The sequence below is a fragment of the Zavarzinia aquatilis genome, assembly GCF_003173035.1.
GTDB classification, from domain to species: Bacteria; Pseudomonadota; Alphaproteobacteria; order Zavarziniales; family Zavarziniaceae; genus Zavarzinia; species Zavarzinia aquatilis.
In genome coordinates, this window is sequence record NZ_QGLE01000005.1 from 222255 (window position 1) to 276082 (window position 53828).

General features: G+C 67.4%; 55 protein-coding genes, 2 tRNA genes and 1 pseudogene (2 of these 58 cut by a window edge). 26 read left to right on the plus strand and 32 right to left on the minus strand.

Annotated features, from left to right (window positions below):
• A protein-coding gene (locus DKG74_RS10925; protein ID WP_109905622.1) for a group II truncated hemoglobin crosses the window boundary here: on the plus strand, positions 1-258 show its 3' portion. It extends 156 nt beyond the left edge of the window; 258 of the gene's 414 nt are visible here — the last part of the coding sequence; the start codon falls outside the window, past its left edge; it ends in the stop codon at positions 256-258.
• Here the strand turns inward: DKG74_RS10925 and DKG74_RS10930 are convergent.
• Together DKG74_RS10930 and DKG74_RS10935 are read right to left on the minus strand one after the other, a co-directional pair.
• The gene (locus DKG74_RS10930) at positions 234-1121 is read right to left on the minus strand and encodes a polysaccharide deacetylase family protein (RefSeq protein WP_109905624.1); all 888 of its coding nucleotides are present in this window, start codon (positions 1119-1121) and stop codon (positions 234-236) included. The genes DKG74_RS10925 and DKG74_RS10930 overlap by 25 nt on opposite strands.
• A 217-nt stretch (positions 1122-1338) precedes the next feature.
• Positions 1339-2190 (minus strand): HpcH/HpaI aldolase/citrate lyase family protein, encoded by an 852-nt coding sequence (locus tag DKG74_RS10935; RefSeq protein ID WP_165837639.1) that lies wholly within the window; start codon positions 2188-2190, stop codon positions 1339-1341.
• 164 nt (positions 2191-2354) lie between these two features.
• Between DKG74_RS10935 and DKG74_RS10940 the strand changes: the two genes are divergently transcribed.
• Positions 2355-2900 (plus strand): hypothetical protein, encoded by a 546-nt coding sequence (locus DKG74_RS10940; RefSeq protein ID WP_133251562.1) that lies wholly within the window; start codon positions 2355-2357, stop codon positions 2898-2900.
• A gap of 50 nt (positions 2901-2950) precedes the next feature.
• Here DKG74_RS10940 and DKG74_RS10945 read toward each other — a convergent pair whose 3' ends face one another.
• The 3 genes from DKG74_RS10945 to aguA are packed head-to-tail and all read right to left on the minus strand — an operon-like array spanning position 2951 to position 5283.
• Positions 2951-3694 carry a glycerophosphodiester phosphodiesterase gene (locus DKG74_RS10945; protein WP_133251563.1) on the minus strand — a complete coding sequence of 248 codons (744 nt, stop codon included), beginning with the start codon at positions 3692-3694 and terminating at the stop codon, positions 2951-2953.
• 2 nt (positions 3695-3696) lie between these two features.
• Positions 3697-4164, minus strand: coding sequence for a RidA family protein (locus DKG74_RS10950; RefSeq protein ID WP_109905632.1), 468 nt, complete (start codon positions 4162-4164; stop codon positions 3697-3699).
• A gap of 15 nt (positions 4165-4179) precedes the next feature.
• Complete coding sequence (gene aguA / locus DKG74_RS10955; RefSeq protein WP_109905634.1) at positions 4180-5283, minus strand: agmatine deiminase; 1104 nt, start codon at positions 5281-5283, stop codon at positions 4180-4182.
• 75 nt (positions 5284-5358) lie between these two features.
• On the opposite strand from aguA, the gene DKG74_RS22040 reads away from it, so the two are divergent.
• The 3 genes from DKG74_RS22040 to DKG74_RS10970 all read left to right on the plus strand — a co-directional run bounded on the left by DKG74_RS22040 (position 5359) and on the right by DKG74_RS10970 (position 6923).
• Positions 5359-5559: an excalibur calcium-binding domain-containing protein gene (locus DKG74_RS22040; protein WP_207779322.1), complete on the plus strand. Its 201-nt coding sequence runs from the start codon at positions 5359-5361 to the stop codon at positions 5557-5559.
• A 49-nt stretch (positions 5560-5608) separates the two neighbouring features.
• Positions 5609-6502 carry an N-carbamoylputrescine amidase gene (aguB, locus tag DKG74_RS10965; protein ID WP_109905638.1) on the plus strand — a complete coding sequence of 298 codons (894 nt, stop codon included), beginning with the start codon at positions 5609-5611 and terminating at the stop codon, positions 6500-6502.
• Between the two features lie 79 nt (positions 6503-6581).
• A complete protein-coding gene (locus DKG74_RS10970; RefSeq protein WP_109905640.1) occupies positions 6582-6923 on the plus strand; it encodes a hypothetical protein in 342 nt (113 codons plus the stop codon).
• Between the two features lie 21 nt (positions 6924-6944).
• On the opposite strand, the gene DKG74_RS10975 is transcribed toward DKG74_RS10970, so the two are convergent.
• The 9 genes from DKG74_RS10975 to DKG74_RS11015 form a co-directional block, all read right to left on the minus strand.
• Positions 6945-7988, minus strand: coding sequence for a hypothetical protein (locus tag DKG74_RS10975; RefSeq protein WP_109905642.1), 1044 nt, complete (start codon positions 7986-7988; stop codon positions 6945-6947).
• Positions 7985-9928 carry a motility associated factor glycosyltransferase family protein gene (locus DKG74_RS10980; protein ID WP_109905644.1) on the minus strand — a complete coding sequence of 648 codons (1944 nt, stop codon included), beginning with the start codon at positions 9926-9928 and terminating at the stop codon, positions 7985-7987. The genes DKG74_RS10975 and DKG74_RS10980 overlap by 4 nt, the downstream gene beginning before the upstream one ends.
• The gene (locus tag DKG74_RS21750; RefSeq protein ID WP_165837640.1) at positions 9925-11706 is read right to left on the minus strand and encodes a tetratricopeptide repeat protein; all 1782 of its coding nucleotides are present in this window, start codon (positions 11704-11706) and stop codon (positions 9925-9927) included. Before DKG74_RS21750 ends, DKG74_RS10980 begins: the two co-directional genes overlap by 4 nt.
• A 60-nt stretch (positions 11707-11766) precedes the next feature.
• The gene (flaF, locus tag DKG74_RS10990) at positions 11767-12204 is read right to left on the minus strand and encodes a flagellar biosynthesis regulator FlaF (protein WP_109905646.1); all 438 of its coding nucleotides are present in this window, start codon (positions 12202-12204) and stop codon (positions 11767-11769) included.
• The gene (locus tag DKG74_RS10995; RefSeq protein ID WP_109905648.1) at positions 12173-12583 is read right to left on the minus strand and encodes a flagellar biosynthesis repressor FlbT; all 411 of its coding nucleotides are present in this window, start codon (positions 12581-12583) and stop codon (positions 12173-12175) included. The genes flaF and DKG74_RS10995 overlap by 32 nt, the downstream gene beginning before the upstream one ends.
• A gap of 141 nt (positions 12584-12724) precedes the next feature.
• Positions 12725-13624, minus strand: a complete 900-nt coding sequence (locus DKG74_RS11000; RefSeq protein ID WP_109905650.1) for a flagellin — start codon at positions 13622-13624, stop codon at positions 12725-12727.
• A gap of 214 nt (positions 13625-13838) precedes the next feature.
• Complete coding sequence (locus tag DKG74_RS11005; protein ID WP_109905652.1) at positions 13839-14288, minus strand: hypothetical protein; 450 nt, start codon at positions 14286-14288, stop codon at positions 13839-13841.
• The gene (locus DKG74_RS11010) at positions 14278-14595 is read right to left on the minus strand and encodes a rod-binding protein (protein ID WP_109905654.1); all 318 of its coding nucleotides are present in this window, start codon (positions 14593-14595) and stop codon (positions 14278-14280) included. The genes DKG74_RS11005 and DKG74_RS11010 overlap by 11 nt, the downstream gene beginning before the upstream one ends.
• Complete coding sequence (locus tag DKG74_RS11015; RefSeq protein WP_109905656.1) at positions 14595-15707, minus strand: flagellar basal body P-ring protein FlgI; 1113 nt, start codon at positions 15705-15707, stop codon at positions 14595-14597. Before DKG74_RS11015 ends, DKG74_RS11010 begins: the two co-directional genes overlap by 1 nt.
• Positions 15708-15924: 217 nt before the next feature.
• Here DKG74_RS11015 and DKG74_RS11020 point away from each other — a divergent pair, with 217 nt between their 5' ends.
• Together DKG74_RS11020 and dksA are read left to right on the plus strand one after the other, a co-directional pair.
• Positions 15925-16335, plus strand: a complete 411-nt coding sequence (locus DKG74_RS11020) for a flagellar assembly protein FliX (RefSeq protein ID WP_109905658.1) — start codon at positions 15925-15927, stop codon at positions 16333-16335.
• 132 nt (positions 16336-16467) lie between these two features.
• A complete protein-coding gene (gene dksA, locus DKG74_RS11025; protein WP_109905660.1) occupies positions 16468-16884 on the plus strand; it encodes an RNA polymerase-binding protein DksA in 417 nt (138 codons plus the stop codon).
• A gap of 65 nt (positions 16885-16949) precedes the next feature.
• On the opposite strand, the gene DKG74_RS11030 is transcribed toward dksA, so the two are convergent.
• From DKG74_RS11030 to flgF, 5 genes are all read right to left on the minus strand, one after another.
• The gene (locus DKG74_RS11030) at positions 16950-18962 is read right to left on the minus strand and encodes a beta strand repeat-containing protein (RefSeq protein WP_109905662.1); all 2013 of its coding nucleotides are present in this window, start codon (positions 18960-18962) and stop codon (positions 16950-16952) included.
• Positions 18963-19086: 124 nt separating this feature from the next.
• Positions 19087-19842, minus strand: a complete 756-nt coding sequence (gene flgH / locus DKG74_RS11035) for a flagellar basal body L-ring protein FlgH (RefSeq protein ID WP_109905664.1) — start codon at positions 19840-19842, stop codon at positions 19087-19089.
• Positions 19843-19872: 30 nt separating this feature from the next.
• Positions 19873-20370 carry a flagellar basal body P-ring formation chaperone FlgA gene (gene flgA, locus DKG74_RS11040; protein WP_109905666.1) on the minus strand — a complete coding sequence of 166 codons (498 nt, stop codon included), beginning with the start codon at positions 20368-20370 and terminating at the stop codon, positions 19873-19875.
• A gap of 12 nt (positions 20371-20382) precedes the next feature.
• Positions 20383-21168, minus strand: a complete 786-nt coding sequence (flgG, locus tag DKG74_RS11045; RefSeq protein ID WP_109905668.1) for a flagellar basal-body rod protein FlgG — start codon at positions 21166-21168, stop codon at positions 20383-20385.
• A gap of 15 nt (positions 21169-21183) precedes the next feature.
• The gene (gene flgF / locus DKG74_RS11050) at positions 21184-21921 is read right to left on the minus strand and encodes a flagellar basal-body rod protein FlgF (RefSeq protein ID WP_109905671.1); all 738 of its coding nucleotides are present in this window, start codon (positions 21919-21921) and stop codon (positions 21184-21186) included.
• 254 nt (positions 21922-22175) lie between these two features.
• Here flgF and DKG74_RS11055 point away from each other — a divergent pair, with 254 nt between their 5' ends.
• Genes DKG74_RS11055 through DKG74_RS11080 form a run of 6 tightly spaced genes read left to right on the plus strand, consistent with a single transcriptional unit; the run spans position 22176 to position 28774 of the window.
• Entirely contained in the window at positions 22176-22766 is a 591-nt protein-coding gene (locus DKG74_RS11055) for a flagellar basal body-associated FliL family protein (protein WP_109905673.1), read from the plus strand.
• Positions 22766-23905 (plus strand): flagellar motor switch protein FliM, encoded by a 1140-nt coding sequence (fliM, locus tag DKG74_RS11060; RefSeq protein WP_109905675.1) that lies wholly within the window; start codon positions 22766-22768, stop codon positions 23903-23905. The genes DKG74_RS11055 and fliM overlap by 1 nt, the downstream gene beginning before the upstream one ends.
• Complete coding sequence (locus DKG74_RS11065; RefSeq protein WP_109905677.1) at positions 23902-24300, plus strand: DUF6468 domain-containing protein; 399 nt, start codon at positions 23902-23904, stop codon at positions 24298-24300. The genes fliM and DKG74_RS11065 overlap by 4 nt, the downstream gene beginning before the upstream one ends.
• On the plus strand, positions 24297-24995 hold the full coding sequence (locus DKG74_RS22045; RefSeq protein ID WP_109905679.1) for a MotE family protein: 699 nt from the start codon (positions 24297-24299) through the stop codon (positions 24993-24995). Before DKG74_RS11065 ends, DKG74_RS22045 begins: the two co-directional genes overlap by 4 nt.
• Before the next feature lie 4 nt (positions 24996-24999).
• Entirely contained in the window at positions 25000-25656 is a 657-nt protein-coding gene (locus tag DKG74_RS11075; RefSeq protein ID WP_109905681.1) for a protein phosphatase CheZ, read from the plus strand.
• A 4-nt stretch (positions 25657-25660) separates the two neighbouring features.
• On the plus strand, positions 25661-28774 hold the full coding sequence (locus tag DKG74_RS11080; RefSeq protein ID WP_133251564.1) for a hypothetical protein: 3114 nt from the start codon (positions 25661-25663) through the stop codon (positions 28772-28774).
• 34 nt (positions 28775-28808) lie between these two features.
• Here DKG74_RS11080 and DKG74_RS11085 read toward each other — a convergent pair whose 3' ends face one another.
• The 5 genes from DKG74_RS11085 to DKG74_RS11105 all read right to left on the minus strand — a co-directional run bounded on the left by DKG74_RS11085 (position 28809) and on the right by DKG74_RS11105 (position 33937).
• Entirely contained in the window at positions 28809-29897 is a 1089-nt protein-coding gene (locus DKG74_RS11085; RefSeq protein ID WP_109905685.1) for a TRAP transporter substrate-binding protein, read from the minus strand.
• Between the two features lie 37 nt (positions 29898-29934).
• On the minus strand, positions 29935-31884 hold the full coding sequence (locus DKG74_RS11090) for a TRAP transporter large permease (protein WP_109905776.1): 1950 nt from the start codon (positions 31882-31884) through the stop codon (positions 29935-29937).
• Positions 31841-32407, minus strand: coding sequence for a TRAP transporter small permease subunit (locus DKG74_RS11095; protein ID WP_109905687.1), 567 nt, complete (start codon positions 32405-32407; stop codon positions 31841-31843). Before DKG74_RS11095 ends, DKG74_RS11090 begins: the two co-directional genes overlap by 44 nt.
• 120 nt (positions 32408-32527) lie before the next feature.
• A complete protein-coding gene (locus DKG74_RS11100; RefSeq protein WP_109905689.1) occupies positions 32528-32752 on the minus strand; it encodes a hypothetical protein in 225 nt (74 codons plus the stop codon).
• A gap of 6 nt (positions 32753-32758) precedes the next feature.
• Positions 32759-33937, minus strand: coding sequence for a DNA recombination protein RmuC (locus tag DKG74_RS11105; protein ID WP_109905691.1), 1179 nt, complete (start codon positions 33935-33937; stop codon positions 32759-32761).
• A 128-nt stretch (positions 33938-34065) separates the two neighbouring features.
• Between DKG74_RS11105 and DKG74_RS11110 the strand changes: the two genes are divergently transcribed.
• The 4 genes and pseudogenes from DKG74_RS11110 to DKG74_RS22510 all read left to right on the plus strand — a co-directional run.
• Positions 34066-34359, plus strand: coding sequence for an ETC complex I subunit (locus DKG74_RS11110; protein ID WP_109905693.1), 294 nt, complete (start codon positions 34066-34068; stop codon positions 34357-34359).
• A 65-nt stretch (positions 34360-34424) separates the two neighbouring features.
• Positions 34425-34501, plus strand: a tRNA-Arg gene (locus DKG74_RS11115).
• 113 nt (positions 34502-34614) lie between these two features.
• The gene (locus tag DKG74_RS22050; RefSeq protein WP_207779323.1) at positions 34615-34767 is read left to right on the plus strand and encodes a hypothetical protein; all 153 of its coding nucleotides are present in this window, start codon (positions 34615-34617) and stop codon (positions 34765-34767) included.
• A 16-nt stretch (positions 34768-34783) separates the two neighbouring features.
• Positions 34784-34924 (plus strand): annotated as a pseudogene (locus tag DKG74_RS22510) (BrnA antitoxin family protein); the annotation flags it as partial.
• A gap of 11 nt (positions 34925-34935) precedes the next feature.
• On the opposite strand, the gene DKG74_RS11125 reads toward DKG74_RS22510, so the two are convergent.
• The gene (locus tag DKG74_RS11125; RefSeq protein ID WP_133251565.1) at positions 34936-35463 is read right to left on the minus strand and encodes a tetratricopeptide repeat protein; all 528 of its coding nucleotides are present in this window, start codon (positions 35461-35463) and stop codon (positions 34936-34938) included.
• Positions 35464-35822: 359 nt separating this feature from the next.
• Between DKG74_RS11125 and DKG74_RS11130 the strand changes: the two genes are divergently transcribed.
• The gene (locus tag DKG74_RS11130; protein ID WP_109905697.1) at positions 35823-36398 is read left to right on the plus strand and encodes a hypothetical protein; all 576 of its coding nucleotides are present in this window, start codon (positions 35823-35825) and stop codon (positions 36396-36398) included.
• A gap of 93 nt (positions 36399-36491) precedes the next feature.
• On the opposite strand, the gene DKG74_RS11135 is transcribed toward DKG74_RS11130, so the two are convergent.
• A tRNA-Ser gene (locus DKG74_RS11135) sits at positions 36492-36585 on the minus strand.
• Between the two features lie 220 nt (positions 36586-36805).
• Here DKG74_RS11135 and fabD point away from each other — a divergent pair.
• From fabD to DKG74_RS11165, 6 genes are all read left to right on the plus strand, one after another.
• The gene (gene fabD / locus DKG74_RS11140) at positions 36806-37750 is read left to right on the plus strand and encodes an ACP S-malonyltransferase (protein WP_109905699.1); all 945 of its coding nucleotides are present in this window, start codon (positions 36806-36808) and stop codon (positions 37748-37750) included.
• Positions 37751-37761: 11 nt separating this feature from the next.
• Entirely contained in the window at positions 37762-38502 is a 741-nt protein-coding gene (fabG, locus tag DKG74_RS11145) for a 3-oxoacyl-[acyl-carrier-protein] reductase (protein WP_109905701.1), read from the plus strand.
• Positions 38503-38712: 210 nt separating this feature from the next.
• On the plus strand, positions 38713-38949 hold the full coding sequence (locus tag DKG74_RS11150) for an acyl carrier protein (RefSeq protein ID WP_109905704.1): 237 nt from the start codon (positions 38713-38715) through the stop codon (positions 38947-38949).
• A gap of 40 nt (positions 38950-38989) precedes the next feature.
• Positions 38990-40252, plus strand: a complete 1263-nt coding sequence (fabF, locus tag DKG74_RS11155) for a beta-ketoacyl-ACP synthase II (protein ID WP_109905706.1) — start codon at positions 38990-38992, stop codon at positions 40250-40252.
• Between the two features lie 19 nt (positions 40253-40271).
• The gene (mltG, locus tag DKG74_RS11160) at positions 40272-41240 is read left to right on the plus strand and encodes an endolytic transglycosylase MltG (protein ID WP_207779324.1); all 969 of its coding nucleotides are present in this window, start codon (positions 40272-40274) and stop codon (positions 41238-41240) included.
• 130 nt (positions 41241-41370) lie between these two features.
• Positions 41371-44334 carry a beta strand repeat-containing protein gene (locus DKG74_RS11165; protein WP_109905708.1) on the plus strand — a complete coding sequence of 988 codons (2964 nt, stop codon included), beginning with the start codon at positions 41371-41373 and terminating at the stop codon, positions 44332-44334.
• 17 nt (positions 44335-44351) lie between these two features.
• Here DKG74_RS11165 and DKG74_RS11170 read toward each other — a convergent pair whose 3' ends face one another.
• Entirely contained in the window at positions 44352-45119 is a 768-nt protein-coding gene (locus DKG74_RS11170; RefSeq protein WP_243404098.1) for an SDR family NAD(P)-dependent oxidoreductase, read from the minus strand.
• Between the two features lie 71 nt (positions 45120-45190).
• Between DKG74_RS11170 and DKG74_RS11175 the strand changes: the two genes are divergently transcribed.
• A complete protein-coding gene (locus DKG74_RS11175; RefSeq protein WP_243404099.1) occupies positions 45191-46081 on the plus strand; it encodes a YicC/YloC family endoribonuclease in 891 nt (296 codons plus the stop codon).
• A gap of 10 nt (positions 46082-46091) precedes the next feature.
• Entirely contained in the window at positions 46092-46733 is a 642-nt protein-coding gene (gene gmk, locus DKG74_RS11180) for a guanylate kinase (protein WP_207779325.1), read from the plus strand.
• 64 nt (positions 46734-46797) lie between these two features.
• Here gmk and DKG74_RS11185 read toward each other — a convergent pair whose 3' ends face one another.
• From DKG74_RS11185 to DKG74_RS11205, 5 genes are all read right to left on the minus strand, one after another.
• Positions 46798-48843: an ATP-binding cassette domain-containing protein gene (locus tag DKG74_RS11185; protein WP_109905712.1), complete on the minus strand. Its 2046-nt coding sequence runs from the start codon at positions 48841-48843 to the stop codon at positions 46798-46800.
• A 55-nt stretch (positions 48844-48898) separates the two neighbouring features.
• On the minus strand, positions 48899-49666 hold the full coding sequence (locus tag DKG74_RS11190) for a S8 family serine peptidase (RefSeq protein WP_109905714.1): 768 nt from the start codon (positions 49664-49666) through the stop codon (positions 48899-48901).
• Positions 49667-49678: 12 nt separating this feature from the next.
• A complete protein-coding gene (locus tag DKG74_RS11195; protein ID WP_165837641.1) occupies positions 49679-50317 on the minus strand; it encodes a GAF domain-containing protein in 639 nt (212 codons plus the stop codon).
• A gap of 147 nt (positions 50318-50464) precedes the next feature.
• The gene (locus DKG74_RS11200; RefSeq protein WP_109905718.1) at positions 50465-53233 is read right to left on the minus strand and encodes a hypothetical protein; all 2769 of its coding nucleotides are present in this window, start codon (positions 53231-53233) and stop codon (positions 50465-50467) included.
• A gap of 204 nt (positions 53234-53437) precedes the next feature.
• Positions 53438-53828, minus strand: the 3' portion of a protein-coding gene (locus tag DKG74_RS11205; RefSeq protein WP_109905720.1) for a F0F1 ATP synthase subunit B family protein. The gene runs 101 nt beyond the window's last position; 391 of the gene's 492 nt are visible here — the last part of the coding sequence; its start codon lies off the right edge, out of view; it ends in the stop codon at positions 53438-53440.

The following is a 53828-nucleotide window of genomic DNA, read 5'->3' on the forward strand; positions in this document are numbered from 1 at the left end:
TATCTGACCGGCTGGCTGGGCGGCCCGCCGCTCTATACCGACAAGCATGGTCATCCCATGCTGCGCGCCCGCCACATGCCTTTCACCATCGGCGAAGAGGAAATCGAGGGCTGGCTGACCTGCTTCGCCTATGCCTGGGCTGAAGTGGCGGCCGATCTGCCGGCGCGCGATCTCGTCATGCGCAAGGTGGTGGAACTGGCCCACCACATGCGCAACAAGGATGTCGAAGCGCCTCAGAAGGTTACTTCGCTGCTGTAATAGGGCAGGCCGATCCGGCGGGGGGCATAGAGGCCTTCCGCCGTCACCTTGTTCAGATGGGCGGCGATCTCTTCCATGCTGGCGAACCAGACGTCGCCCTTGGCCTGCATCTCGTCGATCATCCGGGCGATGGCGTCGAGCCTTGACGGCCGCGCGCTGACCCAGGGATGCCAGACCCCGACCCAGAGCCCGCCATGGCGCCAGGCCGCGTCGAATTCCGCCATGAACACCGATTTCGCCTCGTCGGGGGAGCGCACGGTCATCTGATAGGCGAAATCCGGCGCATGGACATATTGCGGCCAGTCGTCCAGTGCCCAGCTGCTGGGGATTTCGACGAAGGAGCCGCCGCCCGCGGCATCGACCATATGGGGCACGTCGTCGGTCATCAGCGAGGCGTCGTAGACGAAGCCATATTTGACCAGAAGGTCCGCCGTCGCCGACGAGAAATTATAGAGCGGGGCGCGGAAGCCGCGCGGCTTCTGCCCGGTCATGCGGCGGATAGTCTCGACCGCGCGGGCGAACAACTCCTCCTGCCGGTCGACGGGCAGGGCGTTGTAATTCTCGTGGATATAGCCGTGATGGGCGATCTCGTGGCCGCCCTTCAGGATCGCCTCGACCAGATGCGGATAGGTCTCCATGCACCAGGCGGGATAAAAGAAGGTCTGCTTCAGCCCCCGCTCGGCATAGAGGCGCAGGATGCGCGGCACCGCGATCTCGTCGTAGCGCAGCCAGGAGGTGGTGGCGACCAGCTCCTTCGCCTTCGCCCCCTGTTCCATGTGCAGGCTGCTGTCGGTGTCGATGTCGAAGGTGAAGGCGACGGCACAGCGCGCGCCATTCGGCCAGGGCACCGGGTTCTCGATCATCGACGCATCTCCCTCTACGGCACTTGTATCGTCATGAGGGGAGAGGTCTCGTCGCGAGATCCCGGCCTTCGCCGGGATGACGAACAAAAAACAGCGTCATCCCGGCGAAGGCCGGGATCTCCGGACCAGAGAGCGCATCCCTCAACCGCGATTAGCCTAAGGCACCGGCGGCGCCCTGTGATCAGGGAAAGCTAAAACTCCGCTTTGAGGCGTGCCGTCAGCGCGCGGCCTTGGTCAGGATGCGCCGGGCAAGGGCGAGGTTGCGGCGGTCGACCGTGGCGCCGCCGGGCAGGGTGGCGAGGTCGTCCGCCGTCCCGTCGAAGGCGGCGACGATGGCGCGGGCAAGGGCGGTTTCGTCTTCCGTCGGGGTGAAGATCGCCCGCACCTGATCGGCGTCGTCGAAGGTGGTGACGATCTTGGCATCGAAGCCCATGGCCCGGGCGCGGCGGAAGGCCGCCGTCCGTTCTTCGCCCTGAAGGGGGCGGGCCACCGGCCCGTCGATGACGACGAGCCCATGGGTCCGTGCCGCCATCAGGGCCATGGCCCGGGCCGTGACCACCGGCGGGGCGTCGTCGTCGCGGGCGCAGCCGAGGGCGCGCGACAGGTCGAAGGGGCCCATGGTGAATCCGGCGAGGCGCGGCGTCGCCGCCGCGATGGCGTCCAGATGCAGAAAAGCGGGCGGCGATTCGAGGACGGCGATCAGCGGCACCGGCCGCTCCGTCACCGCCTCGATCGCCGCTTCCGCGATCAGCAGGTCGTCGGCACATTCGACCTTGGGCACGACAATGGCATCGAGCCGGGGCAAGGCGGCGATCACCGGCACATCGGCCCCGAACCAGGGGGAGCGGACGGAATTGCTGCGCACGAAGACGGCGATCCCCGGATCGAGCGCGGCGATCCGCCCCGCCACCATATCCCGGGCCGCCGCCTTGTTGTCCGGCACCACCTCGTCCTCGAGGTCGACGATCACCGCGTCGATCCGTGCGCCCGCGACCTGCGCCCAGCTCTCGCCCTTCTCGACGCTGCAGAAGAAGACATTGCGCGGGGCCAGGGGGAGGGAGCGGGGCATGGTCGTTTCCATTTTCTCGTTTGGCTTCTGCCGCCTTCATTGACCGCTGGATAGCGGTGGGGATTTGTCGAAGAGTAGCCATTGGCGAGCCGGGAAGCCTCTCCATTTTCTGGTTCGGGATCGGGCGCCGGTCGTGACATCGTAAAGACGAGGTGATGCGGCAGATGGTGATCAACAGCAGGGACTGCGGCCGCATCGTTGTCTCTCGCGCCGCGGATGTCGCGGACTTGCGTGATTTCGGCTTCAGGTGGTTCGACAACCGCTTCCAGGGGGCCGGTGGATTTGCGGTCCCCCTGAGCAGGCAAAGCGCCAAGGGCGTCCTGGCGTTCGATGAGGTCGAGCCGGCGCTGGATGTGACACTTCGGGCAGAGGCGACACTGGCAATGGACGACCCAGGCTTCTCCATCGGGCCGACCATTATCTCGGTCGGTCGTGACATGAGAGAGCATTTCCGTGATCGTTTGACCGGCCTCGAGATCACCCTGTTCCGCGCGGATTGCTGGGGCGGCGAGGAGCCGCTGACGCCGAAGACAGTCTCACAGGCCTTGGCTGTCGTGACGGAAAACGCGCCGTCCGCCCGACCCCATGGCAAGGCGCGCTTGTCGCTAACCGCGACCTTGGGCACGCGGTACGGACGGATCATATTCCGCCGACCTTTGCTCGACCGGCTCACGAAGCACGTCTTCGTGCGGGTCGTCTGGCCGACGTGAGCGGCCTGGCCGCTCTGTCGCTCACTTGAGCGGCCTGGCCGCTCTGTCGCTCAAGGCCGGAAGCCCTCGAAGATGATGTTGTCGGCGTGCTCGCTCGCGCGTTTGCGCTCGGCCGTGGTGCGGACGGTCCAGGTCAGCAGGGGCAGGCCCTGCGCCCGCGCGCGGCGTGTCGCGCGGCTGGGCACGGCGCGGATGTCATAGGCGATGAAATGCGGCCGCGTGATCGGGTTCAGCAGCATGTGGGTCATCACCCATTGCTCGTGCAGGCGCAAGGGCTCGTCATCCATGCGGAAATCCATGGCGATCTGCCCGCGCGGCACGAAGGGGGCGTGGCGCTTGAACCATAGGATGCTGCGCGGGTTGAACGACTGGATGGCAAAGGCACCGCGATAATCCTCGAGCGCGGCGAAGGTCGCCGCTTCCAGCGGGCCGACCTTGCCGCGCGCCGCCTTCACCTCGATCAGGAACGGCACCCGGCCAGCCACCAGCTTCAGCACGTCGCGAAGCGTCGGGATGGTCTCGCCAGTGTCACCGAGGGTCATGCCGCGCAGGTCGCCGGCGCGGAAGCTGTCGACCCGCCCGCTCTCGCCGGTCATGCGGTCGAGGGTGTCGTCGTGGAACACCATGGGCACGCCGTCGGCCGAGACCTGGATGTCCAGCTCGATGGCATAGCCCGCCTCGGCGGCGGCCATGATGGCGGCGCGGCTGTTCTCGGGGATGCCGGCCGCCTTGTCGTGCAGCCCGCGATGGGCGACCGGCTGGCGGCGCAGCCAGTCCATGTTCTGGTGCTGCAAGATCAGGCGATCTCGAAGATGGCTTCGACCTCGACCGCGGCGCCGAGCGGCAGGGCGTTGGTGCCGACGGCGGAGCGGGCATGGCGGCCGGCATCGCCGAATACCGCGACGAAAAGGTCGGAGGCGCCATTGGCGACCTTGGGCTGCTCGGTGAAGGCATCGTTGCAGGCGATGAAGGCGACGAGCTTCACCACCCGCTTCACCCGGCCGAGGTCGCCGCCCAGCGCGATCTTCGCCTGCGCGATCAGGTTGATGGCGCAGAGCTTCGCCGCCGCATTGCCGCTTTCCGCATCGAGATCGTTGCCGAGCTTGCCCTTGACGAGGCCATCCGGCCCGATGGGCAATTGCCCCGAGATGAAGAGCAGATCGCCGCTGATGACGAAGGGCACGTAATTGGCGACCGGGGCGGCCGGCACCGGCAGGGTGATGCCGAGTTCGGCAAGGCGGGCTTCGGCGGGGGAAAGGCTCATGTCAGATCTCCGAAATCAGTCCGGGCGGCCGATCGGCTGCTGCTGGGTGATGCAATGGATGTTGCCGCCGCCGAGCAGAATCTCGTGCCCCGGCACGGCGATGACCCGGCGCTCCGGGAACAGGCGGGCGACGATGGCCTCCGCCGCCGCGTCGGTCGCGGGGTCCAGCCGCGGCATCACGACGGTGCCGTTGCCGATATAGAAATTGACGTAGGAACCGGCGAGGCGCAGCCCCGCCGCCCGCTCCTGGCCGCCATCGTCGTCGAGGCCGCCGAAATCGACGCTGTCCATTTCCGCTTCGGCGCGGAAGAGGGGGCCGGGGGCGGGAATCTTCACCACCTCGATGGCGCGGCCTTTGGCGTCGCGGGCCTTCGACAGGCGCTCGAAGGCATCCTGCGAGATGGCGAATTGCGGATCGTCGCGGTCTGCCGTCCAGGTCAGGGCGACGACGCCCGGCCGGACATAGCAGGCAAGATTGTCGACATGGCCGTCGGTCTCGTCGTCCAGCACGCCGGGGCCGAGCCAGATCGTCTTCTCGATCCCGAGGTAATCCTTCAGGAGCTGCTCGATTTCCCCGCGCGAGAGATGCGGGTTGCGGTTGGGGTTCAGCAGGCATTCCTCGGTGGTGATCACCGTGCCTTCGCCATCGACATGGATCGAGCCGCCCTCGAGGATCAGCGGCGCGCGGTAGCGCGGTACCCGTTCCATTTCCAGGATCTTGGCGGCGACCAGCTCGTCCTGATCGTGGGGGTTATAGAGCCCGCCCCAGGCGTTGAAGCCCCAGTCGACGCCGCGCAGGCGGCCCTTGCTGTCGGTCACGAAGCTGGGCCCCGTATCGCGGCACCAGGCGTCGTTCGTCGTCACCTCGACCACGCGAATATGGCGGGGCAGGCGGCGGCGGGCCTGCACGAACTGCCGGGCGGAGGCAAGGACGGTGACCGGCTCCCCGCTCGCGATGGCGGTCGCGACCTGGGCGAAGGCTTCCTGCGCCGGCTTGGCGCCGTTTCGCCAATTGTCCGTCCGCTCGGGCCAGATCATCCAGCAGCCCTGATGCGGCTCGAACTCGCCGGGCATGCGAAAGCCGTCGGCGCGCGGGGTCGATGTCAGGGTTTCGGCCATGCTGCTCTCCTCGTCGGCGCCCATCCTGCCGCCAAGGCCCCTTGGCGGGCAAGCCGTGTCGGCTACAATCGCGCCATGCGTGTTCTGCTCCTCTGCCTCGTCGTCGCGGCGCCGGCCCATGCCGGGCCGCCCAAACCCTTCTGCGGCGAGAAGAAGGAATGCCGGCAGATGGCGGATTGCGACGAAGCACAATTCTATTACAGCCAGTGCGGCGAAGCCCGGCTCGACCGGGATGGCGACGGTGTGCCCTGCGAAGAGCTGTGCCGCTTCAAGTAAGGCCGAAGCTGGGGCAGACTGCGGTCGCAGCGAAGAGGGGAGTCGAGAGATGCGTGAAGTCACCGTCGCGGCGACGCAGATGGCCTGCGGCTGGGATCTGGCCGCCAATATCGCCAGGGCCGAGGCGCTGGTGCGCGAGGCCGCGGGCAAGGGCGCCCGGATCATCCTGATCCAGGAATTGTTCGAGACGCCCTATTTCTGCCAGGACCAGATCCACGATTTCTTTTCGCTGGCGAAGCCCTTCGACGACAATCCGCTGATCGCCCATTTCGCCGCGCTCGCGGCCGAACTCGGCGTCGTCCTGCCGATCTCCTATTTCGAGCGGGCGGGTCAGGCCCATTTCAACTCGATCGCCATTGCCGATGCCGACGGCTCGATCCTCGGCAACTACCGCAAGAGCCATATTCCCGATGGCCCCGGCTATACCGAGAAATTCTACTTCTCGCCGGGCGATACCGGTTTCCGGGTCTGGGACACGCGCTTCGCCCGCATCGGCGTCGGCATCTGCTGGGATCAATGGTTCCCCGAATGCGCCCGCTCCATGGCGCTGATGGGCGCCGAAATCCTGTTCTATCCGACCGCCATCGGCTCGGAACCGCATGATCCGACTCTCGATTCGGCGGCGCATTGGCAGCGGGTGATGCAGGGCCATGCCGGCGCCAATCTCATTCCCCTCGTCGCCTCCAACCGGGTGGGGACGGAAGCCGGGCGACACGGCACCGCGATCACCTTCTACGGCTCGTCCTTCATCGCCGATCCGACCGGCGCCAAGGTGGCGGAGGCCGATCGGGTGACGGAAGGCGTGCTGACCGCGACCTTCGATCTCGATGCTATCGCGCATCAACGCCGCTCCTGGGGCATCTTCCGCGACCGGCGGCCGGAACTCTACGACACGGTGCTGTCGCTCGACGGGGAAAATCCGCACGCCGCCGCCGGGTATTGACGACAATCGGGGCGGGTCTTTCACCGAAATTTTACCCTCGACGGCCAAGAATGGATCATTCGCGCCGGAGACCCGCCTCATGTCCGATACCGAAGTCCTGACCCCGCTCGAAGAGGCGGCCTTTCCCTTCCTGCAACACGCGGTCCTGCTGGATCAGGCGCGGGGGGCGCTGGCCATTCTCGACAAGGCGCTGATCCAGAATGCCGACCTGTGGCTTCGCCTGTCCGAACACGCGGCACTGAACGGCGCCGAGATCACGGGCGAGGTGATGGACTTCATCAACCGGACCGCGACCTTCACCGCGAAAGTGGCGAAGAGCCTGCAGGGCGAAGTCGACAACGATCTGATCGACAAGCTGATCGCGCTCAACTTCAACATGTCGGAAGCGATCCTGAAGGGCGGCTCGCCGGTTTCCGGTTGAGCCTTTGCCCGGCCGGCGGGCTTAGCCGGAATAGGTCGTGCCCATGATGTCGAACACGCTCTGGTTCGTCACGCTGTCGTCGCCGATCAGGGCGCCGATCATCTCGCGCTGCGCCTGGGCGGCGAAGGCGATATTGCTGGTCATCAGCGAATAGCGAGTCTCGATCGCCTTCTTGGCGGCGGCGAGTTCGTCCGATTCCGTATCGCTGACCTTGCGCGCCGTCTCGCCCATTTCGGTCAGCTGGTTCTGCAGCGTGCTCAGGCCAATCTCGGACTGGAGATTGGTATTGCTCAGGGTCGCGACCGCCTTGGCGACGATGCTGATCGACGCCTTGATGTCGTCGATGGCCTGGGTCTGGCCTTCCCCCGTCAGGCCGCCGTAAAGCCAGGACGAGGTGACCGGCAGGCCGCCGGTGTCCAGCGTGGCATTCCAGGTCGTCGTGCCGTCGGTGAAGCTGACGTCATTGCCATTGCGCGAGACGAGGGAGAGCTGGGAGGTCGCGATCTGCGTCCCGCCGATACTCAGGGTCTGCGACAGGAAATTGGGGGTATAGGTCCGGCCGTTGTCCTGGTCGACCAGTGCATAGCGCGAGCCGAGGGACTGCAGCGCGACGACGACCTCTGTCGTGCCGGTGCTGATCGCCAGCGTGCGCTGACCAGACTGGCCCGCGACGACGTTGCCGACCAGATTTTCCAGTTCCGAGCCGCGGCTGCCGACCAGGATGTTGATCTGGTTGATCGCGGTGTCGAAGGCGGAAGCCCGCCCCTCGGCCGCGGCGGCATGGGCGGTGTTCAGATATTCGAGAACCTTCTGCGCGTTGGTGCTGGCCTGCTTCAGGGAAAACACCGCGCTGGCCGCCGTGTCCTTGCGGGCGGCGAGGGCGTCGATATCGGCCTGCAGCGCCGGCAGCGCGGAATTGGTGACGTATTTGTCCTGAACCTTGGCCAGTTCCTTGGCCTTGCGCGCGGCGATCCCGTCGGCGACCAGCGCATAGGTCCGGTCGAGGGCGTCGCTGACCGCCTGCTTCTGGGCGGCGGCGCTCATGCCGAAATAGACTGCCGTCATGCCTCCGCTCCCATTCGGACCGGCCGCGCCGGCCGCCCGGCCAGCGCCGCCTCCAGATCGCCGATCAGGGCCAGCGTTCCTTCACGCATGAAGAGGACGATGGACCGATACTCGGCCAGGAAAGATGCCACCATAATGGCACGTTTTTCCGGCTCCGTCATCCGGTGGCTGAAATACATGCCGATCTTCGGCATCGACCGGATCGAGCCATGGGCGATGCTCTCGGTCAGGGCATATTGGTCCTTGAAGCCATCCATGAAGTCGGACAGGCGGTGCCAGAAGGCGACCAGATCCTCGCCTTCCGCGATCGCGGCATCGACGAGGGCGAGCAGGTCGTCATAGAAGGCGGTGGCGCCGTCCAGCAGCCGGCCCGGGGTCCAGGACTCGAAGAAACTGGCGGCCGGATAGAGGCGGGCGAGGCGCCTCATGTCGGCGCGCAGCTTCTCGCCGTCGGCGACGCGCGGCAACTGGCGGATCGACGAGGCGACGCGGGGCGTGACACCGGCGAGCAGGGCACCATCCGAGGTATTCTGGACCTTGAGCTGATAGCGCCGGGTGATATCGCCCAGGATCTGGGCGCAGAGCGCGAGGATCCAGTCGCATTCGACCGTGCCGCCGAAATTGCCGGGCAGGGTCTGGTTGTACTTCAGGTTCCGCTCGAAGGCCTTGTACTTGTCGGTGACGGCATAGACCGAATCCCGCGAGTGTTTCACCTGGCCCAGCTTGCTGCCGCAGTCGGTGCCGAACAGGATGTAGTCGGTGAAGCCAAGGGCGGCGGAGACGCGCAGCGCGGTGTTGACGCAGGTCGGCCCCACGCCGACCAATTCGTGGCGTTCGGGCGCGAGGATGCGGGTCGAGCTGACGGAATCGCGGAAGAAGAAATAGACCTCGTCGAACAGCGCGGCGACGCGCGGGTCGACCGTGACCGAGGCGATGAGCGTGATGCCCGAGAAATCGAATTCCTTCGCGAGGGCGGTCAGCACCTCGACCGTTGGGTCGCCGTTCTCGAGTTCGCAGTGGAACTGCGGGCGGATGCCGTTGCGCAGGCAGACGCGCAGGCTGGTCCCCGCCGAGAACACGGCGGCCTGCGGCGCGAGCCGGCGCAGATCGTCCATCGAACGGTCGATGGAGGGGCCGGAGCCGATGATGATCGCCGTCTCCGGCCGGGCCGGCTTCGGCCGGGCGTCGACCAGACGGCTGTCGTAACGCAGCAGGTTGCCCACCGCGTTGGTCATCATCTTCAACTCGTCTTCGTAGAAGCCCTTGGAGATGAACATCTGGTCGATCACCTGCTGCAGGCGATCGCGGGTCTCGGTCAGGGCCCAGGACGGGTAATGGACGAAGACGAAGGCGCCGTCGATGAAGGGCTCGCCCACCCGGTAAACCAGCCGGCGGATTTCCAGGATGATGCGGTCGGGCTGGGCCGCCGTGCTCAGGGTCAGGTCGATGCCGCGGCGTTCGGCGATTTCGAACAGGGCGTCCCAATCCTGCGTGTTGGCGGCATGGACGACGAATTCCGCCACCGGCTCGACGATCAGCACATGGCGCGCCGTCGTCGTCTCGAGCAGGGGGCGCAGATGATGGCCAAGGCCAAGGCCGAGCACGACGAGGAACGAGCCCTCGTAATCGGGCTTGTTGCTCAGGGTCGTGATGCCATGCCCGGCCATCACCGTCAGCAGATGGTCGCGCATCCGCGCCGAGACCTCGCTGCCGATATTGGCGCCGGACAGATCCTGGGTGAAGAACTGCAGGGGTTTCACCGCGAAGCGGGCGACCTGTTCGGCCGCCTTTTCCTCGGCGTCGCCGCCATAGAGCCGCCCCCGGCCGAGGTCGATGTCGATCGCCCGGCCGGCCTCGTCGCGCACGATGGTGCTCAGCGTCGTCGCCGGAAGCGACGGGGCAATGGCGGGAAATCGCTCGGCGAAGGCGGCGGCGGTCATTGCGCGATGCTCTCCATCAGGGCGGTGGCGAAGGCGGCGGGGGAAAAGGCCGGAGCGGTGGCGGCCGCTTCGGCGATGCGCGCGCTGGCGCCGCGGTCGGTGGCGAGCGCGGCGCCGATGGCGACGAACGCCGCGACATCGGCGGCCGCATGGTCACCGAGGCCGAGGGCGTCGAGCGCGGCCGCGCCGTGATTGCGGTGCCGGACCGTGCCGCGCAGGGCGACGCAGGGGGTTGCGACAGCGGTCGCGGTCACCACGTCCTGACCGTTCAGGGCGACGAAGGGCGCGACATAGAGGTCGAGCCCGGCGGCGAAGGCGAGCGGGCTGCCGTCGACGATTTCGATCCGGTCGGCGATGCCGCGTGGGCCGCAGCGTTCAACCAGGGCGGCGACCGTGTCCGGATGGCTGAATTCGCGGTCCCGGAACAGCAGGCGTGCGTCCGGCACCTGGTCCAGCAGGGCGGCGAGCGCATCGAGGAAGTCGTCGTGCAGCTGGCCGGGCACGATGTCGGTGCCGATCAGCGTGGGACCGTCGCTGCGCGCCGGCCGCGCGGTCGTGCCGAGCCGGGCGAGAGCGGCGCCGGCGGGCACGGCGCCATCGGTCCAGGGCAGGGCGCAAGGCGCATTCAGCCAGGCGAGGGTGCGCAGGGCGGGATGATGGGCAAGGGCGAGGGTGTGCATCGGCGCGGCGAGACCACCGGCATCGAGCAGCAGGTCGATGCCTTCGCCCGCGACGGTATGGGCCAGCGTCTCGCCGTCGAAGGCGGCGGCGTCGATGTGGCGTTGGACCCGGCCCTGCAGCGGCCGGTTATGCGGCCGGTCGAGCGTGCCGGCGCCAAAGACGGTGAGATCGCCGCAGCCGGCCTCGCGCAGGCCCTGGGCGAGCGCGGCGATGGTCTCGACATCGGCCTCGTCGCCGAGGGCGGTGGCGAGAACGCCGACGCGGGGCCGCTCGGGCAATGCGGCGGCTGGCATCAGCGGACCGGCCGCCGGCAGCAGGCCGGCGTTGCGGCTCAGGCTGCGGGCCGGATCGGCGCCGCGAAGGGTGGCGATGGTGGCGGCGGCGCACAGGACATCGGGGCCGGCCGCGGGTTCGCTTTCGCCGAGCGCGATCGCCTCGGCGGCGATGCCGTCGGCCGCGCTGTCGCCAATGGTGGCGAGGGCAAGGGCGAGGCGAGCGAGGTCGAAGGCGTCGGCCGTGCCGTTGGCGGCGAAGCGCGACAGGATTTCGGCGGCCTGCCGCGGCCTGCCGACGGCGATCAGGGCATCGGCGAAGGCGCGCTGGGTCTCGCCATCCTCGGGACTGAAAGCCGCCTGGGCCTCGATCAGCCGCATGGCCAGATCGGACTGGCCGGCGGCCATCAGCTTCATGCCCTGCGCCAGCAGGGGGCGTTCGCGGATGTTGCGGAAGACGAAGGCGAAGCCCGGCCAACCGGCGGGCCGCAGGCTCGCGGTGGTCTGGTCGAGGCCGTTGGCCTGCGCCAGTTTGGCGTAATAGGTCGCCTCGGCCACCTCACCGGCGATGGCATAGAGAATGGCCAGGCTGTCGGCGGCGACGGCGCTGCCCGGCGCGGCGTCGAGCGCCTGCTTCAGGGCATCGAGCGCGGTCAGCACCTGGTCGCTGGCGAAGGCGACGAAGCCAAGACCGATCAGGGCCGCCGGATCGACCGGGTCGGCCGCCATGCGCGCCTCGATGGACGCGATGGCGGCTTCGTGGTCCCGGCTGTCGATCAGGGGTTTCAGCGCCGTAAGGAAGGGAGCGATGAGGTCGTCGGTCATTCTCTGTCGTGCCGTCCCGGCGGTCGGGGAAGTGTCGGCCAGGGTCGCCGCCTGCATGGTTCAGACCGAATGGTTGATGCCGCCACCGGCGGCGGCGGGCGGGGCGGTCGTGGTGGGAACGCTGGCACCGTCGGCCGGATTGGCGAGGAGGCCGGCCGCGATCTCGCGGTTGATCCGGATCAGGATGTCCAGCTTCTGCGGCTGCGGATCGGCGAGGATGCCCACCGTGTGGCGGTCGATGAAATTCGCCAGCGACAGGACATTGGCCTTCAGGTCCGGCGGCATCGGCGAATCGGGCGAGGCGACGCCGGCCTGGAAGATGGTCCACAGGCGCCAGTTGCGGCGCACCGCATCCATGAAACCGGGCGCATTCTCGGGCGCGCGCTGGGCCTCGGCCAGACGACGCGCGGCCTCGGTCAGCGCCCAGCCCTCGGTGCGCCGCGGATCGCCGGAAGGCGGGGCCTTGCTATAGGCGGGACGACGCTGGGTCGGATACATGATCGAGAACCTCCTTCTCGTGCACGAGCAATTTCTTCGCCGTGCGCAGGGCCTGATAGACCGTGCCGGTGGCCAGTTGTTTGTTGATGGTGTCGATGATGGCGGCGCCACTCGGGGCCGCGGCCGCGTAGTCGGCGAGGAAGGCGTCGGCGGCCTTGCGGTAATCGGCGGCACGATCGGGGAACAGGTAGAGGCACTGCAGCACATAATAGATGCGCGTTGCCGGGGTGACGGCATCATCCTGGGTCAGGATGTCCTTGCCGCGCAGGATATGGGCCTGGTTGAGGACCGTGATCGTGGCGTGGCCGCCGGCATTGGCGAGCACGGCACCGTTCACGATGATCTTTTCTTCAGGGGCGAGCGTGATCTTCAGGGGCACGCCGGGGACTCCGTGGCTGGTTCGTTCCCCGAGATTGGCCCTGTTTCCTTAATTCGAGGTAAAGCGATCCGCGGCTCTACCCGTCACGAGAAAGGGGCGGCCGAGGCCGCCCCTTCATATCGTCGATCTGACGCTGCCGGATTACTGGAGCAGCGAGAGCACGCTCTGTTCGCTCTGGCCGGCGAAGCTCAGGGCCTTGAGGGCGAGCTGCTGGCGGGTCTGCAGGGCGACCAGGTTGGCGCCTTCCTCGTTCAGGTCGGCGAGGGTCAGCTTGTCCGAACCTTCGGTCAGCGTGTTCGAGTAGTTCTGCGTGAAGTCCGCGCGGGTCTGCAGCAGGGTGATGTTCGAGCCGAGCGAGGAAGCGGTCGCGCGAACCGACGAGATCGCCGAGTCGAGGCTGTCGGTGATCGTGTCGATCGTGCTGATCAGCGCGCTCGCCGCGATGTCCGAGAAGCCGTTGGCGGCACCGGCCGAACCCGCGCCGGTCAGGAAGGCGGCGAAGATGTCCGAGCCCTTGGCATCGGCGGCCGAGGCAACGGTGATCAGGGCGCCGGCCCGCAGATCGCGGCTGTTGACGGTCAGCTCGGCCGAGGTGACTTCCGAGAAGCGGACGGTCAGCGACTGGGTGGTCGAGTTGACGAGGTTGGTGCCCTGATAGGACGCATCGCCCAGCAGCGAGTTCAGCTGGTTCAGGAGGTCGGCGAACTGGGTCGAGAGGTCGGCCTTGGTGGTGTCGTCGGCCGTCTTGGCCGAGATCGCGACACCCTTGATCTGCTTCAGCAGGGTTTCCGCCGACTGGGTCGCATTCACCGCCGCCTTCAGCGAGGAGATGCCCTGGTCGATGTTGCCCTTGCGGGAGGTCAGGTCGGAGGCGCGGTCGCTCAGCGACTTCGCGGCGAAGTAGGCGGTGGCGTCGTCAATGGCGCTCGACACCTTGAGGCCCGTCGACAGACGGCTCTGGGTGCGGTTGGCGAGGCTGGTGGTCTCGTTCAGCGACAGGAGGTTGGCGCGCGAGGTGGCAGTCAGCTTAATGTCAGCCATGGGTCTGGTCCTTCTGGTCCAATGTGATGAAGCCCTTCTGGGCCTCGGGAATGGTTCTGCAGGGATCGTGCCAAATCGGATGCATCTCGGATTTTGGCGGAATTACTCGCTATTTTGGGGGCAACTGGGGGTCGGCTAGGCAGATTTTGCCGGGTTGGCTAGGAAAATTTTGCCGGGCAGGCAGGAATTGCCGGGCAAATCCTGCCCTGCGGCGTCACGCCTGGGCGTGGATCGCCATCGCCGCCGGCGCGGCATAGGCGGTGCGAAGACCGGCGCGGGGGCCGTAGCCGAGGACGGGCCGGGCCTTTTCGGCCACCGCTTCGGCGACGCTGCGCACCAGCCGGTCGGTGACCGTGCGGGCGGCGGCGACGCGCACCGTATGCAGCGCCATCGCGTCGCGCAGGCGCTTGGTTGGCTCGCCCAGCCGTGCCCTTGCCCCTTCGTCGGCGGCGACGGCGGCGGCTCCGCCCATCAGGGCGAGCTGACGGTCGTAGGCGCCGACAAGCTGGAGCTTGCGTTCGATCTGGCCTTTCAGGCGGGAAAACTGGCGGGCACCGATGGTCTCGCATTCCTCTTCGATCGCGGCCGCGAGGCGAATTGTCAGGCTGGCCATGGTCTCGAGGGCGGCGGGGGACAGGTCGAGCGGATGCGGGTCAGAGGCCATGGGCGGGCTCCTCGGTCACGAGCAGGGAACGGATCAGCATGTCGGACAGGCCGATGCCGCCACGGGCGGCGATGGACTTGCCGAATTCCTGGATCAGGAAACCGCGGAAGGCGGATTCACCGGCGCCGCCGTCGAAGGGCCCGTCGCTCTTCAGTCCCTCGAACATGGGGCTGATCATCTGCGACATGACCATGGCTTCGAAATCCTGTGCCTCGGCCTTCAGGCGGGGCGGGATCTGCGGCAGCGGACGGCCGGCGGGATAGGCATAGCGGACGGGATCGGCGGAGAGGGGGGCGGCGGCGGTCATCACATCACCTCGATGTCGGCCTGAAGGGCACCGGCGGCCTTGATCGCCTGCAGGATCGAGATCAGATCGCGCGGACCGAGGCCGAGACCGTTCAGGCCATTGACCAGATCCTGCAGGCTGACGCCGGCCTCCATCATCACGACGCGCTGTTCCTGACCCTCGTCCACCTGGACGTCGGTACGCGGCACGACCGTGGTCCGCCCGCCCGAGAAGGGCTGGGGCTGCGAGACCTGCGGCGCTTCGGAGATGCGAACGGTCAGGTTACCCTGGGCGATGGCGACGGTGGAGACGCGGACGTCGGCGCCGATGACGATGGTGCCCGAGGCTTCGTCGATCACGATGCGCGCCGGCTGATCGGGCGTCACCTTCAACTGCTCGATCTGGGTGACATAGCTGACGATGTCGGCGCGATACTGCGGCGGCACCTGGATTTCGACGGTCGAGGTGTCGAGCGCGCGGGCCTGACCCTTCAGCTGCTTGACGACCGCTTCGGCGATGCGGCGGGCGGTGGTGAAATCCGGATTGCGCAGCGACAGGCGAATGCTCGGCTCGGTGCCGAAGGCATAGGCGACCTCCCGCTCGACGACGGCGCCATTGGCGATGCGGGCCGAGGTCGGCACGCCCTTGATCACCGAGGTCGCGGCGCCCTGCGCCTTGAAACCGCTGACCGAGACCGAGCCTTGCGCGACCGCATAGACCTCGCCGTCGGCGCCCAGCAGCGGGGTGACCAGCAGCGTTCCGCCCTGCAGGCTCTTGGCATCGCCGAGGGCGGAGACCGTGACGTCGACCCGGCTGCCGGTCCGGCTGAACGGCGGCAATTCGGCGGTGACCATCACCGCCGCGACATTCTTGGTCTTCAGGTCGGTATCGCGGGTGTTGACGCCGAGGCGCTCGAGCATGGCCTCGAGGCTCTGCTTGGTGAAGGGCGAGTTGCGCAAGGAGTCGCCCGAGCCGTCGAGACCGACCACGAGGCCGTAGCCGACCAGCATGTTCTCGCGAACGCCCTGGATGTCGGCGATGTCCTTGACGCGCGAGGCCGCGGCCTGGGCCGGGGCAACGGCGCCAAGCGCGGTCGCCAGCAGGACGGCAAGGGCAATCAGGCTATGTCGCATCTCGATTCTTCCTCGAAAGCGGCGGCTTCTCCGCCTGGGCTTTCTGGTTGCGAAACCCGTGCCAAGAGAAAGTCCTTGCCAGATCAAGGGCTTGGGACAAATCTCGGTGGGCAAGCCCTGCCGCCGCGGCAAGAATTGCCGGCCGATCCCTCGTCTTCAGGGCTTGTTAACGCTGTGCGCGCCAGGATGGCGGGCAGGAAAGGCATCAGGGCCCAGGATGAAGATCGACGGCAACGGCAGAATCGGCGGACCGGCGGCGACCGGCGCCCGGCGGGGTGCGCGCGCCGGCCAGGGTGGCTTTTCCCTGGGCGATGCCGAGGAAACTTCGGCCGCGGGCGGTTTATCGGGCGCGGGGCCGGTCGGTGGGGTCGGCGCGCTCTTCGCCTTGCAGGAGGTCGATGCCGATGGCGAACGGCGCCGGGCGGCCAAGCGCGGCAACGACCTGCTGGACCAGCTGGAGGAACTGAAACTCGGTCTTCTGTTCGGTCATTTCCCGAAAGAGAAGCTGCAGAATCTCCTCGCCATGGTGCGCGGGCGGCAGGAGCGGATCGCCGATCCGCGACTCGCGGGCGTGCTGGCGGATATCGAATTGCGGGCGGAAGTGGAGCTCGCCAAGCTCGGCTTTTGAGCGCGGCGTCGCCGATCTGTCCTAAATCTCTGGAAATGCTCGGTTTTTATTGCTAAGGCCGGGCTTGAACACAAGGCGGTCGCTGCTATACTCCGCCCGCCTTGCGGCATAGCATCGTGCATGAGGGATGGCATGGGAGCAGAGTTGCCGCCGGATTATCGTCCGAGCGAAGACGAAGAGTTCATGAACCCGCGCCAGCGAGAATACTTCAGGCGCAAACTCGTGGCTTGGCGTGAAGAAATTCTGCGGGAAAGTCAGGAAACCCTGCTGCATCTGCAGGAGGACACGGTGGCCGAACCCGATCTGGCCGACCGCGCCTCTGCCGAATCCGAACGGGCGCTGGAGCTGCGCACCCGCGACCGTCAGCGCAAGCTGATCGGCAAGATCGACGCGGCGCTGCGCCGGATCGAGGATGGCGAATACGGCTATTGCGAGGAGACGGGCGATCCGATCAGCCTGCGTCGCCTCGACGCCCGGCCGATCGCCACCCTGTCGATCGAAGCGCAGGAGCGGCACGAGCGGCGCGAGAAAACCTATCGGGACGACTGAAGCCGTCCCGGCGGCTCTGGCGAAGGAATTCGGGCGCCTCTCTCGCGAGAGGCGCCCGTTCCATTTCAGACGAAGAGAAAATCCGAGGCGTCGACATCCGCCGCGTGGACGCCGCGCAGGATGATCATGTCGCCGGCCCCGAAGTCGATCACCGTGCGCGAGCCCTGGTCGATCACGGTCAGCGCGTCGAAATCGGCGGCGAGGGCGGTCGAAATTTCGATGGTGTCGTGGCCGTTGGCGAAACGGGCGATGGTGTCGCGGCCGAAGCCGGCAGCATCGAAGACGAATGTATCGCCGCCGCCGCCGCCGATCAGCAGGTCGTCACCCGCCCCGCCGTTCAGGACATCGTCGCCGAGCCGGGCCTGAAGGCGGTCCGCGCCAGCGCCGCCGGTGATGTCGACCCCGCCGCCAGCGCCGCTGCGCGAGGCGATGCTCAGGTCCGTCGTCAACTGGCCGAAGTCGGCGGTGAAACCGTCGCCGACCACGATCCGCTCAACGTCGACGATGCTGCCGGCGCCGAAAATGGCATCGGAATTGACGATCAGCGTGTCGCGGCCGTCGCCGCCATCGGCCAGGGCGGGGTTGCCTGTCAGGGTGAGGATGTCGTCGCCCGTGCCGCCTTTCAGTGTGTCGAAATGGGCGCCGTGCAGCCGGTCGTTACCGCCACCGCCCGCCAGTGTGTTGGGGCCGGCGTCGCCGATCAGCGTGTCGGCCTGGTCGGTGCCCGTGACGTTCTGGAAATGGGCGATGCCATCCGTGCCCGTGGCGGCCCCTAGTGCGAGTCTGACGACGACACCGGTCGACCAGCCGTCGTAGACGAGACTGTTGATGCCGCCGCCGCCGTCGGACAGGCCGGTGATCACCGAAGTCTCGCCCAGGGTCAGGGTATTGTCGCCGTCGCCGAACAGGATCGCCGTGCCGTTGCCGCCGGTGATCGTGCCGTTGTTGGTCACGCTGTCGGCGAAGGCACTGACCAGCTTGATGGCTTCGAGGGCGGTGCCTTCGATGGTGCCGTCGTTGGTGATCGTGGTCATGGCATGGGCATTCCCGCGCGAGCTGTCGTCGACCAGGATGCCGATGCCGGCGCCGATGATCGTGGCGCCCGTGTGATTGGTGATGGTGCCGCCGCCGGCCGCGATGCCCTCGCTCGTGTTGGCGAAACCGTCGGAGCCATGGCCGCCAGCCCCGGTGCCCTGAATCAGGCCATAGTTGACGATGGTTGCCGCGAAATCGAAGTCGATACCGTCGCCGTCGCCGTCGGGCGTGCCGTCGGGGGTGCCGCCAGCGCCGTCGCTGTTCACGTCCGAGGCGGGATCGTTGCTGAAGGCGCCGGTGATCGTGCCGTAGTTGGTGACGCTGCCCGCGCCGTCCGAGCCGACGCCCGAGCCATTGCGCCCGGTGATGGTGGCGCCGGCTTCGTTGGTGACCGTGATGTAACCGGCGACGCCATTGTCGCCCGCGTTGATGCCGTGGCGGTCGGCGGAAATGTCACCGCCGGTCTTGTTGGTCAGCGTGCCGCCGAAGGCGCGGAAATCGACGCCGTCGGTGCTGGCGGTGAAGCCGGCCGTGGTGCCGCCGTTGATCGTGCCGCTGTTGGTGATGACCGCGCCCGAGCCGGTGCGGATGGCATCGTTGGCGCCCGACGAAATGGTGCCGGTGTTGCCGATGATGACGGTCACGCCTTCCGCCGAGGCGAAGTCGACCGCCTGGCCGCTCGTCGAGGTGATGCTGCCGGCATTGGTCAGGGCGATGTTGCCCGCGGTGATCGACGACTGGATCTGCAGCGCGTCGTCGGCCGACCGGATCACGCCGCCCGCCTCGTTGGTGATCTCGGCGGTGAAGCTGGTGCCGACGCCGGAATCGATGCGGATGGCGCGGCCACCAGCGGCGGTATTCTCGATGGTCCCCGAATTGTCGATGACGGCGTTGGTGGTCGCGCCGGTGAAGCGCACCGACTGGGCATTGGCCGAGACCGAGATGGCGCCGGTCGCCTCGACCGTCAGGTTGTCGACGGCGGCATCGCTCATGTCGAGGCGCGTCGTGCGCGTGTTGCCGGCGGTAATCGTCAGGCTGCTCATCCGTGTTCCCCTGCTGCCTTATGCAATGGGGCTGGCTAGCACACGGATGGCGTGGGAATTCTTGCGGTTCGGTGACGATTGGAAGACGGGGTGCCTTCGCTCCTCGAAGGCACCCCGGGGGGGATCAGAAGGGCAGGATGGCGTCCAGGACCTGCTGGCCGTAGCGCGGCTGCTGCATGTCGGTGATCTGGCCGCGGCCGCCGTAGGAAATGCGGGCTTCGGCGATCTGCGTGTGCTTGATCGTGTTGGCGGCGGTGATGTCCGACGGGCGGACGATGCCGGCGATCAGCAATTCGCGCACCTCGTTGTTCACGCGCACTTCCTGCCGGCCCTGGATCACCAGATTGCCGTTGGGCAGGATCTGGGTGACCACGGCGGCGATGGTCATCTTCACCGCTTCCGAGCGTTTGATCGTGCCATTGCCGGTCGACGAGGTGCCGGAATTCAGGTCGACCGCGCCGCTCGGATTGTAACCGGCGGGCAGGGCGGCACCGGCGACGCTGGTCTCGAGCCCGAACAGGCCGCCGAGGCCGAGGTTCTCGGTCGAATCCCGGGTGCGGGCGGTCTGGTTCTGCACGTCGGCCTGTTCGTCGATGTCGATGGCGACGGTCAGGATGTCGCCGACGCGGGCGGCCCGGTTGTCCTTGAAGAAGGCGCGCGAGCCCTGCTGCCACAGGCTGGCCGAGACGCCGGAGTTCATGCCCGGATCGTTCGGCATCGGCAGGCTGACCGGCGTATAGCCCGGGGTCGCGGTCGGGTTCTGGATCGGGGTCAGGGGCGGGGCTTCGCCGATGCGGCTCATGCGCTCCTGGAAGCCGGAGCAGGCACCAAGGCTGCAGGCGGCGGCGGCGACGAGGGCGATGCGGATGAAGCGGTTCATGATGGCGGCCTTCTGGCGGATCGTTTCGGATTACATCTCGGAGGGGACGGCGGCGAAGATCGGCTGGGCTGCGACGGGAACCGCCGCTTCGCCCGGGCCGCTGACCACCGCCTGGACGACGCGGTTGGACGTGAGGTTCATCACCCGGATCACCTCGCCCATGGCGCCCTGTTCGATCGCTTTCGCCGTGGTCGACAGCTCGATGCCCGGCATGGAGACGCGGACGGTCACGAGGCTGCCCTTGACGACCAGGATCGGCTGGCGCACTTCCGACAGGGAGACGGGACGGCCGGCGCGCAGCGGCTTGCGCGCCGCCATGCCGATCAGCTGGTCGGCGCTGTCCGCCGTGTTGGCGGGAAGATTGCCGGTGACGGCGGCCTCGGTCAGGTCGTCGGCGGTCACGACCTCGCCGGTGGCGATGTCGCGCAGCAGGACGGGGACGGTGGCGCCCGCCTCTTCGGCCTTCACCGGGACGGCGAGACCGAAGGCGAGGAACCACAGCATCATGCCAATGGCGATGCGGATCATGGCGGCTCTCCCTTAGCGGAGCTGGGTGATCGTCTGCAGCATCTCGTCGGATGCCGTGATCACCTTGGAGTTGAGTTCATAGGCACGCTGGGCCGAGATCAGGTTGGTGATCTCCTGCACCGGGTTGACATTCGCCGCCTCGACATAGCCCTGCAGCAGGGTGCCGAAGCCCTCGTCGCCCGGCAGGCCGACGGTCGCCGTGCCCGAGGCCGGGGTTTCGAGGAAGAGGTTGTCGCCGGTGGCGGCGAGGCCCGCCGGATTGATGAAAGTGGCGAGGTCGAGCTGGCCGACCACCTGGGGATTGACCTGGTTGGGCAGGGTGACCGCGACTTCACCGGTCGCCGAGATGGCGACTTCGGTCGCGTTCTGCGGGATGACGATGCCGGGCTGTACCGTATAGCCGTCCTGGGTGACGATCTGGCCGTCGCCGTTCAGCTGGAAGGCGCCGGCCCGCGTGTAGGCTTCCTCGCCGCTGGGCAGCAGGACGCGGAAGTAGCCGCGGCCCTGGATCCCGAGGTCGTAGGTATTGTCGGTCGAGGTCATGTTGCCCTGGCCCATGATGCGGTAGACGGAGCCCGTCTTCACGCCGGTGCCGAGCTGGATGCCGCTGGGGATGACCGTGCCGGCGTCCGACGAGGTCGTGCCCATGCGCTTGATGTTCTCGTAGAGCAGGTCCTGGAATTCGGCGCGCTGGCGCTTGAAGCCGGTCGTCGACATGTTGGCCAGGTTGTTCGAGATGACTTCGACATTCAGCTGCTGGGCCAACATGCCGGTCGCGCCGATGGAAAGGCTGCGCATGGGGATCTCCTCGACTTAGCTCTGCTGGACCTTGCCCAGCCGCTGGATGGCGGTGCGCTTCAGGTCGTGATCTTCGGAAAGCAGGTTCTGCATGGTCTGGTAGCGGCGCTGCAGCTCGATCATGCGGGTGATTTCGACGACGGGCTGGACGTTCGATGCCTCGAGCATGCCCTGCACCACGCGGGTCTCGGCGTCGGCCGGATTGGCCGTTACGCCCGCCGGGGCCTCGAACAGGCTTTCGCCCACTGTCTTCAGGCCCTGTTCGTTGTCGAAGCTGAACAGGCCGACCTTGCCGATCTGGGTGTCGCCCTGGGCGACCGTGCCGTCGGCGCTGACCACCGGGGTGCCCAGGGTCGGATCGTTCACGGTGATTTCGCCGCCGCCATCGTCCAGCAAGGGGTAACCCTCGCGGGTGACCAGCTTGCCGTCGGCGTCGAGGGTGAAATGGCCGTTGCGGGTGTAGCGGATGCCGTCCGGCGTCTGCACCGACATGAAGCCCTTGCCGCTGAGCGCGAGGTCGAAGGGATTGTCCGTCGGCGTCATCACGCCCGGCCGGCTGTCGCGGGCGACGCCGAAATCGAGCACGAAGGAGACCGGCTGCTGCGGCCCCGCGTTCATCACATATTCCTGGAAGACCGGGCGGGCCGCGCGATAGGCCGTCGTGTTCAGATTGGCGATGTTGTTCGCGACGATGTCCATCTGGCGCTCCAGCACCATCTGCTGCGACAGGCCGACGTAAAGCGCGTTTTCCATGATCTCCGGTCTCCTTTCTGCCGCCTGTGCATTCTGCTGCCGCGGTCGTCAGGACAGCTGCAGGTCGCGTGCCAAGTGCGAAAGCCGCGGAAATCAAGGCTTTCCGCCCATTCGGGGAGTGGGCGCGGCGATTCCGGGGGGTCAGCTTTACCCGGCAGAAGCTGCCGGGTTCTCGTCCGATCACAACCGCTTGTTAAGGAAGATGGCCGTAAATTCCCCTTCGAACCGAAGGCACTTCCGGAGTTTGGCCCCCGATGGCAAGCAACGCGGCATCTCAGCAGGACCTCGACGCGCTGGTCAGCGGCCTGCCCGCGGGCGAGGCCGGCGCGGAAGGTGAGGGCGGCAAGGCGAAGAAGAAGGGCGGCAAGCTGAAGCTGCTGCTGATCGCGCTGCCGATTGTCCTGATCCTGGGGGGCGCGGGTGCCTATTTCGCCGGCCTGCTCGACCCGCTGCTCGGCAAGGGCGCGGAGGAGGGGGCGGCCGAAGGCGGCCACGCCGGTGCCGGGGCAGAAGCCGGCAACGCGGCCGAAGTCCGTCCCGATCCGATCTTCTTCGACATGCCCGATCTCCTCGTCAATCTCCACACCACGGGCAATCGCGCGGCCTATCTGAAGATCAAGCTCTCGCTCCAGTTCAGCGACCCGGCGGTGACCGCGGTCCTGCAGAAAGTGCAGCCGCGCCTGATTGACAGTTTCCAGATCTATCTGCGCGAACTCCGGCTCGAGGATCTCGAAGGCTCGGCCGGCCTGATGCGCCTCAAGGAAGAATTGCTGGCGCGGGCCAACCAGATGATGGCGCCCGCGGCGATCGACGACGTCCTGTTCAAGGAAATGCTGGTGCAGTGATGGCGAACGAGACGGAAACCGGCGCTCCTGTCGATGAAGACGCCCTGGCGGCGGAATGGGCCGCCATGGCCGGCGGCGACGAGGCGGAAACCGGCGCGGCGGATGGTGCCGATGGCGTGCCGGATGACGAACTCGACGACGCGGCGCTCGCCAGCCAGTCCGGACGGGCGCTCAGTCAGGACGAGATCGACAGTCTGCTCGGCTTCGATTCGGTCGACAGCGGCGGCGGCACCCAGACCGGCATCCGCTCGATCATCAATTCCTCGCTGGTCTCTTATGGCCGGCTGCCCATGCTCGAAATCGTGTTCGACCGGCTGGTCCGCCTGCTCTCGACCTCGATGCGCAATTTCACCTCGGACAATGTCGAGGTGACGCTGGACAACATCACCTCGATCCGCTTCGGCGAATATCTGAACTCGATCCCGCTGCCGGCGATCCTGACCGTGTTCCGCGCCGTCGAATGGGACAATTTCGGCCTGCTGACCGTCGAATCCAACCTGATCTATTCCATCGTCGACGTGCTGCTGGGCGGGCGCAAGGGCACCACGGCCATGCGCATCGAAGGCCGGCCCTATACGACGATCGAGCGTAACCTGGTCGAGCGCATGGTCCAGGTCGTGCTGAAGGACATGAAGACCGCCTTCGAGCCGCTGACCCCGGTCGACTTCACCTTCGACCGGCTGGAGGTCAATCCGCGTTTCGCCACCATCGCGCGCGATGCCAATGCGGCGATCCTCGTCCGCCTGCGCGTCGACATGGAAGATCGCGGCGGCCGCATGGAGCTGGTGCTGCCCTATGCCACCATCGAACCCGTGCGCGAATTGCTGCTGCAGATGTTCATGGGCGAGAAATTCGGCCGGGACACCATCTGGGAAAGCCATCTCGCCAGCGAACTCTGGGCGACCGAAGTGCAGATCGACGCGGTGCTGGACGAGCAGATCATGAACCTCGGCGATGTCATGCACCTGCAGGTCGGCCAGACCATCATGCTGAACTGCGCGCCGGATTCGCCGATCGAGCTGAAATGCGGCGGTATGCCGATGCTGCGCGGCCGCATGGGCCGGGTCGGCAACATGGTCGCGGTCAAGGTCGAACAATCGCTGATGAAGACGGGCAAGCAATCCGGGGGCAAGGCATGAGCATCATCGGACTGATCCTCGATCTCGGTCTCGCCGGGCTGCTGGTCGCGACCATCGTGCTGGCCGTGCGCCTGCATCGCAAGCTGGAAGGCCTGAAGGGCGGACACGACGAATTGCGCCTCCTGGTCGAAGGTCTGAACGAGGCGACGCGCCGCGCCCAGGCCGGCATCATCGAGTTGCGCATGGCGGCGGAAGCGACGACCGCCCGGCTCGGCAACCAGATCGAGGCAGCGCGCAAGAGCAGCGACGAACTCTCGATCCTCGTCGCCTCGGCCAATAATCTCGCCGACCGGCTGGTGCGCGCCGGCTCGTCCGCTCGTCCGGCCGAAGCGCCGGCCCGCGCCGCTCCCGGGGCGGATCAGGGCATCCTGCGCGCGCTGAAGGACGTGCGATGAGCACCGCCTGGCGGCGCCGGGTGGCGCTTCTGCCGGTTGTCGCGGGGGTTGCCGCCGCGACACTCGCCCTGCGCCTGCCCAATCTCGCGGAAGCGGTCGGCCATGTCTTGCCAGCGGCCGGCAACAGTGCCCTTGCCGCCGAAACCCCGGCCCCGGCGCCGGCTCCTGTGCCGACGCCCGCTGCCGTGGCGCCTGCCCCCGCTCCGCTCGAAGCCGCGGCACCGGCAGCCCCGGCGCCGGCCTTCGATCCCGACAAGCTGACCCCGGGGGAGGTCGACGTCTTGCAGAATCTGTCCCGCCGCCGCGAGGAGATCGAGGCGCGGGCCCGCGAACTCGACAGCCGCGAGGCGCTGGTCGCCGCCGCCGAGGCCCGCGTCGACAAGAAGCTGACCGAGATCAAGGCGATCGAGGAAAAGATCGCGGCCGCGCAAGCCGCGCAGACGGCCGAACAGGACCAGCAGATGGCCCGCCTCGTGAAGGTCTATGAGACCATGAAGCCGGGCGATGCCGCGATCATCTTCAACACGCTCGATTTTGCCGTGCTGATCGAGGTCGCCAGTCGTATGAAGGAAGCGAAGATTGCCCCCGTGCTCGCGGCGATGGACCCCGAGGCGGCGAAGGCACTGACGGTCGCGCTGGCGACGCGGCGGGCGGGTCCGTCCGCGAACGCTCCGGCCACGGGAAGCGGCGGGTAGGAACATGGGCAAGGGTACGACGAGTTTCGACGAACGGCTGGCCGCGCTCGCGGCCTCGACCGGCGGCATGGTTCCTGTCGGGGAGATCGGACGCATCGTCGCCGAACTGCTCGACAGTTGGGAGGGCGAGGCCATGGCCCCCCCGCAGGCCGCCTCGCCGCCCCCCTCGCCGGTGGGTGACGATACCGCGCGCGAACTGGAAAACCTCCTCGCCATCATTCACCAGACCCAGGGAGAGATCGCCGCGATCCGGCCGCACGAGCTGGCGCGGGAAAAAATTCCCCATGCCAATGACCAACTGCGCTCTGTCGTCGACGCGACAGCGCACGCGACCGGCATTTTCCTCGACATCGCCGAGGAACTGGAAGCCCTGGCCGAGACCTTTGGCGGTGCCGGCATCGACGAAATCCATTCGATCACCACGCGCATCTACGAAGCGTCCAATTTCCAGGACATCACGGGGCAACGCATCTCGAAGGTGACGGAGACCCTGCGCGTCATCGAAGAGCGTCTGACGCGCCTCGTCGAGGCAACGGGCGGCGTCGCGCACGACGCGCCCGCGGCCAAGGCGGCCGGTGATGAGGATCTTCTCAACGGGCCGCAGTTGCCCGACCTCGCGGCGAGCCAGGATGACATCGACCGGCTTTTCGCCTCGATCTGATCGAATGCGCCGGGTTCTGCTGATCGCGGCGCTCGTGCTCGGCCTCGGCCGGCCGTCGTTGGCGGCCGAGGCGCCGCCCGTCGGCGTGCGCGGCTGGGATCATGGCGATTACGGACGATTGGTGTTCGATCTGGCCGCCGGTATCGACGGCCAGGCGAGCATCGAAGGGCAGGACCTGGTCATCAGCTTCTCGGCCCCGGTCCGGCTCGATGCCGCCCCGGCACTGCGCCGTCTCGCGCGGCTGGCGGGCGGGGCGACGCTGGCGGCCGACGGTCGTTCCCTGCGCATCGCCCTGAAGTCGGCGGTGACCCTGGTGCCCCAGCGCTATCAGGACAAGCTGGTGCTCGATATGAAGCCGGCCTCTCCGGCCAAGCCGCCAGCAAACCCGCCCCCTCCCGGTTCGGCGCCCGGCTCGGCCGCTGCCAACCCGGGGCCGACAGCGCCGACCCCGGTTCCGTCCGCCGCGCCGCAGCCAAGACCGGAGCCGCCGAAGCCAGCCCCGGCCGCGGATGTTGTCGCTGCCGTGCCGCCGCCGCCCGCGCAGCCGGCAGCGCAGGTCCCCGAGACACAGGCCCGGCCCGCGCCCGAAGGACATGGCGCTCCCACCGGATCGGCACATTCGCCAGCACCAGCACCAGCACCAGCACCAGCACCAGCACCAGCACCAGCCGCGCCGCCCGCCGAACCTCGTGCGACGCCGGCTCCGGCGGTCGCGGCGCCGGCTGTCGCTCCCGCTCCGGCGCCGGCCCCTGTCCCCGCGCGCGGGGTGACCGTCACCTTCCGCCGCGAATTGGCGGGTTCGGTGGCCGAACTCGTGTTCGATGCCCCGACCGCCGCCGCCGTTTTCGCCCGGGGCGACGCCCTGTGGTTCGTCTTCGACCGGGCAGGGGCTGAAGCCGCGCGCGTGGCCGGCAGTCCGCTGGCCGAACTCGGCGCCATCCTGCCGCTCGACGTGCCGGGCGGCTCGGGCTTTCGCCTGTCGGGACCGGCGGTGCCGCCGCAGGTTTCGGGCGATGGCACGAACTGGCGTTTCCTGTTCGCGCCGGCCGCCCAGCCACCGGCGACGCCGCTGGTGGCGAGCCCGGGGGCCGATGCCGAGGGGCGGATGCGTCTCGTCGCCCGCATTCCGGGCATCCGCCCGCCCGTGCAGATTCCCGATCCCGATATCGGCGACCGCCTGACCGTGGTGCCCGTGGCTCAACCGGGCGCCGGTGTCGTCGTCGGCGCGCGCCTGCCCGAACTCGAATTGCTGCCCACGGCTCAGGGGCTTGCCTTCGCGCCCCTGTCCGACGATGTCGTCGCGAGCGCCGAAGGTGACGATCTGACGATAGGCCGCGCGGGCGGTGGCCTGACCCTGTCGGACGTGGTGCCGGCGCCATCGAGCGTGCCCCGTGCTCTCGGCGAAAAGGTCGAGGGTGGCCTCGACGTCGGGGCCTGGTCCGTCCCGGGCGAGACCGAAGCCACCCGCAGCCGGCTGGAGCGTGAGGCGGCGCTGGCTGCCCCGACGGCGAAGACCGAGCGGCGAATGGCGCTCGGCCGCTTTCTCGTCGCCAACGGTTATGGCGCCGAAGCCATCGGCGTCGCTGAAATCCTGGCCAGCGACGATCCGGCCGTCGCTGAAACGCCGGCCTTTCGTCTGATGCGCGGCATCGCCCTCGCCATGCAGGAACGTCACGGCGATGCCCTCGCCGACCTGAAGGTACCCGCGCTCGAATTCGCCGCCGACGCCGCCCTGTGGCGCGGCTATGCCCTGGCCTCGACCGGCGCCAAGCGCGAGGCCTACAAGGCCTTCGGCGCCGGCATGGGCGCCATCGCCCATTTTCCGCCGCGATATCAGGAACGGTTACTGGCGGCGATCGGCGACGCCGCGCTGGCCGCCGACGATGTTCGCGCCGCCAGCGAGGCGGCGGCCAGCCTGTCCGCGCGCGCGACGACCAAGGCCGGCAAGGCCCGGGCCCTCGCCCTCGAAGGCCGGGTCGCCGTGCGCCGCTCCGACGCCGTCGCCGCCCGCGCGGCCTTCGAGGCCGCGCTCGCGACCGGGGAGCGGGTGGCGCGGGTCGACGCCGAGATGGGCCTTATCGAACTCGGCCTTGCCGATGGCAGCCTGTCGCGGGGCGATGCCATCGCCCGGCTGGATCGCCTGCGCTATGTCTGGCGCGGCGACGAGAAGGAACTGGCGGTATTGCGCCGGCTCGCCGATCTGCAACTGGCCGAGGGCCAGTGGCGCGACGGTCTGCAGACCCTGCGCCTCGCCGAGAAACTGTTCCCCAAGGATCCCGGGGTCGACGCGCTGCGGGACACGGAAAAGGCGGCCTTCCGGCGCCTGTTCCTGGGCGGCGCGGCCGATGCCCTGCCACCGGTGCAGGCGGTCGCGCTTTATTTCGATTTCCGCGACCTCACGCCGCTCGGCCCCGATGGCGATGACATGATCCGCAAACTGTCGGACCGGCTGGTGCAGGTCGATCTGCTCGACCAGGCCAAGACCCTGCTGTCGCATCAGGTCGAGAACCGGCTGCAGGGCATTCCGCGCTCGCGCGTTGCCGCCCGCCTCGCCCTCCTGCATCTGCTCGATCACGAGCCGGCCAAGGCGATGCAGGTGCTCGACGCGACCGAACAGCCGGTGCTGCCCGAGACGACGGCGCGCCTGCGCCGCCTCCTGCGGGCGCGGGCGCTGGCCGATCTCGGCAAGGCGGCGGATGCCCGCACCCTGCTCGCGGCCGATCCCAGTCTCGAGGCCGCCCGGCTCGGCGCCGAGATTGCCTGGCAGGCGCGGGACTGGACCGGCGCCGCCCTCTACATGGGCCGCCTGCTCGATGGGCGGAAACCGCCGGAGCATGGCGCGCCGGTGCCCGAAGATGAATCGCTGGTGCTGCGCCTGTCCGTCGCCCGCACCCTGACGGCGGATGCCGCCGGCCTGAAGCAGCTGGCAACGCTGTGGGGGCCGGCGATGGCGCAGTCGAAATCGGCGGATGCCTTCGCCATGCTGACCGGCAATGCCGATCCTTCGGCCATCGTTACCCGCAACCTTGCCCAGACCATGGCCAATACCGGGGCGGGGGGCAATTTCCTCGGCGAATTGCGCACGCGCCTCGCCAGCGGGGAAGGGCTGGGGGACTGACGGCGCCAGCCCCCCGGCCGCGTGTCGGGGCGCGTTACTTCTTGCGGCCGCGGATCATGAAGTTGTCGTAGGAATATTCGGCGACCTGGAACCACAGGTATTCCTGGTCGCGGAAGGCGATGATCGAATCGATCAGGGTCTTGAAGTCGGCGTTGGTCGCGGAAATCTCGGCGTAAAGCTCATGCGCGGCGGCATAGCACGCCTGCATGATCTCGGTCGAGAAGGGCCGCAGCTGGGTGCCGGCGGCGACCAGGCTCTGGATCGCCTTGGGGTTCTTGGCGTCGTATTTCGCCAGCATGTCGACATTGGCGGCCGCGGCGGCGGCGGTCACGATCGCCTGATAGTGCGGCGGCAGTTCGGCCCATTTGTCGGTGTTGATGAAGAAGTGCAGCGACAGGCCGCCTTCCCACCAGCCCGGGTAATAGTAGAAGGGCGCGACCTTGTAGAAGCCCAGCTTCTCGTCGTCATAGGGCCCGACCCATTCGGCGGCGTCGATGGTGCCGCGTTCCAGCGATGGATAGATTTCGCCGCCCGGCACCTGTTGCGGAACGACGCCGAGCTTGGCCATGGTCTGGCCGGCGAGGCCGGCGATGCGCATCTTCAGGCCCTTCAGGTCCTCGAGCGTCTTGATCTCCTTGCGGAACCAGCCACCCATCTGGGTGCCGGTATTGCCGCCGGGCAGGCTGTAGATCTTGTGCTTGGCGAGGAAGGCATTGTACAGCTCGCTGCCGCCGCCGTGATAGAGCCAGGCATTCTGCTGGCGCGAGTTCAGGCAGAAGGGCACCGCCGCGCCGGCGGCGAAGCAGGGGTCCATGCCGACATAGTAATAGCCGGCGGTATGGGACATCTCGACCGTGCCCTGTTTGACCGCGTCCGCCGCCTGGAAGGTGCCGACGATTTCGCCCGCGGCGAAGACCTGGATCTGGAACTTGCCTTCGGTCGCGTCCGAGACATATTTCGAGAACACCTCGGCCGCGCCATAGATCGTGTCGAGCGACTTCGGGAAGCCCGAGGTCAGGCGCCATTTCACCTCCGGGTTGCCTTCGGCCCGCGCGCTGCCGGCGACGGCCCCGGCGGCGACGGTGGCGGCCGCGGCACCGGTCAGGAATTCACGACGTTTCATTGTTTCCTCCTCCTGAATCGACGTATTGGGGTGCCGGTCAGTTGCCCAGCCCCTGAAGCCCGGGCAGGCCCTCGTCCTGTTCGCCGCCCGGTATCTGCAATTGATCGAAGGTGCTCTGCACGGCGGTCGGATCGACCGTGACCGCGCCCGCCTTGTAATGGGTGACGAGGCCCGGGAAGGCGATCACCACGGCGACCATGGCCAGCTGGATGAACAGGAAGGGCAGGGCGCCCCAATAGATCTGGCCCGAGGTCACGGGGGCCATCTGCCGTCCCGTCACCCGGTCGGCATAGGGCTCCTTCGGCGCGACCGAGCGCAGGAAGAACAGCGCGAAGCCGAAGGGCGGATGCATGAACGAGGTCTGCATGTTGATCGCCAGCATCACACCGAACCAGATCAGGTCGATGCCCATGGCGTTGGCGACCGGTGCCAGCAGCGGAATGATAATGAAGGCCAGCTCGAAATAATCGAGGAAGAAGGCGAGCACGAAGACGAGCAGGTTCACCGCGACGAGGAAGCCGATCTCGCCGCCCGGCAGGCTGGTCAGCAGGTGTTCGACCCAGACATGGCCGTTGACGCCGTAGAAGGTGAGGGAGAACACCCGCGCCCCGATCAGGATGAACAGCACGAAGGCGGACAGTTTCGCCGTCGACATCGTCGCCTGGATCAGGATTTCGCGGTTGAAACGTTTCGGGTTGCGGTCGGCGATCCGCTTGCCCGCCGACAGGATCAGCGCGCCGAGCGCACCCATGGCGCCGCCCTCGGTCGGAGTGGCGACGCCGATGAAGATGGTGCCGAGCACGAGGAAAATGAGGAGGAGCGGCGGCACCATGACGAAGGTGACCTGCTGCGCCATGGCGGACACCAGGCGGAAACCCGACAGCCGCTCGAGAAGGCCGGCGACGAAGCCATAGAGCGCACCCGCCGCCAGCATTTCCATCAGAAGGGCGGCGGTCCCTTCGCCATCCTGCTTGAGATAGAGATAGATCCCGGCCACGGCGACGGTCAGCACGGCGTTGGCGATCAGCCGGCGCGCGCCGAGGAAACGGTTCATCACCGCGGCGATCAGCGCGACCACCGTCGCGATGCAGATGCACAGGATGACGAAATCGGCCCCGGCCTTCACCCCGGTCTGGCTCATCACCCACCAGGCGACGACGGCCGAATAGGCCAGCAACACCCCCAGCTGCCAGACGCCGCGGGCGCCCGACGGTTCGTGATGGCCGATGGCCTCGGCTGGCAGGCCGGGGGCGATCTTGGGGAAGAACAGGCTGGCGACGAAAATGAAGGCGGCATAGGACCCGGCCAGAATGATGCCGGGCAGGAAGGCCCCCTCATACATGTCGCCGACCGAGCGGCCCAGCTGGTCGGCCATGACGATGAGGACGAGGGACGGCGGAATGATCTGCGCGAGCGTGCCCGAGGCGGCGATGACACCCGAGGCGATGCGCCGGTCATAGCCATAGCGCAGCATGATCGGCAGCGAGATCAGGCCCATGGAAATGACCGAGGCGGCGACGACGCCGGTCGTGGCCGCCAGCAGCGCGCCGACGAAGACGACGGCATAGGCAAGGCCGCCCCGGATCGTGCCGAACAGCTGGCCGATGGTGTCCAGCAGGTCCTCGGCCATGCCCGACCGCTCGAGGATGAGGCCCATGAAGGTGAAGAAGGGAACCGCCAGCAGCACCTCGTTCGACATGGTGCCCAGCACCCGGTCGGGCAGCGCCTGCAGCAGCGGCCAGGACAGGGTGATCGTATCCGGCGCATAGGGCGCGAGTTCGACCGCGAGGGTGAAGAAGATCAGCCCGTTGGCCGCCAGCGAGAAGGCGACCGGATAGCCGAGCAGGAGGAAGAAGACCAGCGCCGCGAACATGACGGGGGCGAGGTTCTGGGCGATCAGCTCTGCCAAGGCGGAAGCTCCTCGATCCGGTGCGGGGCGGCGGTCAGTGGTCCTGGGGGACGGTATCGGGGGGCAGGGCGGCGGCATGGCCGCCCCCGGGCGCATCGTCCGGGCGAAGCCCGGCCATGATCAGCACCCGCTTGGCGAGTTCGCTCAGCGCCTGCAGGAACAACAGGATGAAACCGGCGGCGATCAGGCCCTTGGCCGGCCACAGCGCAAGGCCGCCCGCGCTGCTCGACACTTCGCCCGAGGCGAAGGAATTGAGGGCATAGGGTACGCAGAGCCAGACCATCAACCCGGCGAAGGGCAGCAGGAAGACGATGTGGCAGAACACGTCGATGCCGTCGCGCCAGCGCTTCGGCAGGCGGCTGGAGACGATGTCGATGCGGATGTGCTCGTTACTCTTCAGGGTCCAGGACGCGGCGAGCATGAAGGTCGCCCCGAACAGGTACCATTGCAGCTCCAGCCAGGCGTTGGACGAGGTGCCGAACAGTTTGCGGACGATGGCGTTGATGGCGGAAACGAGGATCGCCGCGAGGATCGCCCAGGCCGCGGCCTTGCCGATTTTCTCGTTCACGCCGTCGATCAGACGGATGAGGGCCGATACCATGGCTGTCCCTTCCCGACGGGGGCTTGCGCGCCCCTCTTCGCAACATGGGATCAGTCTAAGGTTGGCTGCGGCGCTTTGCCTCCCCTACTTTGGGCGAAGGCGGCGGCCAGCTGTCAGCTGTCAGCTGCCGGATGGCGACTGGATCAGGAAGCCCGCGAGGATCAGCGCCAGCAGGATGGCGATGCCGATGAAGACATTGCGCACACGGGCGGCCCGTGTCGCCGGGGCCTTGCGTGGCGCCGGGCGGCCCAGCCGCTTCTGCACCTTCTCGGTCAGCGTGCCGATCCAGGCGGCGCCGACGACGGCGAGCGTGATCAGGGCGGCGACGACGATGATGCGTCCCATGGCGAACTAATCCTCCTCGGCGTCCGGTGTGGCGATTTCAAGCTCGATCAGGCGGGCGGCCGCGACGGGATCGAGGCCTTCGACCTGACGCAGCTGGCGGTCGATGGCGCGGCGGCGCACCGCGACCTTGTCGATCTGGCTGCTCGCCTCCGCCAGTTTCTTCTGGACCTTGTCCAGCACTTCGCCATAGCGGGCGAATTCGGTCTTCACCGCGCCCAGCAATTGCCAGACCTCGCTCGATCGCTGCTCGATGGCGAGGGTGCGGAACCCCATCTGCAAACTGTTCAGCAGGGCGGCCAGCGTGGTCGGCCCCGCCGGAATGACGCGGAAATCGCGCTGCAGCAGGTCGATCAGGCCGGGCCGGCGCAGGGCCTCGGCGTAAAGCCCCTCGGTCGGCAGGAACATGATGGCGAAATCGGTGGTGCGCGGCGGGTTCAGATATTTCTCGCCGATATCGCGGGCGAAGGCTTTCAGCCGCGTCTCCAGCGCCTTCGCCGCGCTCTCGACCGCCTCCGCGTCGGCGCGGTCGGCGGCGTCGAGCAGGCGTTCGTAGTCCTCGCGCGGGAATTTGGCGTCGATCGGCAGCAGGACTTCCATGTCCTTGTCGTGGCCGGGCAGGCGGATGGCGAATTCCACCCGCTCGGCGCTGCCCGGCTTCGTCGCGACATTGGTCAGGAACTGGTCCGGTGTCAGGATCTGGCCGAGCAGCGCCTCGAGCTGCATCTCGCCCCAGATGCCGCGCGCCTTCACATTGCCCAGCACCCGCTTCAGATCGCCGACCCCGGCGGCGAGGCTCTGCATCTCGCCGAGGCCGCGATGCACCGCCTCCAGCCGCTCCGAGACCTGACGGAAGGATTCGCCGAGTCGGGCTTCGAGCGTGCCCTGCAGCTTCTCGTCGACGGTGCGGCGCATTTCTTCCAGCTTCGCGGCCGAATCGGCGGCCAGCCTGTCGAAGCGCCGCTCCAGCGCGTCGCCGAAACTCTGCAGGCCGGCGCCGGCCTCGCGCCGATTCTGCGCCATTTCCTCGCGCAGGGCCCGCTCCAGCCGGGCTTGCCCCGCTTCGATCACGTCGAGCCGGGCCGCGCCACCGCCCCGCCCGCGCAGAAGGGCGGCGAGGCCGAGCACAAGCGCGACCAGGGCGAGGCCTGCGACGACGAGTTCGGTTGGCGTTGCAGCGAAGCTCATGCGACCATGGACGAAAGCCCGAAGCGTGGGCAACAGTTGACGAAAGCGGCGGGATCAGACCATGTTCTCGGCCGTTACGGAATAGTAGGCGCAAGCGACTTCGGCGCCACCAGACGGAGCACACAGGGATGCAGGCCCGGATCTATCTGCCGACCAAGAACGCGATGCAGTCGGGCAAGGCGAACAGCCGCCGCTGGGTTCTCGATTTCGAGCCGGAGGCGATCCGCCGTCTCGACCCGCTGATGGGCTGGACCGGCACGACCGACATGAACGGTGAAGTGCGCCTGACCTTCGAGAGCAAGGAAGCCGCCATCGCCTATTGCGAGAAGCACCGCATCCCCTTCGAGGTGCAGGAGCCGAAGCCCTTCCCCCTGAAGATCAAGACCTACGCGGACAATTTCCGCTTCGACAAGGTCCGCTAAGCATCCGGCGCGCACCCCGCGCGCCCTTCCCGCGATTTCAGCGCCTCGCCCCGAGGCGCCCCCGCGGCCCCGTAGCTCAGCTGGATAGAGCACCCGCCTTCTAAGCGGGATGTCGCAGGTTCGAGCCCTGCCGGGGTCGCCATTGCGTTCGGGCCGCCAATGGTAAGGCACTGATAGGCAGGCGCTGCTGTCCGTTTCGCAGGCGATTTCGGTCATTTCGATGCGGCCGGCCAGCCGAAAGGAAAGGGGCTTCTGATGCGCGAGAAATTCTCATCAAAGCACCCGCTTGGCGATGCGGAGGAAGCGGAAATCCAGAAGATGATCGCCAGCGATCCGGATGCTCCCGAGCTGACCGACGAACAGTTGAAGCAGGGTAAGCCTTTCAGGGAGGCCTTGCCGGAGCTTTAAGTCAGCATCCAGAGGTCGCGCGGGCGCCCCCCGGCTGGACAACGCGAAGGAGGCGGTCACGCTCCGTCTCGATCCGGGCGCCGTCGCGAGGTTCAAGGCTTTGGGCGAGGATGGGCGCGCCAGGATGGCTGATATTCTCGAAAAGGCCATGCCCTGACGGGACAGGGTTTATCCTTGTGTCGCGCCGCCGCGCAAACGCGTGATGTCTTCGAGCAGGATCGCCGCCGAGACATAGAGCCGGCCCGGCCGGCAGGCCGGCAGCGGGGGTGTTGGGGAAGCCTTGGCGCATTCGCGTTCCGCCGCGTCCAGGTCCCCGATGGCGATGTAGCAATCCGCCAGTTGCAGGTTGGCGTAGGTCTCGAACCAGCCTTCCTCGTCCATCGAGATAGCCGTCAGCCAGGACTGGATCGCGTCCGGCCATCGCTCCAGCGCCATCTGCAACGCTGCGCGTTGCGCGAAGTCGCTGACGAAATCATAGCCCTGCAGCGCCATCGAGAGATCGAGATCGGCAAGGGCACGCGCCGGCATTCGCATATAGGTAAAGACCCTGCTGCGCGCGGCGAAGCCCACCGCGTCCTGCGGATGTTTGCGGCAATGCTCCTCGCAAATCTTCAGCGCGGCGGTAAAATCCTTGCTGCTTCGGCCATGGTCCAGCGCGGCATCGAGGCCTTCGATGGTGGGCCAAAACATGACCATCTGCTGCTCCTTGGACATAAGGTCACCCGAAGGAATCATTCGCCATCTGACTGGATTACCGCCGCACCGCTGACGGATCAGCCCCATCAACCAGTCATTAAAGCCGTGACCTCGAAGGCCTCGTTCCATCGGGTATCGGCGGTCATTCAGCAGCCTCAGTTTTATGGAACATAGCAAGAACATTTTGGCCGGTTTTTGTCAATCCGAGATTGTTTCGTTGCCATTGATCGGTTGCATTTCCAGTCATGCGGCCCGGCCGTGAAGGTGGGGCTTCTGTCGTCCGGGTCGCCAGTTCAAGCGGGGATTGAACGGACGTCACCGCGCGACGACATTGAGGGGGCGCTCAAGGGAGTCCGATCATGCGGCGGCAGAAGAAGTCTTCACGGCGAACGGTTTTCGTCGCCGCGCTGGCGCTGGGCTGCGGCGCCTGTACCAGCGATACCCTCCCCAAGGAATGGGCGCCGGAAGAGTCTGACGAGGGTTGCGGCTGGATCAGTCTGCGCTACCACGCCAAGGGCACCTCGGCCTCGTCCGTCGGGCAGCCGCCGACAGTCCCTCTGGTCTTCGTGCTTCAGCCCGGTGTCGTCGACGGCGCGCGGGACGACTATAAAAAGCCGGCGGAGGTCGATGTCGTGGCGCTCGAATGGCGGCCGGGAGAAAGCGTGCTGCGGGTCGATCAGATCGGCTCGGGCGTGCCGCCTTTCGATCTGAATTTCGTCTGCGAGCAGGGCCAGCTGAAGCACGAAGCCACGGGCCCTTCCAACTCGAAGGACTGGGTCGGGGTCGGCGGCGAGGATATCGTGCTGTGGCGGGCGCCCGATGGTGCTCTGGTGATCCACAACAGGCAATGGATGGCCATGGCGATCTATATGATGCTGCCACTGGCCGGCGGCAGTTCGTGGCACGGACGGTTCGAGCCCGCCATCACGCCCTGAGCGCGTGACCCTGAATCGCTTGGGGCCTCAACGAAAAAAGCCCCGATCGGGGCTTTATCGGCGGCGCCGAGGCACTGGCTGTCGAGGAGGCTCTGGCGGAGTCGGAGGGATTCGAACCCTCGATAGGGGTTTAAGCCCCTATAACGGTTTAGCAAACCGCCGCCTTCAGCCGCTCGGCCACGACTCCGTATCAGAGGCGCCTGTGTAGCCAAGCCCGTCGGCGAAGTCAAACGATAGACGCATCGGCTTCAGGGCGGGCGAAAAGGATGGATCGGAAGGCATCGACCGGATTCTTTTACCTTCATCCCGGCGCGATGGCACGGTCCTGGCGGTACACTTCCTTGACAGAGACGGCCGTCACGGGCAAACACCCGGCGCAGCAGACCACAGGATACGGGTTCGACCTCATGCATCGCGCTTTCACCTTTCCCGGCCAGGGATCGCAGTCGGTCGGCATGGGACGGGAAATCCACGATGCCTTTCCGGTCGCCCGCGAGGTGTTCCAGGAAATCGACGACACGCTGGGTCAGAAACTCTCGGCCCTGTGCTTTTCCGGCCCCATCGAGGAACTGAACCTGACCGAGAACACCCAGCCGGCGCTCATGGCGGTCAGCCTCGCGGTCTGGCGGGTGATCGAGACGGAATCGGGCAAGACATTCTCGGACATCGTCGATTTTGCCTGTGGTCACAGCCTCGGCGAATATTCGGCGCTCTGCGCGGCGGGGGCGCTGTCCATCGCCGACACGGCGCGCGCCCTGCGCATCCGCGGCCGCGCCATGCAGCAGGCGGTGCCCGTCGGGGTTGGCGGCATGGCCGTGCTGCTGGGCATGGAGTTCGACGCGGCCCAGGCGGTCGCGGCCGAAGTTTCGACGGCGCAGGAATTCGTCGCTGCCGCCAACGACAATGGCGGCGCGCAGGTGGTGATTTCCGGTCACAAGGCGGCGCTGGAGCGGGCCGGGGCCCTCGCCCTGACGCGCGGCGCCAAGCGGGTGATGCCGCTTTCGGTCAGCGCGCCCTTCCACTGCGACCTGATGCAGCCCGCCGCCGACGTGATGCGCGATGCCCTCGACCGGATCGTGATCCGGCCGCCGTCGGTGCCCATAGTCGCCAATGTGACGGCCGGCCCGGTCAGCGACCCGGAAGAAATCAAGGGCCTGCTGATCCGGCAGGTCACCGGCGCGGTGCGCTGGCGCGAATCCGTGCTGCGGCTGAAGGCCGATGGCGTGCACAATCTCTATGAGGTCGGCGCCGGCAAGGTGCTGACCGGCCTCGTCAAGCGCATCGACAAGGATCTGACGGGGGCCACCGTCGGCACCCCGGCCGAAGTCGAAGCTTTCCTCAAGACCCTTTGAAGGATCCAGCCATGTTCGATCTTTCCGGCAAGGCGGCCCTCGTCACCGGCGCTTCGGGTGGCATCGGCGCGGCCATCGCCCGCGCGCTCCACGGCGCGGGGGCCAAGGTCGGTCTGTCCGGCCGCAAGGTCGAGGCGCTCGAATCGCTGGCGGCCGAACTCGGCGGCGAGCGCGTAGCGGTGCTGCCGGGCGAACTCGGCGACGCGGCAGAGGTCGAGGCCCTGGCCGAGAAGGCCGAAAGCGCCCTCGGCCAGGTCGACATCCTGGTGAACAACGCCGGCCTGACCCGCGACATGCTGTTCATGCGCCTGTCGGACGAGATGTGGGACGAGGTGATCGCGGTCAACCTGACCGGCGCCTTCCGCCTCACCCGCGCGGTCTCCCGCGGCATGATGCGCCGGCGCTACGGCCGCATCATTTCCGTTACCTCGGTCGTCGGCACCATGGGCAACGCGGGGCAGGCCAATTATGCTGCCTCGAAGGCGGGGCTCGTCGGCATGACCAAGTCGCTGGCGCAGGAAATCGCGACGCGCAACGTCACGGTGAACTGCGTCGCGCCCGGTTTCATCGCCACGGCGATGACCGATGTGCTGAACGACAAGATCAAGGAAGCGACACTGGCCAAGATTCCGGCCAATCGATTCGGCAAGCCCGAGGACGTGGCGGCGGCAGTCGCCTTCCTCGCTTCGGGCGAAGCCGGGTACATCACCGGCCAGACCCTCCATGTGAATGGCGGCATGGCCATGATTTGACCCGAAAAGGCGCGGGAATCCGCCCGGTGGCGGCGCTGGCAATGGTCGTGCGATTATGTTACGAAGCCAGCCGTCGGTTGCCGGAAGGAAACGCGCCGGTCGCGGCCTGGCAGCCGGGACCGCCACGGTCTGGCGGCATCGGGAAGCCAGCTGCTTCGGGGCATCAACAGACTGGCGTCTAGGCGCCGCGTTTAGAGCAGGGGAAATGGAATGAGCGATATTGCCGAGCGCGTAAAGAAGATCGTCGTCGAGCACCTCGGCGTCGACGAGGACAAGGTGGTCGAGACCGCTTCCTTCATCGACGATCTGGGCGCGGACTCGCTCGACCAGGTTGAGCTGGTCATGGCCTTCGAAGAAGAATTCGGCGTGGAAATCCCGGATTCGGCCGCTGAAAAGATCCAGACGGTCAAGGACGCGATCTCCTTCATCCAGGAGAACGTCGCCTGATCCAGGCGACGTATCCCGCACAGTCGCGCGCAGACCTCCCATGAGGCGCGTCGTCGTCACCGGACTCGGCCTGGTCACCCCGCTGTCGTGCGGGGTCGAGGAGACGTGGACCCGTCTTCTCGCCGGCCAGTCGGGCATCCGGCCCATCACCGCCTTCGATGTTTCCGACCTGTCGACCAAATACGCGGCCAATGTGCCGCGCGGCGACGGGACCGACGGCACCTTCAATCCCGACCAGTGGATGGAGCCGAAGGAACAGCGCAAGGTAGATGACTTCATCATCTTTGCCGTCGCCGCCGCCTCCCAGGCCGTGCAGGATGCCGGTTGGGAAGCCCCCTCGGCGGAAGAGGCATTGCGCACCGGCGTGCTCATCGGCTCCGGTATCGGCGGCCTGAACGGCATCGCCGAAGCCGCCATCCTGATGCAGGAGAAGGGCCCGCGCCGTATCAGCCCGTTCTTCATTCCCGGGCGTCTGATCAATCTCGCCTCCGGCCAGGTCTCGATCAAATACGGTTTCAAGGGGCCGAACCACGCGGTCGTCACCGCCTGTTCGACCGGCGCCCATGCGATCGGCGATGCCGCTCGCCTGATCGCGCTCGATGACGCGGACGTCATGGTCGCGGGTGGCACCGAAGGGGCGCTCTGCCGTCTCGGTATCGCCGGCTTCGCCGCCGCGCGCGCCCTGTCTTCCGAATTCGGCGACGATCCGGCCAAGGCCTCGCGGCCCTGGGACCGGGATCGCGACGGCTTCGTCATGGGCGAGGGCGCCGGCATCGTCGTGCTCGAGGAATACGAGCACGCCAAGGCCCGCGGCGCCAAGATCTATGGCGAGATCAAGGGTTATGGCCTTTCGGGCGATGCCTATCACATCACCGCGCCTTCCGAGGACGGCGATGGCGGCTTCCGCTCGATGCAGGCGGCGCTGAAACGCGCCGGGCTGCAGCCGTCCGACATTGATTACGTCAATGCCCATGGCACGTCGACCATGGCCGACGTGATCGAGTTCGGCGCGGTCAAGCGCCTGTTCGGCAATGCCGCTGGCGCGGTGTCCATGTCGTCGACCAAGTCGTCGATCGGTCACCTGCTCGGCGCCGCCGGTTCGGTCGAGGCGATCTTCTGCCTGCTCGCCATGCGCGATCAGGTCGCGCCCGCGACCCTGAACCTCGACAATCCGGCCGACACGGTAGAGGGCATCGACCTGGTGCCCCATACGCCGAAGAAGCGGGAAATCCGCGCCGCCCTGTCGAATTCCTTCGGCTTCGGCGGCACCAATGCGTCTCTGGTCATGACCAGAGTCGACTGACCGACGGGCGCGCACTTCCATGCTGCGCGCCCTTCTGTCGGGCATTTTCGGGCTCGCCCTCCTCGCGGGGGCGGCCGTCCTTTATCTCTATTACGAAATGCAGCGTGCCGGCCCTTCGGTGGAGCCGGTGACGGTGGTGATCGAGCGTGGTACCGGTGTCGAAGGCATCGGCGCGATCCTCGAGACGGCAGGCGCGGTGCGCTCGCGCTACTGGTTGTTGGCGGCCAGCATCGCCCCGGGCGACGAGCGGCCGCTGCAGGCCGGCGAATATGAAATCCCGCCGGGCGCCAGCGCCCTCGCCATCGTGCGCCTGCTGCGCGACGGCAAGGTCGTCGTGCATCGCCTGACCGTGCCCGAGGGCATGGCCGTCGCCGAGATCATGACCCTGGTCGGCGATACCGCGGCCCTGACCGGCAGTCTGCCGCCGACCCCGCCCGAGGGCAGCCTGCTGCCCGAGACCTATAATTTCACGCGGGGCGAGAACCGTTCGGCCATGATCGACCGGATGCGGGCCGCGATGACCGAGGAACTGGCCGCCGCCTGGGCCGCGCGCAGCGCCGACTTGCCCTTCTCGACGCCCGAGGAAGCCCTCGTTCTCGCCTCGATCATCGAGAAGGAAACGGCCCTCGACCGGGAGAGGCGCCATATCGCTGGCGTCTTCGTCAACCGCCTGCGCAAGGGCATGAGGTTGCAGTCCGACCCGACGGTGATCTATGGCATCACGCGGGGCAGCGGCCGCCTCGGCCGCGAGCTGTCGCGCGGCGACCTGACCGCGCCGACCGCATACAACACCTATACGATCCCGGGCCTGCCACCCGGCCCGATCGCCAGCCCCGGCCGGGATTCCCTGCGCGCAGCGGTCAATCCGCTGGCGACCGACGACCTCTATTTCGTCGCCGACGGCACGGGTGGTCATGCCTTCGCCGCCACCCTCGATGCGCATAACCGCAACGTGAAACGCTGGCGGGAGCGCATGGCCGGGCAGTGAGCGGCGGAAGCGGCGGCAGGCGTTGTCGCTGGCCGGGCGGTCATCGGTGTGACGGACGTCACGCGAAATTTCATTGTTTCGTGCTATTTTCCCGCGCGTCATCTGTTTTTATTCGAGCGGGGCAGGCGAAATGGCGACGTATAACGGCACCAACGATAGCGAAATCATCAACGTCACCACGACGTACGATCAGTATAACGGTCTCGGCGGGGATGATGTTTTCGTGCTCAAGTCCTTCACGGGCACAGTCACGCTCAATGGCGGGGCTGGCATCGACACGCTGAGGCTGGCGACGAGCACCCAGTTCGCTTTCCTCAATATCGGCGCCGGGGCGAGCATCGAGGTCCTTGATTTCAACGGCTACATGCTGCGGGGCAATGCCGACGCCAATATTTTCGATCTCGGCGGCGTCACCGGCTATCTGAACACGGAGTGGATCAACCTCGGGGCCGGGAACGACACGCTGACCGGTTCTCTGACCGACGATTATGTCGAAGGCGGTGACGGCAACGACACGCTGCAGGGCGGCGCGGGCAACGACGTGCTGAGCGGCGACGCGGGCGACGACACGCTGGTGGGGGGGGACGGCGACGACACCTTCCAGATCTATGGCACTCTGGGGAACGAAAGCTTCGATGGCGGTGCCGGCAGCGATCAGATCATGCTGACGGGCACGGTCTATGCCCAGAATTTCGCGGTCACCACGGCCAATCTCGTCGAGATCCTTGATTTCAACGGCTACTCGCTCAATGGCACCAGCGGGGCCGATAGCTTCGACCTGCGCGGCATTTCCAGTTTTGTCGACCAGCGCACGATCGACCTCGGGGCCGGCGGCGATACATTCACCGGTTCGGCCCTTGCCGACAATGTGTATGGTGGCGACGGGGACGATGTCCTCAATGGCGAAGCCGGCGACGATCATCTGAACGGCGGCCTCGGCAACGATGAACTCCACGGTGGTGCTGGTGACGATTTCCTCGAAATTAACGGCGTGCCGGGCACTGATCTGTACGACGGCGGCGCCGGCCTCGACCGTGTGATCCTGTCCGGGTCGGTGACGGCCAATATCTTCACGATCAATGCGGCGTCTTCGGTCGAAATTTTCGATTTCAACAGCTATTACTTCAGCGGCACCACCGGGGCCGACCGCATCGACCTGTCCGGCATCAGCGCCTTCGCCAACCAGCGCACGATCGACCTCGGCGACGGCAATGACAGTTTCGTCGGCAGCAAGACGGCCGACGATGTCTATGGTGGCAATGGCAACGACACCCTGAAGGGCGGCACGGGTGACGATTTCCTGGCCGGGGGCGCCGGTGACGACAAGCTCTATGGCCAGGACGGCGACGACACCTTCCTGATCAACGGCGTTTCCGGCGCGGACACTTTCAGCGGCGGCAATGGTTTCGACCGGGTTCGGTTGACTGGCACGGTGACCGCGCAAAAGCTGACGATCGGCACCACGGCCTCGGTCGAAGTGCTCGATTTCGGCAACTATTACCTCAACGGTACCACGGGGGGCGATCGCTTCGACCTCAGCGGTGTCGCCTCCTTCTATAACCAGCGCACGATTGATCTGGGCGCCGGCAACGATGTCTTCATCGGCTCGGCCATTGGCGACGATGTCGCGGGTGGTGAAGGGGCAGATACCTTGAAGGGCGGGGCCGGCGACGATGTGCTGGCCGGCGGTCTTGGCAACGACCAGCTGTTTGGCGAAGCCGGCAACGACACTTTCGTGATCAACGGCACGCCGGGAGCGGACACGTTCAACGGCGGTGACGGCATGGACCGCATCTATCTGTCCGGATCGGTGTCGGCCCAGAGCTTTACCGTCGGCACCGCCGATTCCGTCGAGATCTTCGACTTCGGCAACTATTATTTCAGCGGCACCACCCAGGCCGACACGGTCGACCTGTCGGGGATTCAGTCCTTCTCCAACCAGCGCACGATCGACCTCGGCAACGGCAACGACACGTTCATCGGCTCGGCCACCAATGACGATGTCTATGGCGGCGACGGCGTCGACACGTTGAACGGCGGTCTCGGCAATGACATTCTGAATGGCGGGGCAGGGAACGATACGCTGAACGGCGGCGCCGGTGACGACATCCTGGTCATCAACGGCAACCCGGGTGCCGATGTTTTCAACGGTGGCGACGGTCTGGACAGGGTCCGTCTTTCCGCCTCGGTGTCGGCGCAGAGCCTGACCATCGGTGTCGATGCCTCGGTCGAGCTGCTCGATTTCGGCAGTTATTATCTGAGCGGCACCACCGGCAACGACGTCTTCGACATCAGCGGCATCACCGGCTTCGTCAACCAGCGGACGATCGACCTCGGCAATGGCGATGACCAGTTCATCGGCTCCGCCATCGCCGACGATGTCGACGGTGGGGATGGCGCCGATACGCTGAACGGCGGTCTCGGCAACGACATTCTGGATGGCGGAGCGGGCAACGACACGCTGATCGGCGGCGACGGCAACGACACCTTCCTGATCAGCGGCGCCCCGGGTGTCGACACGTTCAACGGCGGCGCGGGGGCGGACAAACTGCGCCTTGCCGCTTCAGCGGAGGTCTCCAGTCTGACCCTGGGCACGGCTGCCTCGGTCGAGACGATTGATTTCGCCAGTTACAGCCTGAACGGCACCAGCGGTAACGATCGCTTCGACATCCGGGGTGTCACCGCCTTCATCAACCAGCGCCAGATCGACCTCGGCGCCGGCAACGATGTCTTCATCGGCTCGGCGGCCGCCGACAATGTCCAGGGCGGTGCCGGTGACGACAATCTGAAGGGCGGCAGTGGCCAGGATCGCCTCTATGGTGGCGCGGGCGCGGACACGCTGAGCGGCGGCGCCGATAACGACAGCTTTTATTTCACAGCCGGTCAGGCCGGCGGTGACAAGGTCGTCGATTTCAACGGCGCCGGGGCTGGCGTCGGTGACATGCTCTATTTCTCCGGCTATGGCAGCGGGGCGACGTTCGAGCAGGTCGATGCCACGCATTGGCGTGTGAGTTCCAGCAATGGTTCGATCAGCGACCTGATCGAATTCACCAACGGGGCGTCGATCCACAGCAGTGATTTCGTCTTTGTCTGACGAACAGGCGCGGCGGTTCAGCGCCGCCGCGCCATCGCGGCCGCCACCAGCCCCTGCGGCAGCAGGTTGACCAGCTTCAGGCCGGCGACCAGCGGCCAGGGGAAGGCGATGCGGGCGGCATCGCGGGCAAGGCCCCGGGCGATATGCGCCGCGGCCCTGTCGGCGCGCCACAGGAAGGGCATGGCGAAGTCGTTCTTGGCGGTCAGGTCGGTTTCGACGAAACCGGGGCAGATCACATTGACCCGGATGCCCTCCCGCGCCGCCTCGGCCCGCAGACCCTCGCCGAAGACGCGCAGGGCTGCCTTCGAGGCGCAATAGGGCGCCGCCCCCGGTCCGCCCTGAAACCCGGCGAGCGAGGCGACAAGGGCGATCTGGCCCGCCCGCCGCGGCAGCATGTGGTCGAGGGCGAGCAGCGCGGTTTCGACGGCGGCGTCGATATTGACCGCGAAGATGCGCCGCGCCGCCCGCCGCAGGTCGGGCAGGCCCTTGTTGGTATCGCCGATGCCGGCATTGACGATCACGAGGTCGAGCGGGGCCACCGCTTCCGCCCGCGCGAAGAACGCGGCGAGGGCGGCCCCGTCGGTCACGTCGAGGAGGCCGGTCACGACGCGGGCGCCCTTCGCCCCGGCCTCCGCCGCCACGCGCTCGAGCGCGGCGGCGTCGCGGGCGCACAGGGCGAGCGTGACACCCGGCGCGGCATAGGCGTGGGCGAGGGCGGCGCCGATGCCCCGGCTGGCGCCGGTAATCAGGATCGCGCGCGGGGGCGTCATGGCAGATCGGGTCATGGTTCGCTTGTCCTTCCGTTGCCCGCAGTGTAAGAGCGCAGCACTTCAAGTCGAATATCGAGGAGCGACCCATGGGCCTGCAGAGCATGACCGGTTTCGCCCGGGTCAGCGGCCCCCTGGGACAGGGCGAGTGCATTTTCGAGGTGAAATCGGTCAATGGCCGCGGCCTCGAAATCCGGATGCGTCTGCCGAACGGTTTCGAGCGGCTGGAACGGGCGTTGCGCGACGTCGCTGGCAAGCGCCTGAAGCGCGGCAACCTGCAGATCCAGATGAATGTGCTGGGCGGCGAGACTGTGGCCCCGCCCCGGATCGACGGCGAGACCCTGCGCCAATATCTCGACCTTGCCCGCGACCTCGCCGCCGCCAACGGGCTGGAGGCGCCCCGGATCGAAGCCCTGATGAGCCTGCCGGGCGTCATCGCGCGGGCCGAAAGCAGTCGCGACGCCGACGAGGAAGAGGGGCAGGACGCCGCCTGTATCGCCCTGTTCGAGCAGGCGGTCGAAGCCCTGCACGGTGCCCGCGCGGCCGAAGGGCGCCATCTGGAAGCGGCGCTGGCCACCCATCTCGACGATATCGAGCGCCTGACCGGCGCGGCCGAGGCACAGGCGGCGACCCAGCCGGCGGCGCTGCGCGACCGCCTGTCGGCCCAGCTCGCCGATCTGCTGAAGGACAAGGCCGGTCAGGTCTCGGCCGAGCGGCTGGCGCAGGAAGTCGCCCTGCTGGCGGTGAAGGCCGATGTGCGCGAGGAAATCGACCGCCTGCGCGCCCATGTCGCCGAAGCGCGCAAATTGCTGAAACAGGGTGACGGGGTGGGCCGCCGGCTCGACTTCCTCGCCCAGGAATTCAACCGCGAGGCCAATACGCTGTGCTCGAAGTCGACCGACGTCGAGCTGACGCGCCTCGGCCTCGACCTCAAGACCAGTGTCGACCGCCTGCGCGAGCAGGTGCAGAACGTCGAGTGATCAGGACTTCATGATGGCTTCCCACGGGATCGACCGCCGCGGTCTGATGCTGGTGCTGTCCTCGCCCTCGGGCGCGGGCAAGACCACCATCTCGCGCCGCCTGCTCGAAAGCGAGCCCCGCCTCGAAATGTCCGTGTCGGTGACGACGCGGCCGCGCCGCCCGGGCGAGGTCGAAGGCCGGGACTACTGGTTCGTCAGCCCGGTGGATTTCAACATCGCGGTCAACGAGAAGACCCTGCTCGAATGGGCCAAGGTCTTCGGCAATTACTACGGCACGCCCAAGGGCCCGGTGAACGACGCGCTGGCCGCCGGGCGCGACGTCCTCTTCGATATCGACTGGCAGGGCACCCAGCAGTTGGTCGAACACGCGCGGGACGATCTCGTCTCGATCTTCATCCTGCCGCCCTCGACGAAGGAGCTGGAGCGCCGCCTGCGCCAGCGCGCCCAGGACCCGGAAGACGTGGTCGCGGCGCGCATGGCCAAGGCTTCCGATGAAATCAGCCATTGGGCCGAATACGACTATGTCGTCCTCAACGAGGATGTCGACCGCACCCTCGCCCAGGTGAAGGCGATCCTCCACGCCGAGCGGCTGAAGCGCCGGCGCCAGACCGGCCTCGGCGAATTCGTCAAGCGCCTGCGCGCCGGCGCCTGAGGGCATCGGGAACCCTCCCACCCCTCGTCATGCCGGCGCAGGCCGGCATCTTTGGCCGGCGCGCTTACGTCTTCGCCACCTTGGCGATGGCGGGCAGGGGCACCCGCTCGATGTCGAGGTGATCGGTCGAGGTGGCGCGGCGGCGGGCATCGACGAAGCGGGCGAAGAGATTGCCCCCGCTCGCGATCAGGGCCTGCGGCGCCCCGGCCGAGACGAAGGTGCCGCTGTCGATGCAGACCACTTCGTCGGCGACAGCGGTGACGAAATCGACGTCATGCTCGACCATGATGATCGTCACCTCGCGCGACAGCTCGCGCAGCACGGCGACGAGGCGCGAGGTGGATTCGACGTCGACACCGGTCGAGGGTTCGTCCAGCAGCAGGATGCGCGGCGCGAGGATGAGGGCGCGGGCGAGCGCGACCAGCCGGCGCTGCCCGCCCGACAATGTGCCGGTGCCCGCGGTCTGGGTCACCGGAATGTCCAGCACCCCTTCCGGCCTGATCCGGGTCAGGGCGTCGAGCACGCCCACCCGGCGCAGCACGGCGAGGATGTCCTCGTCGCTGACATCGGGCTTCACCAGCTCGAAATTCTTGCGCAAGGATCCCGACAGCATCAGCGGGAACTGGGACAGGGTGACGACCTGCCGGCGCAGCGATTCCAGCGTATAGGCGGCAAGCGGCCGTCCGCCGATGGAGACCTGCCCGCCCTGCGGATCGTAGAGCCGGACAAGGAGGCGCATCACCGAACTCTTGCCCGAGCCGGAGCCGCCGACGATCGCCGTGATCGCCTGCGCCCGGAAGCGGTGGGAGACACCGTTCAGGATGACGGGCGATTTCGCCGGCGGATAGCCGAAGGTGACGCCGGTCAATTCCGCTGTCGCGTCGGTCATGGCGATGTCGGCGGCATCCTTCGCATCGGCGATTTCGGGCTTGGCGTCGATGATCTCGCCAACCGGGCGGATCATCGGCCAGTTGACCGACAGGCCGGTGAAGAAGGTGACCAGTTCCTGGATCGGGCCGACGACCAGCGGCACCATCAGGATGAGGCCGAGCAGGGCGCCGACCGGCGTATCCTTGTCGAAGGAAAAGGCGGCGTAGATCAGCAGGACGGTGGTCAGGATCACCGACATGGAGCCCTGGAACTGTTGCGCCGCCTCGCGCCGCAGGGTCGCGCGCAGCTTGGCCGCCATGACCGACTGCAGCCGCTCGGCGATGGAGCGGGAACGCTGGGCATGGGCGCGCATCAGCTGGACTTCGAGCGGCTGGGCCGTCGAATTGCCCAATTCGTCGGCGAAGGCCGCTTCCTCGGCCCGGACCTGCTCGAAGGCGCGGCCGACCACGCCGGACAGTTTCCAGCCGATCAGCGGAATGATCACGACGAGCGCCAGCAGGATCCAGCGCGCCAGCGGCGGAATGCCGGCGAAGGCCGACAGATTGCCGGCGAGGAAGATGCCCGCGGTGACGAGGCCGACGCCGCGGGTGAGCGGATAGGCGAGGATTTCGCGCAGGGTGAACTGCGCCCCGGCCGAGAAATTATTGATGATCTGTACCAGCTGCGGCCCGGTCACCTTGCCGTGGAACTGCGGGCCGAGCAGCAGCATCCGGTCGTGCAGCAGGTGGCGCAGGGCGACCAGCATCTTCTCGTTCGACCAGGTGGTGACCAGCTTGCTGGCCATCGACAGCAGGATGACGATGACGGCGAGCACGGCATAGAGGAGGGCCATCCACTTCGGATCGGCGGTGCCCTTGCCCTCCAGCGCCGCGGTGAGCGAGACCAGCACCTGCTGGGAATAGGGCGTCAGCGCGTTGACGAGGGCGGCGAGACCGACCGAGCCGAGGAAGGGCAAGGGCGCCGATTTCGCCAGCATCACCGCCCAGCGCAGCAGCTTCCTGAACTGCATCGGCTCGGGCGGGAAGGGCATCCCGGGGAAACCGGGGCCGCCCGGGCCCTTCATGCCACCGGGCGGCATCCCACCGGGAGGCATCGGACCCTTCATGCCGCCGGGCGGCATCCCGGGCGGCGGGCCAGCCTTCGGCGCACCGGCCAGCGGCAGGGGAATGCCCTGCGGCGGCGGACCTTTCATTTCGGCACCGGGGGCGGGGCTTTTCATTCCAGCGCCCGGGGCGGGGCTTTTCATTCCGGCGCCCGGGGCGCCGGGCGGGCCTTCAGACATTGCCATGGGCGCGGGCTTTCAGGATGGTCTTCAGCTCGAACTGGCGGAGTTGGGGCCAGCGGCCGAGGAACAGGCAGCACATGCCGGTGACGGTCGGCGTCGCGAAACTGGTGCCAGTCTTCACGGTATAGCCGCCGCCCGGCGCGGGCACGGTCAGATCGTTGCCGAGGGTGGCGAATTCGATCAGGCCCTGTTCGATGAAATGCAGGCTCATCGGCTCGACCTGATGATTGTCGATCGAGATGACGCTGGAGAATTCCGCCGGCAGGCCCTCGTCGGTCACGGGGACGTTGCGCTTGGCCGCGACCACCACCTGATTGCGCTGATAGGCGCTTTCGCACAGCTTGTAGAGCGGTTCGCGCTGCGAGGCGGGAATGGCCAGGCTCATGTTCACCAGCCGGTGACGCTGGGCGAGGACATGGCGGAAGGCGACGAGCGAGGCGGTGGGATCGCCCTTGTTGCGGGCGTCGAGCACGCGGATGTCGTGGATGCGGGCATTGGGCGCGATGCGGGCGATGATGCCGGCGACCGCGGTGCCATGGCCGAAGGTATCGTTGTTGATGCCGGTCTCGAGCGGATGGACGGCAAGGCGGCCATCCTCATCCTCCACCGTCCATTGGCTGACGACGCGGCCGGCGAGGTCGGGATGGGTGGCGTCGATGCCGGAATCGATCACGGCGACCTCCACAGGGGCGAGATCGCTCGTGGCCAGCTCGTCGAAGCGGGCGGCCGAGGCTTCGGTAATCGCGACAGAAGACATGGGCGCGGCCGGTCAGATGGCGATATCGGCCATCTGCTCGAACAATTGGGCAAGGCGCGGCAGGCGATCCGGCCGGTTGCGCGCGACCGAGGCCATGGCGGCGAGGATGCGCGCCTCTTCCGGCCCGAAGCCGGCGGTGGTGACATCGCCCGTGCCGCCCGAAAGCTCGCGCAACCGGCTGTGCTGGTCCAGCATCAGGGCGGCGACGGTGGCGAAATTGCCATAGGCGCGGCCGTCGTCGGTGGTGAAGCGATAGCCCGGCTTGAAGCGCACGCCGGTCAGCACGCCGATCAGCGTGTCGCCCGAAACCATGGGCGCGGCGATGACGGCGGAAGGCTCGCCCTCGACCCCGGTCGCCTTGTTGGCGTCGTCGACCGTCTTGAAGGTGGGGGCGCCGATCTGCACCTCGTGGGTCAGGGCGGCAAGGCCGGTCAGGCCGGCGCCGATCGGCACGCGCTGACCGATCAGGCTGGACGGGCCGTTCACGGTCATGACGAAGCGCAGGTCGTTGGCATCGCGATCATAGGCGAGGACCGAGCCTTCGGCCGCATCGACGGTGCGAATCGCGGTCTCGAGCAGGAGACGCAGAACGCCCTCCTCGCGGGTCGACGGCGCGATGCCGAGATAGCGGCTCAGAAACGAACGATCCATGGCCATAAGGCTTCCCCCCTTTGAGCGGCGGCGAGTGTAGCAGCATGTCGCCGACACTGCGACAGGGGGCACGATCCTGCGATGAGGGAGATCACAGGGGGGGGGCGATCACAGGGGGGCGGCCGGCCCCCCTGTGACAGGCGCCGGTCAGAGACCGAGCAACCCGGCCAGCAGCCCGGTGGTGGGCGAGGTCGTGACCGTGTCGGCCACGGTGCCCAGATCCTGACCGCCGCCGAGACCGCCGAGGATCGTGTTCAGCGTGTCGATGAGCGGGGTCAGCGCGCCGGTATCGACCCCGACGAGGCCGTCGACCAGCTGGGTCAGCGGCGCGAGGGCGCCGCCGTCGAGCGCGGTCAGGTCGTTCAGCGGCTGGGTCAGGCCGGCCAGCGCGGCGCCCTGATCGGTCGCGGTCAGGGTGGTCAGCAGGTCGGTCAGCGGCTGGATCGCCGTCGTGTCGCCCAGGCTGTCGAGGACGCCGTTCACCGTGTCGATCAGGCCCGCCGTCGCGCTGCCGCCGGACAGCGAGCCGCCGAGCAGGTCCGCCAGCTGGCCGAGGCCCGGCAGGCTGGACAGGCCCGACGCGATATCGGTCGGATCGGCCCCGGCGGCGAAACCGCCGAGGATGGTGTTCAGCGTGTCGACCAGCGGGTTCAGTGCCGCCGTGTCGGTGCCCGCCAGGGCGCCGGTCAGCTCGGTCAGTGGGGCGAGCGGGCCGCCGTCGAGCGCGGTCAGCTCGTTCAGCGCCGAGGTCAGCGGGCTGAGGCCGCCATCGACCGGGTTGGTCAGGGCGTTGAGGAGGTCGGTCAGCGGCTGGATCGCGGTGTTGTCGCCGAGGTCGCCCAGCACATTGTTCACGAGGTCGATCAACCCGGTGTCGATGCCCCCGGTCAGCGGCGTGCCGCCGAACAGATCGGCGAGGGCGCCGGTCGAGGGCAGGCTGGACAGGCCGGTGGCGATATCGGTCGGGCTGGCGCCCGCGGCGAGGCCGCCCAGAATGCCGTTCAGCGTGTCGACCAGCGGGTTCAGCGCCGCGTTATCCGTGCCCGCCAGCGTGCCGACCAGCTGGGTCAGCGGGCCGAGGGGGCCGCCATCGACCGCGGTCAGGTCGTTGAGCGCGCCGGTCAGCGGGGCGAGGTTGCCGTCGGTCGGGTTGGTCAGCGCGTTGAGGAGATCGGTCAGCGGCTGGATCACCGTGTTGTCGCCAAGATCGGCGAGGGCGGTGTTCACGAGGTCGATCAACCCGGTGTCGCTGCCGCCGGGCAGGGGGATGCCGCCGAACAGGCCGGCCAGCTGGTCGGCGCCGGGTAGGCTCGCCAGGCTGCCGGCGATATCGGTCGGACCGGCGCCCGAGGCAAAGCCGCCGAGGATGCCGTTCAGGGTCTGCACCAGCGGGTTCAGTGCCGCGTTATCGGTCCCGGCGAGGGCGCCGACGAGTTCGGTCAGCGGGCCGAGCGGGCCGCCGTCGACCGCGGTCAACTCGTTGAGCGCGCCGGTCAAGGGGGCGAGGTTGCCATCCGTCGGGTTGGTCAGGGCATTGAGCAGGTCGGTCAGCGGCTGCACGGCGGTATTGTCGCCGAGATCGCTCAGGACATTGTTCACGAGGTCGATCAGGCCCGTGTCGGTGCCGCCGGGCAGGGTCCCGCCCAGGAGGCCGGCCAGGCTGTCGGCGCCCGGCAGGCTGGACAGGCCGCCCGCGATATCGGTCGGGTTGCTGCCGGCGGCAAGACCGCCGATGATGCCGTTCAGCGTGTCGATCAGCGGGGTCAGGGCGCTGTTGTTGGTGCCGACCAGCCCCTGCACCAGTTCGGTCAGCGGACCGAGCGGGCCGCCTTCGATCTGCGTCAGCTGGTTCAGCGGGCCGGTGATCGCATCGAGCGTGCCGCCGTTCGGATCGGTCAGGGCATTGATCAGATCGGTAATCGGTTGCAGCGCCGTGTTGTCGCCGATCTGGTTCACCACATTGTCGACGACATCGACAAGGCCGGTGTCGGGGGCCGTGCTCTGGCAGCCCGGCGTCGCCGGGTCGAGATCGACGGTGCAGCCGGTCGGCGCGGGCGGGGTCACGTCGCCGAAGGGTGTGCCACCGGCGGCGGCACCGGCCGCCCGGCTGATCTGGCGGAGGCCAAAGCCGGTCGAATCGGCGAGGAACAGGTTGGGCCGGTTCAGGCGGCGGTGGATGTCGATCAGGGTCGGGCCGCCCGCCTGCTTCGTGCGGTCGGCGGACAGGATGCTGATGTCGCGGGTGAAATAGAAGCGGATGCCGCCGAAGCCGGCGGCGCCGTCCTCGTCATAGGTGCCGGTGGCGAAAAGCGCGATGCCCGGGCTGTTGGGCAGCAGGGCTTCGACCTGAAGGTCGCCGCCCAGCTTCACCTTGTCGGAATAGGTCAGGCCGGCACCGATGCGGACATTGGGATTGGCATAGAGCGACGCGCCGACGCGGCCATAGACGGTACTTTCGAGAATGTCGCCGTCCTGGAAGCCGATCAGGCCCTCCAGCGTCACATTGTCGATGTAATATTCGGCGATGCCGGCGACGGCGAATTGCGCGTCGCCTTCGAGGAAATAGCCGCCGCCCGCGACGCCGAGCGCCATCCGCTCCGGATCGCGGTAGAACAGCTGGACGGCGCCGCCGGCGAAGCCGAATTCATCGGCCGTCACACCGGCGATGCCGTCGACCTGCAGGCCCAGCTTGTTGCCCAGCGGCATGGTGAAGCTGGGGGCGCCGCCATAGGTGCCGCCATTCGAATCGCCACCCCCGAACAGGCCCACCTGGAAATTGGCTTCGGCGACCGCCCGGCGGCCATAGCCGAACTGGTCAGCGGAAACAGGATAGGCGTCCTGGGCGGCGGCCGGCAGGGCGGCGGCAAGCCCGGTCGCGAGGGCCGTGGACGAGAGCAGGAAACGAAGCTTTGCCATAAGGAACTCCCCGGTGGACGGGCCGAGAGTCGCGGCCCTTTCCGCCTTTATGGCGCCACAATCCTTAATGTATCCGTAATGGGGATAATTACTGACAATGGATGCAATCTGTCGCTGTTGGAACAGGGGCGATCCCAAAGCAAAACCCCGGCAGGTTGCCCTGCCGGGGTTTCAAATCGTGCAGATCTTGATGCTGGCGAAGCGTCAGTTCAGCCGGGTCGCGACCGAAGAAATGGTGTCGCCGATCAGGCGGTCCTTGGCGGCACCGTCGAGCCTGGTCGCGATGATCTCGCGCGCGGCGGCGACGGCGGCTTCGGCCGCGATGCGACGAACCTCGGCGATCGCATTGGCCTCGGCCTGGGCGATCTTGGCCTTGCCGGTCTCGACCTTGCGGGCGAGGGCAGCGGCCAGATCGGCTTCAGCCTTGGCGGCGAGGGCCTCGGCGACAGCCTTGGCCTCGATGACGATCGCTTCCGCTTCCTTGTCGGCGTTCCGGGTCGCCTCGCGATATTTCGCGAGCGCGGCCTCGGCTTCGGCCTTCAGCTTGGCGGCGGCGTCGAGGTCCGCCTTGATCTTCGCGGCCCGGTCGTCCAGC

What these genes read in the sequence shown, in the direction of transcription:
- DKG74_RS11105 (WP_109905691.1), bottom strand. Translation starts at nt 33,937, where the DNA reads ATGAGCTTCGCTGCAACGCCAACCGAACTCGTCGTCGCAGGCCTCGCC.
- DKG74_RS11005 (WP_109905652.1), bottom strand. Translation starts at nt 14,288, where the DNA reads ATGGCCTCTGACCCGCATCCGCTCGACCTGTCCCCCGCCGCCCTCGAG.
- DKG74_RS11125 (WP_133251565.1), bottom strand. Translation starts at nt 35,463, where the DNA reads ATGGTCATGTTTTGGCCCACCATCGAAGGCCTCGATGCCGCGCTGGAC.
- DKG74_RS11065 (WP_109905677.1), top strand. Translation starts at nt 23,902, where the DNA reads ATGAGCATCATCGGACTGATCCTCGATCTCGGTCTCGCCGGGCTGCTG.
- fabD (WP_109905699.1), top strand. Translation starts at nt 36,806, where the DNA reads ATGCATCGCGCTTTCACCTTTCCCGGCCAGGGATCGCAGTCGGTCGGC.
- DKG74_RS11000 (WP_109905650.1), bottom strand. Translation starts at nt 13,624, where the DNA reads ATGGCTGACATTAAGCTGACTGCCACCTCGCGCGCCAACCTCCTGTCG.
- DKG74_RS11010 (WP_109905654.1), bottom strand. Translation starts at nt 14,595, where the DNA reads ATGACCGCCGCCGCCCCCCTCTCCGCCGATCCCGTCCGCTATGCCTAT.
- DKG74_RS11200 (WP_109905718.1), bottom strand. Translation starts at nt 53,233, where the DNA reads ATGGCAAAGCTTCGTTTCCTGCTCTCGTCCACGGCCCTCGCGACCGGG.
- DKG74_RS10950 (WP_109905632.1), bottom strand. Translation starts at nt 4,164, where the DNA reads ATGAGCCTTTCCCCCGCCGAAGCCCGCCTTGCCGAACTCGGCATCACC.
- DKG74_RS11095 (WP_109905687.1), bottom strand. Translation starts at nt 32,407, where the DNA reads ATGGTATCGGCCCTCATCCGTCTGATCGACGGCGTGAACGAGAAAATC.
- DKG74_RS11020 (WP_109905658.1), top strand. Translation starts at nt 15,925, where the DNA reads ATGAAGATCGACGGCAACGGCAGAATCGGCGGACCGGCGGCGACCGGC.
- DKG74_RS22040 (WP_207779322.1), top strand. Translation starts at nt 5,359, where the DNA reads ATGCGTGTTCTGCTCCTCTGCCTCGTCGTCGCGGCGCCGGCCCATGCC.
- dksA (WP_109905660.1), top strand. Translation starts at nt 16,468, where the DNA reads ATGGGAGCAGAGTTGCCGCCGGATTATCGTCCGAGCGAAGACGAAGAG.
- DKG74_RS11015 (WP_109905656.1), bottom strand. Translation starts at nt 15,707, where the DNA reads ATGCGACATAGCCTGATTGCCCTTGCCGTCCTGCTGGCGACCGCGCTT.
- DKG74_RS11195 (WP_165837641.1), bottom strand. Translation starts at nt 50,317, where the DNA reads ATGGATCGTTCGTTTCTGAGCCGCTATCTCGGCATCGCGCCGTCGACC.
- DKG74_RS11085 (WP_109905685.1), bottom strand. Translation starts at nt 29,897, where the DNA reads ATGAAACGTCGTGAATTCCTGACCGGTGCCGCGGCCGCCACCGTCGCC.
- aguA (WP_109905634.1), bottom strand. Translation starts at nt 5,283, where the DNA reads ATGGCCGAAACCCTGACATCGACCCCGCGCGCCGACGGCTTTCGCATG.
- fabG (WP_109905701.1), top strand. Translation starts at nt 37,762, where the DNA reads ATGTTCGATCTTTCCGGCAAGGCGGCCCTCGTCACCGGCGCTTCGGGT.
- DKG74_RS21750 (WP_165837640.1), bottom strand. Translation starts at nt 11,706, where the DNA reads ATGACCGACGACCTCATCGCTCCCTTCCTTACGGCGCTGAAACCCCTG.
- flgA (WP_109905666.1), bottom strand. Translation starts at nt 20,370, where the DNA reads ATGATCCGCATCGCCATTGGCATGATGCTGTGGTTCCTCGCCTTCGGT.
- flgF (WP_109905671.1), bottom strand. Translation starts at nt 21,921, where the DNA reads ATGGAAAACGCGCTTTACGTCGGCCTGTCGCAGCAGATGGTGCTGGAG.
- DKG74_RS11075 (WP_109905681.1), top strand. Translation starts at nt 25,000, where the DNA reads ATGGGCAAGGGTACGACGAGTTTCGACGAACGGCTGGCCGCGCTCGCG.
- aguB (WP_109905638.1), top strand. Translation starts at nt 5,609, where the DNA reads ATGCGTGAAGTCACCGTCGCGGCGACGCAGATGGCCTGCGGCTGGGAT.
- DKG74_RS10940 (WP_133251562.1), top strand. Translation starts at nt 2,355, where the DNA reads ATGGTGATCAACAGCAGGGACTGCGGCCGCATCGTTGTCTCTCGCGCC.
- flgG (WP_109905668.1), bottom strand. Translation starts at nt 21,168, where the DNA reads ATGCGCAGCCTTTCCATCGGCGCGACCGGCATGTTGGCCCAGCAGCTG.
- DKG74_RS11175 (WP_243404099.1), top strand. Translation starts at nt 45,191, where the DNA reads ATGGGCCTGCAGAGCATGACCGGTTTCGCCCGGGTCAGCGGCCCCCTG.
- DKG74_RS11130 (WP_109905697.1), top strand. Translation starts at nt 35,823, where the DNA reads ATGCGGCGGCAGAAGAAGTCTTCACGGCGAACGGTTTTCGTCGCCGCG.
- flgH (WP_109905664.1), bottom strand. Translation starts at nt 19,842, where the DNA reads ATGAACCGCTTCATCCGCATCGCCCTCGTCGCCGCCGCCGCCTGCAGC.
- DKG74_RS11080 (WP_133251564.1), top strand. Translation starts at nt 25,661, where the DNA reads ATGCGCCGGGTTCTGCTGATCGCGGCGCTCGTGCTCGGCCTCGGCCGG.
- DKG74_RS22050 (WP_207779323.1), top strand. Translation starts at nt 34,615, where the DNA reads ATGCGCGAGAAATTCTCATCAAAGCACCCGCTTGGCGATGCGGAGGAA.
- DKG74_RS10935 (WP_165837639.1), bottom strand. Translation starts at nt 2,190, where the DNA reads ATGCCCCGCTCCCTCCCCCTGGCCCCGCGCAATGTCTTCTTCTGCAGC.
- DKG74_RS11110 (WP_109905693.1), top strand. Translation starts at nt 34,066, where the DNA reads ATGCAGGCCCGGATCTATCTGCCGACCAAGAACGCGATGCAGTCGGGC.
- gmk (WP_207779325.1), top strand. Translation starts at nt 46,092, where the DNA reads ATGATGGCTTCCCACGGGATCGACCGCCGCGGTCTGATGCTGGTGCTG.
- DKG74_RS11165 (WP_109905708.1), top strand. Translation starts at nt 41,371, where the DNA reads ATGGCGACGTATAACGGCACCAACGATAGCGAAATCATCAACGTCACC.
- DKG74_RS22045 (WP_109905679.1), top strand. Translation starts at nt 24,297, where the DNA reads ATGAGCACCGCCTGGCGGCGCCGGGTGGCGCTTCTGCCGGTTGTCGCG.
- flaF (WP_109905646.1), bottom strand. Translation starts at nt 12,204, where the DNA reads ATGTATCCGACCCAGCGTCGTCCCGCCTATAGCAAGGCCCCGCCTTCC.
- DKG74_RS11190 (WP_109905714.1), bottom strand. Translation starts at nt 49,666, where the DNA reads ATGTCTTCTGTCGCGATTACCGAAGCCTCGGCCGCCCGCTTCGACGAG.
- DKG74_RS11090 (WP_109905776.1), bottom strand. Translation starts at nt 31,884, where the DNA reads ATGCCGCCGCCCTGCCCCCCGATACCGTCCCCCAGGACCACTGACCGC.
- DKG74_RS11170 (WP_243404098.1), bottom strand. Translation starts at nt 45,119, where the DNA reads ATGACCCGATCTGCCATGACGCCCCCGCGCGCGATCCTGATTACCGGC.
- DKG74_RS11185 (WP_109905712.1), bottom strand. Translation starts at nt 48,843, where the DNA reads ATGAAAAGCCCCGCCCCCGGTGCCGAAATGAAAGGTCCGCCGCCGCAG.
- DKG74_RS11055 (WP_109905673.1), top strand. Translation starts at nt 22,176, where the DNA reads ATGGCAAGCAACGCGGCATCTCAGCAGGACCTCGACGCGCTGGTCAGC.
- DKG74_RS11150 (WP_109905704.1), top strand. Translation starts at nt 38,713, where the DNA reads ATGAGCGATATTGCCGAGCGCGTAAAGAAGATCGTCGTCGAGCACCTC.
- DKG74_RS11030 (WP_109905662.1), bottom strand. Translation starts at nt 18,962, where the DNA reads ATGAGCAGCCTGACGATTACCGCCGGCAACACGCGCACGACGCGCCTC.
- DKG74_RS11100 (WP_109905689.1), bottom strand. Translation starts at nt 32,752, where the DNA reads ATGGGACGCATCATCGTCGTCGCCGCCCTGATCACGCTCGCCGTCGTC.
- DKG74_RS10975 (WP_109905642.1), bottom strand. Translation starts at nt 7,988, where the DNA reads ATGACGGCAGTCTATTTCGGCATGAGCGCCGCCGCCCAGAAGCAGGCG.
- fabF (WP_109905706.1), top strand. Translation starts at nt 38,990, where the DNA reads ATGAGGCGCGTCGTCGTCACCGGACTCGGCCTGGTCACCCCGCTGTCG.
- DKG74_RS10930 (WP_109905624.1), bottom strand. Translation starts at nt 1,121, where the DNA reads ATGATCGAGAACCCGGTGCCCTGGCCGAATGGCGCGCGCTGTGCCGTC.
- DKG74_RS10980 (WP_109905644.1), bottom strand. Translation starts at nt 9,928, where the DNA reads ATGACCGCCGCCGCCTTCGCCGAGCGATTTCCCGCCATTGCCCCGTCG.
- mltG (WP_207779324.1), top strand. Translation starts at nt 40,272, where the DNA reads ATGCTGCGCGCCCTTCTGTCGGGCATTTTCGGGCTCGCCCTCCTCGCG.
- fliM (WP_109905675.1), top strand. Translation starts at nt 22,766, where the DNA reads ATGGCGAACGAGACGGAAACCGGCGCTCCTGTCGATGAAGACGCCCTG.
- DKG74_RS10970 (WP_109905640.1), top strand. Translation starts at nt 6,582, where the DNA reads ATGTCCGATACCGAAGTCCTGACCCCGCTCGAAGAGGCGGCCTTTCCC.